The sequence below is a fragment of the Streptomyces sp. NPDC006529 genome (assembly GCF_040611795.1).
Lineage (GTDB): Bacteria > Actinomycetota > Actinomycetes > Streptomycetales > Streptomycetaceae > Streptomyces.
Map to the genome: position 1 here is coordinate 1 of NZ_JBEXPB010000028.1, position 57,139 is coordinate 57,139.

Consider the following 57,139-nt stretch of genomic DNA (forward strand, 5'->3'; position numbering starts at 1 on the left):
CGTCTACTCCAACGGCGTCGTGCTCCTCGCGCTCGCCGCCATCGCCCTCATCGTCGCCTTCGACGCCGAGCTGACCCGTCTCATCCAGCTCTACACAACCCCTACCTGGTCGGCGGGACGCGGATCGTGGGCGGCGGGCCGACGGGGTACACCCGGCGGGCCCTCAATCGCCGGGCGGGCTTGATGTGGCTGGGCTCTGCGCTTGGCGGTCAGGGGGCCATTCCAGCCCGCCCGGCGTTTGAGGGCGCGCCGCAGGCGTGGCGGGTGCGGCGGCGCGGTGGCCGCTGTTGCCTCCGGCGGGCCCTCAATCGCCGGGCGGCTGGATTGGGCGGGGCTCGGCCTTTGGCGTCCGGTTGTGCGGCGGCGCTGTCAGCCCGCTCGGGGACATTCCAGCCCGCCCGGCGTTTGAGGGCGCGCCGCAGGCGGCGGTGGGGGCGATTTCAGCCTGCCCGGCGATTGAGGGCCCGCCGGAGGCAGGTAAGGGGGTCAGAAGGCCGGGCGTTCCGGGTCCAGGGTGGCCCGGCCCTCGGCGGGGGAGGACGCGGCGGCGAAGTGGCGGCGCGGGATCCGCCCCGCGCGACGGGCCAGCCGGCCCGCCGCCACGGCGTCCCGCATCGCCGCCGCCATCAGCACCGGCACCTGCGCCCGCGTCACCGCCGACGCCAGCATCACCCCCGCGCACCCCAGCTCCATCGCCAGCGCCGCGTCGGACGCCGTCCCGGCCCCCGCGTCCAGGATCACCGGCACCCCGGCCCGCTCGACGATGAGCTCGAAGTTGTGCGGGTTGCGGATGCCCAGCCCGGACCCGATCGGCGACCCCAGCGGCATGATCGCCGCACAGCCGACGTCCTCCAGCTTCCGCGCGAGGACGGGGTCGTCGTTCGTGTAGGGGAGGACCGTGAAGCCCTCGTCGACGAGGGTCTCGGCGGCGTCCAGCAGCTCGACGCCGTCGGGCAGCAGGGTCCGCTCGTCGGCGACCACCTCCAGCTTGACCCAGTCGGTGCCCAGCGCCTCCCGCGCCAGCCGCGCGGTCAGCACGGCCTCGCCCGCGGTGAAGCAGCCCGCGGTGTTCGGCAGGACGGCGATGCCGAGCCGGTCAAGGACGGACAGGACGGAGCCCTGGACCGTCGGGTCCAGGCGCCGCATCGCCACGGTGGTCAGCTGGGTCCCGGAGGCGGTCAGCGCCCGTTCCAGTACGTCGAGGCTGGGCGCACCGCCCGTGCCCATGATCAGGCGGGACGAGAAGGTCCGGTCGCCCAGGGTGAAGAGGTCGTCGTGGTCCTTGTCGTGGTCGTCGGCCATGGTCAGCCTCCCTGGACCGCGGTGAGGACCTCGACGCGGTCGCCGTGGTCCACCGCCGTGGCGGCCCACTGGCCGCGCGGGACCACGGTCTCGTTGAGCGCGGCGGCGACCCCCTTGGGGGCAGCGGTCAGCGTCGCGACGACAGCGTCCAGGGTGGTGCCGGCGGGGATCTCGCGGGGCTCGCCGTTGACGGAGATGACGCGGGCGGCGGAGGCGGCGCGGGGGCCGGAGGCGGTCATGCGGGGGACTCCTCGCGTACGGCGGAGAAACGGCGCGGGCTGAAGGGGCGGGCCACCTCGGGCAGCTCGCCCGTGGTCAGGACGTCGGCGAGTACGTCGCCGGTGACCGGGGTCAGCAGGACGCCGTTGCGGTAGTGGCCGGTGGCCAGGTGCAGCCCCGGCAGTTCGGTGGGGCCGAGCAGCGGGGCGTTGTCGGGGGAGGCGGGGCGCAGGCCCGCGCGGGTCTCGGTGAGCGGCAGCTCGGTGATCCCGGGGGCCAGCTCGTGCGCGTCGCGCAGCAGCTCGTACACCCCGCCCGCGGTGACGGTGGTGTCCCAGCCCAGTTCCTCGCTGGTTGCCCCGACGACGAGTTCGCCGTTCTCGCGCGGCACCAGGTAGACGTGGCTGCCGCGGACCACGGCCCGGACCGTCCGGGACAGGAACGGCGCGCGGGCGGGCGGCACGGTGAGCCGCAGCACCTGCCCCTTGACCGGCCGTACGGGAGGCAGCGCCCGCGGCGGTACGCCGTCCAGCCTGCCGCTGAGGCTGCCCGCCGCCAGCACCACCTGGTCGGCGGCGACCGAGATGCCGTCGTCGAGCAGCGCGCCCGCAGCGCGGTCGGCGGTGACGGTGAGCCGGGCGGCCTTCGCCCGGTGGAGGACGACCCCGGCCCGTTCGCAGGCGGCCAGCAGCGCGGCCGCGAGCTGCCGGGGGTCGACCTGGTGGTCGCCGTCCACGCGCAGCCCGCCGCGCACGCCCGGGGCCAGCATCGGCTCCAGCCGGCGGCACTCGCGGCCCGTCAGCCACTGGGATTCCAGGCCGCAGCGGCGCTGGAGGGCGTGCAGTTCGCGCAGGTGGACCCGGTCGTCGGCGTCGAGGGCGACGGCCAGGGTGCCGCAGGCGCGGTAACCGATGCCGAGGCCGCCGCTCGCGTCGGCGAGTTCCGCGGCGAAGGCCGGGTAGCGCTCGGCGGAGGCGAGGTTCAGGCCCAGCAGGGTCTCCTCGCCGTAGTGCAGCTCGGTGACGGCGGCGAGCATGCCGGCCGCGACCTGCGCCGCGCCGCCGCCGGGGGCCGGGTCGGCCAGTACGGTGCGCAGTCCGCGGCGGGCCGCCCGCCAGGCGGTGACCAGGCCGATGATGCCGCCCCCGATGACGAGGACATCGCATCCCCGGCCGGATTCTCCGTGAGAGTGCATGGGCGTCCAGCCCCTCCCTTCGCCGGCATGACCCGGATCAGGTTCGTACGGTCGGAGGCCGTCCAGCCTCCCTCTCAGCCCGGTGCGCCCGGACTCCCGCGATAGGTACGGTGGCCAGACTAACCCCGCCGCCGGGACCGGGTAAGCGGCCTCCCTGTTCCTGGCGGATCATCAGATGGTTAGGGTGGCGGTGTGAACGAGCAGACCGAGCAGACGTACGAGCGGGCGGACGGCCCGGTGGGCGAGCCGACGGACGGGCCCGGGGCCCCGCCCCCCGTGGTGATCGTCGGCGCCGGAATGGCCGGGGTGCAGACCGCCGTGGCCCTGCGGGAGCGGGGTTTCACCGGACCGGTGATCCTGCTCGGCGCCGAGCCCCACCAGCCCTACGACCGGCCCCCGCTCTCCAAGGCCGTCCTCCTCGGCAAGGCCGAGGGCGCCGCCTTCGAGGTGGACTTCGCCGGCCTGGAGATCGACCTGCGGCTCGGCGTCGAGGTCACCGCGCTGCGCGCCGCCGACCACGCCCTCGACACCACCGCGGGCGAGGTGGCCTACGGCGTCCTGGTCCTGGCCACCGGCGCCGAGCCGCTCACCCTCCCCGGCACCGAGGGGGTGCCCGGCGTCCACCTGCTGCGCACCCTCGACGACGCCGAGCGGCTGCGCCCGGTGCTGGCCGCCGCACCCGAGGCCGTGGTGGTCGGCGCGGGCTGGATCGGCGCCGAGTTCGCCACCGCCGCCCGCGGGGCGGGCTGCGCCGTCACCGTGGTCGAGGCCGCCGACCGGGTCCTCGCCGGGGCCCTGCCCGCCGAGGTCGCCGCGCCCATGGCCGCCTGGTACGCCGGGGCCGGGGTCCGCCTGATCACCGGCGCCCGGGTCGCCGGGATCGAACCGGGCGCCGCCGGAGCCCCCGGCCGGGTGCTGCTCGCCGACGGCGGCGAACTGCCCGCCGCCGCCGTGGTCGTCGGCATCGGCGCCCGCCCCGCCACCGGCTGGCTGGCCGGGACCGGCGTCGAGCGCGGCAGCGACGGCTCGGTCACGGCCGACGCCCACCTGCGGACCTCGCTGCCCGACGTGTACGCCGTCGGCGACTGCGCCTCCTTCCCGTCCGCGCGCTACGGCGCGCGGCTCCTCGTCCACCACTGGGACAACGCCCTGCAGGGCCCGCGCACGGTCGCCGCCAACATCCTGGCCGCCTTGGCCGGGGAACCCCCCGCCGTCTACGACCCCGTCCCGTACTTCTGGTCCGAGCAGTTCGGCCGCTTCGTCCAGTACGCGGGCCACCACGCCGCGGCCGACACCCTGCTGTGGCGCGGCGACCCGGCGGACGACGCCTGGTCGGTGTGCTGGCTGCGCGCGGGGGTGCTGGTGGCGGTGCTCGCCGTGGGGCGCCCGCGCGATCTCGCCCAGGGCCGCAAGCTCATCGAGTCGGGGGCGCCGGTGGACCCGGCGAAGGCCGCGGACCCGGCCGTTCCGCTGAAATCGGCCGTCCTGTGACCGGGACCGGGCGGGGTTCCCGCAGGGTCCGCGGGCCCCGCGGGAACCCCGCCCGGCCCGCCCGACTACCGGCTGTCAGTCCTGGATGGCAGGCTTGTCCTCGTGACCGAGATTGACGCAAAGATCGAAAAGCTCGTCCCTGCCTGGCTCTACCTCCCCGACATCGCGGAGATGCTCGGCATCGAGGTGACCAAAGTCCGGCAGATGGTGAAGGAAGGCCAGCTCATCGCGGTGCGCCGCGGGGAGAACCGCTCCCTCCAGGTGCCGGCCGCCTTCATCGACGGCGACAAGGTGGTCAAGGGTCTCGTCGGCCTGCTGACCGTGCTGCGGGACGACCGCTTCACCGACGAAGAAATCCTGGAGTGGCTGTTCACCGCCGACCCCACCCTGCCCGGCACCCCCGTGCAGGCCCTGAGCGAGAATCGCGGCACGGAGGTAAAGCGCCGCGCTCAGGCGCTCGCCGTCTGACCTGATCCGCTCCACGTGGTGTGCGGGCCCGCCCGGGCCCGTACGCCACGGCCACCCCGGGGGTTCTCCCATGCAGCAGCTGTCCGATGCCCGGCTCTACCTGTGCACGGACGCCCGCAAGCGGCAGGGCGACCTCCCCGCGTTCCTCGACGCCGTCCTCGCGGGCGGCGTCGACATCGTCCAGCTGCGCGACAAGGGCATGGAAGCGGGCGAGGAACTCGAACACCTCCAGGTCTTCGCCGAAGCCGCCCGGCGCCACGGCAAGCTCCTCGCCGTCAACGACCGCGCCGACGTGGCCCATGCCATCGGCTCCGACGTCCTGCACCTGGGCCAAGGTGACATCCCGGTGCCCGCCGCCCGCGCCATCCTCGGCGCCGGCGTGCTGATCGGCCGCTCCTGCCACGCCGAGGCCGAGGTGGACGCCGCCGTCGCCGAAACCGGCGTCGACTACTTCTGCACCGGCCCCTGCTGGCCCACCCCGACCAAGCCCGGCCGTCACGCGCCCGGGCTCGGCCTGGTCCGGTACACCGCCTCGCTCGCCCAGGACCGCCCCTGGTTCGCCATCGGCGGGATCGACGCCGGGAACCTGGACGAGGTGCTCGACGCGGGCGCCGAGCGGGTCGTGGTCGTCCGCGCGATCACCGAGGCCACCGACCCGGGCGCGGCCGCCGCGGACCTCGCGAAGCGGGTTCGCGCGCGCCTGGGCTGAGCGCCCCGGCCGTCGGCCCGGCAAGGTCCGGTCCCGCCGGTCCCGGCGAGCCCCGGACCCGCCCCGGCCGCCCCGACCGTCCAAAAATCTGTCCAATCCATGGACGCCGCTTCGGTCGGCGCAAGGGCGCGTCTAACCTGCGCACATGGCCCTTGGTACCGCTTCCACCCGCCCGGACCGCGCGCGCACCGTCCGCGACATCCTCGCGTCCGGCAAGTCGTCGTACTCCTTCGAGTTCTACGCGCCCCGGACCGAGCAGGGGGAGCGCAGCCTCTGGAACGCCCTGCGCCGCATCGAGGCCGTCGCCCCGAGCTTCGTCTCGGTGACCTACGGAGCGGGCGGTTCGACCCGCGGGGGCACCGTCAAGGCGACCGAGCGGATCGCCGCCGACACCACCTGCACCCCGGTCGCGCACCTCACGGCCGTCGACCACTCGGTCGCCGAGCTGCGCCACGTGCTGGGCCAGTACGCCGACGCCGGGATCCGGAACATGCTCGCGCTGCGCGGCGACCCGCCCGGCGACCCGCTCGGCGAGTGGATCGAGCACCCCGAGGGCGTGCTGTACGCCGCCGACCTGGTCCGGCTGATCAAGGAGTCCGGCGACTTCTGCGTCGGCGTCGCGGCCTTCCCCGAGATGCACCCGCGGTCCCTCGACTGGGACACGGACATCCGGCACTTCGTGGACAAGTGCCGTGCGGGCGCCGACTATGCGATCACACAGATGTTCTTCGATCCGGAGAACTACCTGCGGCTGCGCGACCGGGTGGAGAAGGCGGGCTGCGAAACCCCGATCATCCCTGAAGTCATGCCTGTTGTGAACGTGCGGACCCTGGACCGGCTGCCGGAACTGAGCAACGCGGTCTTCCCCGCGGAGTTGAAAGAGCGCATGCTCGCCGTCAAGGACGATCGCGCCGCTGTACGCTCCATTGGCATCGAGTTCGCCACGGAGTTCTGCGCGCGGCTGCTGTCCGAAGGCGTTCCCGGACTGCACTTCATCACGCACAACTCCACGGCGACGCTGGAGATCTACGAGAACCTGGGCCTGCACCAGCGGGCCTGAACGGCCGTACCCGTGGGCGGCCTACCCGAGAGGGGCCATGCATGGGAATGACGGTCCTCTACATCGCGTTCGGATTCGTCGCGCTGTGGCTGCTTGCCGAGGTACTGCTCCAGTACAAGGCCAGGCTGCGCTGGAGGCTGCTCGCCTTCACCGGCTTCGTGGGCGTGGTCGTCGGGGTGATGCTGCCCTCGGTGCTGGTCATCGCGGCCGGCGCGACCGCCTTCGCGGTCGGCCAGACCCTGGTGACGCTCTCCTTCCGCAAGGGCTTCGTGGCCGGCTGGGCGCTGCGCCGGGGCGGGGCGCCCGTACGGACCGCCTCCAAGCGGCGGCGCGGGGCCGGCGGCGCACAGCGCGAGCCCGCCCTCGAGGTGAGCGACCTGGAGTACGGGCCCACCGCGTCCGGTCCGGACGACGCCGACGACACCGGAGCGGACCGCGACGCCTTCCACGGCGGGGACCGGGACGCCGCGGCCGCGCACCGGGACGAGCAGCCGGGACCGTACGGCGCCCAGCCGACCGAGGCCTTCGCCTCCCCCTTCGCAGCGGCCGGTCAGCAGGACGCGCACCCGCAGGACGCCCAGCAGTACGCGGCCTACTACGACCCGCAGTTCGCCCCGGCGCAGGACGGCCACCCGCAGCAGTCGCAGCAGCAGTACCAGGGCGACGGGTACGACTACCACACCGGCTATCCGGTGGCCGGGGACCAGCAGGTGTACGCCGCCTACTCCGACCCCTACATCGGCACGGGCGGCAGCGCCCAGCCCGCGCAGTACGCGGACTACGCGCCGTACGCCGACCCGTACGCCGCCCAGAACCAGGCGGCGCAGCAGCAGTACTCCATGGACACCCCGCCCGGCGGCGTGTGGGTGCCGCAGCAGCGCTACACCGAGCCGGACCCCCAGCAGCAGGGGCAGCACCCCGACCCGGCGGATCCGCAGCAGCCCTACCCGTACCCGTACCCGGGCACGGGGGACCACGAGCCGTACCGCTACTGACGGCCGGGCGCCCGGCGGCCGGGGCGCCGGCTCAGCGGGAGCCGCGGAAACCGGCCCCCTCCACGATCAGGCCCGCCACCAGGGCCCCCGTCATCCCGGCGTGCGCCAGTCCGCCGCCGGGGTGGGCCCAGCCGCCCGCCAGGTACAGGCCCGGCAGGGCGGTCGCGTTCGCGGGGTAGAGCATGCGCCCGCCCGCCCCCGCGAGGGCGGGCGGCGGAACCGCGCCGTCCACCGCGCCCGTGTCCTGCGCGATGTCCGCCGGGGTGCGCGCCTCCTGCCACAGCAGCCGCTCCCGCAGCCCGGGAACCGCCCGCTCGGCCGCCGCGAGCAGCTCCGCGTCCGGTGTCCCGGCGACGGTGCACGCGGCGCTCACGGTGACCGCCTCGTGGTCCGCGTCGGGCCGGGTGGCCGGGTCGTCGGGGCGCAGCACCGTGACGGGCCGGGTTCCGCGGGAGTGCACCACGGTGCGGTGGACGGCGTCCCCGGGGCGGGGGCCGCGCAGCGCGAGGAAGAGGGTGCTGCGGCTCAGGGCCTCCGTGCGCGGGGGCACCGAGTCCGCCGGCCAGGGCCGGGCGCCCGGCAGCAGCGGGACCAGGAGCCCGCGGGGATCGGCCCCGCAGACCACCGCGTCCGCCGCCACCCGGGTCCCGTCCTCCAGCAGCACCCCGGCCGCCCGGCCGTCGTGCTCCAGCACCTCCCGGACCGGGGCGCCGAAGCAGAACTCCACCTTCCGCTCCCGGCAGCGCTCGTACACGGCGGTGGCCAGCTCCCGCAGGCCCCCGCGGACGTACCAGCTGCCGAAGGTCTGCTCCATGTACGCGAGCACCGCGGCGGCGGCGGGCGCGGTGCGCGGGTCGGCCCCGTGCCCGAGGACCATGGCCTCCAGCAGCGTCGCCAGCGGCCCGCCCAGCTCCCGCCCGGCCATCTCGGCCAGCGTCGGCGGCCGGCGGCGCAGCAGCCCGCTGCCGCGCAGCGCGGGGTAGGGGTCGCGGCCCAGTACCCGCCAGTCGGGGCGCAGCGGCTCCTCCAGCAGAGGGCGTCGGGTGGCGTCCCAGGCGTCGCGCGCGCGGCCCAGGACGGCGTTCCAGCGGTCCCCGGAGCCCGCGCCGAAGGCCCGGTCGAGGACGGCGGCGACCCCGCCGCGCGAGGCGCCCGGCAGGGTGACCCCGGCGCCGTCGGCCATCAGGTGCCGGGCGGCCGGGTCCACCTGGATCAGCTCGGCGCACTCCTCCAGCGGGCGCTTGCCGGTCTTGACGAAGAGATCGCGGTAGACGGCGGGCAGGTGCAGCAGACCCGGTCCGGTGTCGAAGGAGAAACCGTCGCGCTCGAAGCGCCCCACCGCGCCGCCGTAGGTCGCCGAGCGCTCGTACACCGTCACCCGGTGGCCCGCCACCGCCAGCCGGGCGGCCGTCGCCATCGCGCCCATCCCGGCGCCGGTCACCGCAATTCGTGCCATGCGCCCGACCCTACCGAGTCACCCCGGTGGGCCCGTCGTCGAGGCCCGGACCAGGCGCTTCTCCTCGCGCCGCTGCGCGCGGCGGCGCAGGAAGCGGCGGATCCGGGTCCACAGGTAGAGCAGCATCGCGAGCCCGATCAGCAGCAACACGCCCGCGATGACAGCGGCGGCCTGCGGATTGAACATGGCGAAGGTGACGATCCCGCCGACGCCGAGGTCCTCGGCCGTGCTGAGCGCGATGTTCGTGAACGGCTCGGGCGAGGTGTTCACGGCCATCCGGGTGCCGGCCTTGACGAAGTGGCTGGCCAGCGCGGTGGATCCGCCGACCGCCCCGGCGGCGATGTCGGAGAGCGAACCGCTCTGCCCGGCCAGCAGCGCCCCGACGACGGCCCCGGAGACGGGGCGGATGACGGTGTGCACGGTGTCCCAGAGCGAGTCCACGTACGGGATCTTGTCGGCGACGGCCTCGCAGAGGAACAGGACGCCCGCGACCACCAGGACGTCGGTGCGCTGGAGTGAAGCGGGCACCTCGTCGGTGAGCCCGGTCGCGCCGAAGATGCCGAGCAGCAGGACCACGGCGTAGGCGTTGATCCCGCTGGCCCAGCCGCTGGTGAAGACCAGGGGGAGGACACTCACCCGGTCATCATGCAGCACGCGGCCCGGCCGGGCGGGCCAACCCGCGGAGCGGGGGCCGCGGGCCGGTCGCCCGGAGACGGGTGAGGGGACGGACGCCGACCGGCGTCCGTCCCCTCACCCCTGTGTCCTGCGGGGGCCCGCTGCTACTGGCCCTGCTGGCCCTGCTCGTCACGGCGGCGCTGCCAGCGCTGCTCGATCCGGTTCATCATGCTCCGGCGCTGCCGGCTCTGGCCGCGGCCCAGATCACCGGCACCGCCGGTGACGGACTGCTCGCCGGGTTTGGGCGCTTTGCGCCATCCGGTGACGGCGAGAACCGCACAGCCGAGCATGACGAGGAACCCCACCACGCTGACCCAGATCAGGTTCTGCGCGACCATTCCGGTCATGAGGAGCGCGATACCCACCAGAAAGCCTGCGACCGCCTGGTAGACCCGTCGCCGGGTGTACGTACGCAGCCCGCTTCCCTCAAGCGCTGTCGCGAACTTGGGATCTTCGGCGTACAGCGCTCGCTCCATCTGCTCGAGCATGCGCTGCTCGTGCTCCGAGAGCGGCACGGGAGTCCTCCTCATCCGTCGGTCGCGCGGGGTAGCGACCGGGGGTCCCCTCCAGGATAGGCAGGGAATCGCCCCCGTGAAACCCGCCCCTCTGCGCCATTTCGCCAAACCGTACCGTTGTAAGGGCGGTCGTTGAGGCGCTTATTCCCCATTGGCCCGTCCACCATGCCGGGCGGTGTCCCCCGATCATACGGGGCCGACCGGCTGAACGGGGTGTTCCGCGAGGTACTCCGTCGGCGACAGCGCCGCAGATCAGACCCGCTTCTCGCCCAGGACGTGCAGTTGCGTGGCGACCGCGTGGAAGGCGGGCAGTTCGGCCGCGGCCTCCTCCAGGCGCAGCAGGGCCTCGACGGCTCCGGGCTCGGTGTCCACGAGGACGCCGGGCACCAGGTCCGCGAAGATCCGGACCCCGTGCACGGAGCCGACGTCGAGGCCCGCTCCACCGCACAGTTCGGTGAGCTGGTCGGCGGTGAACCGGCGCGGCACCGGGTCGCCCGCGCCCCAGCGCCCCGCGGGGTCGGTCAGGGCCGTGCGGGCCTCGGTGAAGTGCCCGGCCAGCGCGCGGGCCAGGACGGCTCCGCCCAGGCCGGCGCCGAGCAGGCTGAGGATGCCGCCGGGGCGCAGCGCGGCGACCGTGTTGGCGACGCCCTCGGCCGGGTCGTCGACGTACTCCAGGACGCCGTGGCACAGCACCACGTCGTAGGCCTCGCGGTCGACGACGTCGAGCAGGCCCTGGGCGTCGCCCTGGACCCCGCGCACCAGATCGGCGACACCCGCCTCCGCGACCCGGCGCTCCAGCCCGAACAGCGCGTTCGGGCTGGGGTCGACCACGGTCACGCGGTGGCCGAGCCGGGCCACGGGGACGGCGAACTTGCCGGTGCCGCCGCCGGTGTCCAGTACGTCGAGCACGTCCCGCCCGGTCGCCTTGGCCCGGCGCTCCAGAGCGTCCTTGAGGACCTCCCACACCACGGCGGTGCGGAGGGAGGCGCGGGGGCGGGAAGTGTCCGACACGGCTGATGACTCCTCGGCGCGGAAAGGGTGAGCGGTCAGGGACCCACCCTATGGCCTCCGCCGCCCGCCGCCCCCGCCGGTCGGCCGGGTCATCCCAGCTCGGGACGGTCCGGCCGGGGCCCCGGCAGAAGCGGCTGGAGCGACAGCATCCGCTCGACCAGGCGCAGGAACATGGCGGTGGCACGCACCAGGTCGTCCGCGTCCCGGCTGCTCGCCGCGTCCGCTATGCCCGCCTCGGCCCGGGCCCGGCGGGCGGCGCCGGAGGCGAAGTGGGTGCTCCACTCGGCCAGCTCGGGGGCGACCTGGGGGAGCACCTCCCAGGCGCTGCGTATCGGGGGCCGGCGGCGCGGGTGCGCGGCCTCGGGCTGCCCGCGCGCGGCGAGCACGGCCGCGGCGGTGCGCAGGGCGGCGAGGTGGGCGGTGGCGTACCGCTCGTTGGGCTGCGGCAGCATCGCCGCCTCCGCGAGCCCGCGCCGGGCCTTGTCGAGCAGCTCGACGGCGGCCGGAGGGGCACCCGACGAGCGCAGGACGGGATGGACAGGGGACGGGGACGGTGTGGCCATGACGAACCTCCTGTCGTTGCGTGGAGCGTGCCGTGGTGCCTTGTGCTTCCTGCTTCCTGCTTCGTTTTGCCCGCCGGTGACCCGGTGCCAGGGCGCCGTGCTGCGTGGCGTCTTGGTGTCGGGGCACCCGCGCAATGCGTGCTTCTGCCCTCCATCGTGAAGGCACCCACTGACAATCGCTCTGACCAGCAGCTTTCCCCACATCGGCGGCATAACACCCCCCGGATGTGCGGTCGGTGGGCCGATGCTGGTACTTTTTGAACTGACCAGTCAGTTCAAAAAGAGGGGGAGGGTGTGGACAGCCCGCACGGAGCGGCCGTCACGGCCGAGAACTTCGGACTCAAGGGCCCGCGCGGCTGGGTCTTCCGAGGGGTGTCGCTCGACGCCCCGGCCGGTTCGCTGATCGCCGTCGAAGGGCCCTCCGGCAGTGGCCGGACCTGCCTGCTCCTCGCGCTCACCGGCCGGATGAAGACCACCGAGGGATCCGCCGAGATCGCCCGCCACCGGCTGCCGAAGAAGATGGCCGCGGTCCGCCGCATCGCCGCCCTCGGCCCGGTCCCCGGGGTCACCGACCTCGACCCCGCGCTCACCGTCGCCGAGCAGCTGCGCGAGGGCGCCCTGCTCCAGCGCCGCTACGAGGGACCCCTGCGCGCCCTGCTGCGCCCCCGCGCGGAGCGCGCCTCGGGCGCCCAGGTCCGCATCGACGCCGCGCTGGCCGCCGTCGGACTGCGCCTGGAGACCCTGCCCAAGGGCCCGCGCACCTCCGTGCGCGACCTGGAGCGGCTGGAGGCGCTGCGGCTGTCCGTGGCCATCGCCCTGCTCGGCGGCCCCCGGCTGCTGGCCGTCGACGACACCGACCTCAAGCTGTCCGGCGCCGAGCGCGAGGAGGCCTGGACGCTGCTGCGGCACATCGCCGACTCCGGCACCACGGTCCTCGCGGTGTGCAGCGAGGCACCCGCCGGCGCGGTGGTCCTGCGGACGGGCGAAACCGGTACCCCGGTCCCGTCCGAGACCACGGACACCCCGCAGACCACCGGCACCGCCGGCAGCGAGGCGGACGCCACCGACACCGCCGCCACCGAGACGGACACCACCGACACGAAGGGGGAGGCGGATGCGCTCGCCGAAACTCGCCGCGCTTGAGCTGAAGCGGTTCGGACGGGGGAAGCTGCCCGCCGCCGCGCTCGTGGCCCTCCTCCTGCTGCCGCTGCTCTACGGCGCCCTGTACCTCTGCTCGTTCTGGGACCCGTACAGCCGCCTCGACAAGCTGCCCGTCGCGCTCGTCAACGACGACAAGGGCGCCGACGCGGCCGGCAAGCACATCGACGCGGGCGGCGAGATCACCAAGAAGCTGCGCCAGAGCAAGACCTTCGAGTGGCACGAGGTCGGCTCCGACGAGGCGGCCAAGGGCCTGGAAAAGGGGACGTACTACCTCTCCCTCACCATGCCCGCCGACTTCAGCCGGAAGATCGCCTCCAGCTCCGGTGAGGACCCCACCACCAGCGCCCTCCAGGTCCGCACCAACGACGCGAACAACTACATCGTCGGGTCGATCTCGCGCACCGTCTTCGCCGAGGTCCGCTCCGCCGCGTCCGCCAACGCCTCCCGCGGGTTCCTCGACAAGATCTTCGTCTCCTTCTCCGACCTGCACGACAAGACGGCCGAGGCCGCCGACGGCGCCGACAAGCTCAAGGACGGCGCCGGAAAGGCCAAGGAGGGCGCCAAGGACCTCGCCGACGGCCTGGACACCGCCAAGGAGAAGACCGGCGAACTGGCGGGCGGGATCAAGAAGCTCGACACCGCCGCCGGCCAGCTGGAGACGGGTACGAAGGACCTCGCGTCCGGCACCCAGGCTCTCGCCGACAAGGTCCACGGCGCCGCCGACAAGGCGCGCCCGCTGGTCAAGGACCCCAAGCAGCTCTCGGACACCGCCGAACTGGTCGCCGACACCGCGCGCACGGTCAACAACCACCTCGACACCTTCGCCAAGAAGGCGCCCGACGCCGCGCGGGTGACCCAGCGCGTCTCCACGGGCGCCGCCTCGGTCTACGCCGACGTCTGCACCAAGGCCACCGGCCCCCAGCCCGCCTCCTGCCCGCAGCTGAAGAAGGTCAAGGACGACGCGGCCGAGGCCGCCGAGCTGACCTCCGACGTCAACACGCTGGTCAAGGACGCGGGCGGCGACCTGGGCAAGCTCAAGGGCCAGCTGACCACCCTGGAGACGCAGGCCCGCGACCTCGCCGCCAAGGCCCCGGCGCTCTCGTCGGACCTCGACGCGGCCGTCGCGAAGGTCGACGCCCTCAACACCGGCGCCCACAAGGTCGCCAAGGGCACGGCCCAGCTGCACACCGGTCTCGGCACCGCAGCCACCGGCTCCAGCGGCCTGGAGACCGGCGTGGGCAAGCTCGGTGACGGCGCCCACACCCTCGACGGCGGCATGTTCAAGCTCGTCGACGGTACGGGCGACCTCGCCACCGGCCTGCACGACGGCGTCGGCAAGATCCCCGACTACGACCAGCCCCAGCGCGACGCCCGGACCCAGGTCATGGCCGACCCGGTCAAGCTCGCCAACGAGTCCCTGCACAAGGCGCCCAACTACGGCACCGGCTTCGCCCCGTACTTCATCCCGCTCTCCCTCTGGGTCGGCGCGATGGTCGCGTACATGCTGATCGCCCCGCTCAACAAGCGGGCGCTCGCCGCCGGGGCCTCGTCCTGGCGGATCGCGCTGGCGGGCTGGCTGCCGGTGGCCGGGCTCGGCATCGTCCAGGTGGGCGCGCTGATGTCCGTACTGCACTGGGGCCTCGGCCTGGAGATGGCGCGCCCCGCCCTCACCCTCGGCTTCCTCGCCGTGGTGACCGCCTGCTTCGCGGCGATCGTGCAGTGGCTGAACGCCAAGTTCGGGGCGGCCGGGCGGATCCTCGTCCTCGTCGTCCTGATGCTCCAGCTGACCTCGGCGGGCGGCACCTACCCCGTCCAGACCAGCCCCGGCTTCTTCGGCTGGATCCACCCCTACCTGCCGATGTCGTACGTCGTCGAGGGCCTGCGCCGGCTGATCACCGGGGGCGACCTCGCCCCCGTCTGGACCGGCTTCGCCGTCCTGGCCGCCTTCACCGTCGGCGCCCTCGCCCTCACCACGCTCGCCGCCCGCGGCAAGCAGGTGTGGTCGATGTCCCGGCTGCACCCCGACCTGAGCCTGTAGGAGAGCGGGGACCTGTGAGAATCAGCGCCATGGACAGCAGCAGCACCGGCACAGGCACCGGTACCGGCACCGGCCGACGCCAGGCCACGCGGCAGAAGCTCTACGAAGCGGCCGTCACCCTCATCGCCGAACAGGGGTTCTCCGCGACCACGGTCGACGAGATCGCCGAACGGGCGGGCGTCGCGAAGGGCACGGTCTACTACAACTTCGCGAGCAAGACCGACCTCTTCGAGGAGCTGCTGCGGCACGGCGTGGGGCTGCTGACCGCCTCGCTGCGGACCGCCGCCGAGGAGACCGAGGCGCGCGGCGGCACCCGGGTCGAGGCGCTCGACCAGATGATCCGGGCCGGGCTCGTCTTCATCGACCGCTACCCGGCCTTCACCCAGCTGTACGTCGCCGAACTCTGGCGGACCAACCGGGCCTGGCAGTCCACCCTCATGGTGGTCCGGCAGGAGGCGGTGGCGGTGGTGGAGACGGTACTGCGGGAAGGGGTCGAGCGGGGCGAACTCAGCGCGGAGATCGACGTGCCGCTGACGGCGGCCGCGATGGTCGGGATGGTGCTGGTGGCCGCGCTGGACTGGCAGTCCTTCCAGAGCGAGCGGTCGATCGACGACGTGCACTCGGCGCTGTCGCTGCTGCTGCGGGGGCGGGTCAGCGGGAGCCGGTGACCCGGTCGGCGGTGTCCGGCCGGCGAGCCGGGCGCGTAGAACTGAGTATCCGTACCCAGGTGCGGCGGCGCGGAAGCTGAGTACGCGCGCGGATGGGCCGGCCCATGGGGCGGCCGCAGAATGGGTGCGACGGACGGGGCCCCGGCCCGCACCGCGGACACGGGGCCGCGGAGCGGGGCGGGGATCCTGCCGCCGAGTGCGGGGCGGGGGGCCCGGCAGTCGGAGCGGTGCGCCGGTGGGGTGGGCTCGGGGGGATCGAGCCCACCCCACCGGCGTCTCCACGTGCGTCCCCCCTGCGGGGGCAATTCCAGCCGCCCGGCGTTTGAGGGCCCGCGCCGGAGGCGTTCACGGGGGGTGGGGGTTGGCGGCCTGGTGGCCGTTGCCTCCGGCGGGTCCTCAAACGCCGGACGGGCTGGAGGGGGTGGCCCCACGGGGCATTTCAGCCTGCCCGGCGTTTGAGGGCACCCGCCGCCGGGTCAGGTGCGGCGGGGGCGGAGGCGCTGCGTCAGGGTGGTGGCGCGCTGCGTCAGGGCGGACCACTGCGCCGCGGCGGCGCGGGTGAGGCGGGCCGCGGAGCGGGGGGCCACGAGGGCGCGCAGGCGGGTCGGGCGGGAGACCGCGGCCAGGAGGGCCCGGCGGGCCGCCAGGACGTCCGGGGCCAGGTCGTGCGCCGGGGGCGCCGCGGACGGGGGCGCGTACAGCACGCGTTCCACCGCCCCCGCGACCCGGTGCACGGCCTCCGCCGCACCCGCATCCGCTTCCAGCCGCCCCCGCCGCACGATGCGCCCCGCCGCAGCCCGCGGCGACAGCGCCCCGTCGGGCACGATGCCGACGTCCCACGCCGCGTCCCCGAGCTCCCGCCAGGCCTCCAGCGGGTCCCCGGAGCGCAGCCGCCGCCCCCGTACCCGGCTCCGCCACAGCAGCGGCAGCAGGGGCAGGGCGATCAGGACCGCCCCCAGCGCGGCCCAGCCGAGGACCGCCCCGGCCGAGACGCCCCCGTCACCCGACCCGGCGCCCGCGCCCGCCGCCGCGTCCCCGCACTCGCCGAGCCGCTTCTGCTGCGGCGGGCAGTCCTGGGACGCGGAGGGGGCCGGGACCGGGGCCGAAGCGGACGCCGACGGCAGCGCCGCCGGGGCGGACGGCTGCGCGACGGGCGTGTCCGGCCGGGTGTACGCGGGCGCCGTCCCCCGCTGCGGGGTCGGCTCGAAGCGGGTCCAGCCCACCCCCTCGAAGTACAGCTCGGGCCACGCGTGCGCGTCCCGCATGGTCACGACGACGCTGCCGTCGGTCTGCCGGGTGCCCGGCGCGAAGCCGACCGCGACCCGGGCCGGGATCCCCAGCGAGCGGGCCATCGTCGCCATCGAGAAGGAGAAGTGGATGCAAAAGCCCCGCTTGTCCGCCAGGAACCGGGCGATGGCCTGCGAGCCGCTGCCCGAGGCGACCTTGGTGTCGTAGGTGAAGCCGCCGTCGACGGCGAAGTAGTCCTGGAGCTTCACGGCCTTCGCGTAGTCCCCGCGCGCCCCCTGGGTGACCTTGCGGGCCGTTTCCGAGACCACCGCCGGCAGGTTGTCCGGCAGTCGGGTGTTCTCGCCGAGGACGCTCGGCGCGGCGGCCGGGGCCGCCGCGAGCTGGTCGGCCGTCGGCCGCAGCTCGACACTGCGCACCGTGTACTGCGCGCCCTGGGCGTTCTGGTACTTGTCCTTGCCGAGCTGCTCGCCGACCAGGGTCCGCCCCACCGGCTCGAACCGCCAGCGCCCGCGCACCTCCACGGCCGTCGCCGGGTAGGGCATCGGCAGGTAGCGCTGCGCGTAGGTGTCGGACGCCGAGATGCTCGTGCGGATCTCGCCGGAGCCTTCCCGCAGCTCCCGGCTCAGCCCCGGCGGGTCCGGCAGCCGCTGCGGGACGTCGCTCAGCGGGCGCGCGGACGCCTCCCACTTGACCCCGTCGAACTGGTCGAGGGAGAGGATCCGCAGGTACTGGTCGGAGAGTTCCCGGCTGTCCGTGCGGTACTTCAGCACCTCGCGGTTGTCCTGCGTGTTGAGGCTGTCCTGGAGGGCCACGAGCGGGTTGACCGCCTGCGTGACCCCGGTGCCCTGGCCCGCGCCGCCCGAGCCGCCGCCCTGGGAGTCCAGCAGGCCGCTGCTCATCGAGGGCAGCGCCACCGGGACCGCGAGGGCGAGCCCGAGGGCGACCGCGCCGATCCGCCGCCCGGTGCGGACGGGGGCCAGCGGCCGGCTCCCGGCGCCCGGGCCCGTACGGGGGGCGCCCCCGCCCGGGGCCGCGCCGCCGAAGACCCGGCCCCACTGGGCCAGCCGGTCCCGGCTCTCGGCCAGGAGCAGCAGCAGGTAGCCGCAGCCCGACAGGACGAACCACAGCCAGGACGCGCCGCCCCCGCCGTTCAGGCCGGCGGCCACCGAGTACAGGGCGAGCAGCGGCAGCCCGGCCGCCGCGGCGGCCCGCGCGGTCACCGCCAGCATGTCCACCAGCAGCCCGATCAGCAGGACCCCGGAGATCAGCAGCAGCCGGATGCCCTCGGTCAGCGGCGCGGGCAGCGCGAACTCGCCGACGTCGCGCAGCCCCTGCCCGTACAGCCCGCCGAAGTCGGTGACCAGGTACGCGAGCGGCCCCGAGCCGGTCGAGGCGCCCTTCCCGGCGAAGAGCAGCAGGAGCAGGAGCAGGCTCACCAGCAGCTGCGCGGCCACCGTCAGCGGGCGCGCCAGCGGCACCCGCCGGGCCCCCGCGCCGACCGCGCTCTGGACGGCGGCCAGCGCCGCGGCCTGGAAGATCCAGGTCGTCGGATGGACCAGTGGCAGCAGGGCGCCCGAGGTGAGCATGGTCGCCAGCAGCGCGTAGAGGGTCAGTCTCGCCCGGCCGCTCATGGCCTGCCTCCGGAGGTGTTCATGTCGTGGCCCTGGTCCTGGCCGTGCCCGGTGCCCGCCTGCCGCCAGAGGTCGGCGAAGGCGGTGCCGGGGGGCACGGCGACCGCGGTCCAGCCCGCGTCGCGCAGCTGCCGCAGCCGGTCGGCCAGGGGGGTGGGCGCCGCCGCGGACGGCCCGGTGGACGGCCCCTCGGGCGCCGCCAGCGGGTCGGCCCAGGCGTCGGTGTCGATGACGAAGGCGATCGCGCCCCCCGACCGGCCGCGCATCTTGGCGGCCATCGCGGTCTGTACGTCGTCCAGCTCGCCGAAGAAGGCGACGAGCAGCCCGTCGTGGCCGGCCCGCACCTGGTCGTGGGCGCGCGAGAGTCCGGCCCCGTCGGAGTGCCCGACGATCGCGAGGGTGTCCATCATCAGCCCGGCCGCCTCGGCGGACTCGTGGCCGCCGGAGGAGAAGCCGCCCGCGCCCTCGCCGGGCACCGAGTTCCCGGTGTCGGTGAGCAGCCGGACGGAGAAGCCCCGCTCCAGCAGGTGCACCAGCGCGGAGGCGGCGCCGGAGACGGCCCATTCGAAGGCCGAGTCGGGGCCCGCGCCCTCGTAGGCGAGGCGGCGGGTGTCCAGCAGCACGGTCGCCCGGCTGCGCTGCGGCTGCTCCTCGCGGCGCACCATCAGCTCGCCGTAGCGGGCGGTGGAGCGCCAGTGGACGCGGCGCAGGTCGTCGCCCTGCCGGTAGCCGCGCGGGATCACGTCGTCGTCCCCGGCGAGCGCGAGGGCGCGCAGGCTGCCGTCGCCGTAGCCGGAGGACTCCCCGGCCAGGCGTACGGGCGGCAGGGGCTCGGTGCGCGGGATGACGGTGAGGGTGTCGTAGGTGCTGAACGAGCGGGTCAGCTCGACCAGCCCGAAGGGGTCGGCCAGCCGCAGCTGGAGCGGCCCCAGGGGGTAGCGCCCGCGCAGGTCGGAGCGGACCCGGTAGGACACCTCGCGCCGGCCGCCCGGTTCCATCCGGTCCAGGACGAAGCGGGGCCGGGGCCCGAGCACGTAGGGCACCCGGTCCTGGAGCATCAGCAGGCCCGTGGGCAGCCGGGAGGCGTTGTCCATCCGCAGCTGCACCCGGGCCTCGGCGCCCGCGGGCACGCGCATCGGGGTCAGCCGGCGGCTGCCGGAGACCCGGTAGCGGGTCCGGTGCAGGGCGTAGACGCAGATCAGCGGCAGGACGGCGAGCAGCAGCCCGACGCGCAGCAGCTCGGCCTGGCCGAGGACGTAGGCGCACAGGGCGGCGGCGATGCCCGCGGCCAGGAAGGACCGGCCGCGGGTGGTGAGCCCGGAGAGCGCCGCGCGCACCCCGGGTCCCTCGCCGGCACCGCCAGGGGTACCGGCGGCCATCAGAAGCTCCGGGCGCCGGCGCCCGGCGGCTGCTCGCCGCGCGCGCCGGCGGCCGGGACCGGGGTGCGCTGCAGGATCTCGGCGACCACCTGTTCGGAGGTCCGGCGGCTGAGCTGGGCCTGCGCGGTGGGCAGCAGCCGGTGCGCGAGCACCGGGGCGGCCAGGGCCTGGACGTCGTCGGGCAGGACGTAGTCGCGGCCCGACAGGGCGGCGGAGGCCTTGACGGCGCGCAGCAGGTGCAGGGTGGCCCGGGGCGAGGCGCCCAGACGGAGCTCCGGGTGGCTGCGGGTGGCCGAGACCAGGTCCACGATGTAGCGCCGCACGGGCTGGGCGACGTACACCGCGCGGACGGCCTCGATCAGCTTGAGGATGTCGTGCGCGTGCGCGACGGCGGTGAGGTCGTCGAGCGGGGAGAGCCCGCCGTGCACGTCGAGCATCTCCAGCTCGGCGTCGGGGCTGGGGTAGCCGACGGAGACGCGCGCCATGAAGCGGTCGCGCTGCGCTTCCGGGAGGGGGTAGGTGCCCTCCATCTCCACCGGGTTCTGGGTGGCGACGACCATGAAGGGCGAGGGCAGCCGGTAGGTCTGCCCGTCGCTGGTGACCTGGCGTTCCTCCATCGACTCCAGCAGCGCCGACTGGGTCTTCGGCGAGGCCCGGTTGATCTCGTCGCCGATCACGATCTGGGCGAAGATCGCGCCCGGCTTGAACTCGAACTCGTGGCGCTGCTGGTCGTAGATGCTCACACCGGTGATGTCGGAGGGCAGCAGGTCCGGCGTGAACTGGATCCGCTGCACCGAGCAGTCGATGGACTTGGCGAGCGTCTTGGCCAGCATGGTCTTGCCGACGCCGGGCACGTCCTCGATGAGGAGGTGCCCCTCGGCGAGCAGGACCGTCAGCGCGAGGCGGACGACCTCGGGCTTGCCCTCGATCACGCTCTCGACCGAACGGCGGATCCGCTCCGCCGTCGTGGTCAGATCAGCGAGGTTCGCTCGGTCGTCATACGTGGTCACCTGGTTCTCCTGGCCCTTTCACCGGGCCGACGCCCATTTGCGCATGTTCGGCCCACCCCGAAGCACACATTGTTGACGGCGTGACGGCCCGGTGTCACTCAAGAGGCTGCGTCGATCTCCCGGAGCAGGCCGGTGTGCACGTCGAAGACGAAGCCGCGCACGTCGTCGCGGTGCGGCAGGAAGGGGTTGGTCCGGACCCGCTGCATGGACTGGCGGACGTCCTGGTCCACGTCGCGGAAGGCCTCGACGGCCCAGGCGGGGCGCTGGCCGACCTCGTCCTCCAGCTCGTGGCGGAAGTCCTCGGTCAGGCTTTCGAGGCCGCAGCCGGTGTGGTGGATCAGTATCACGCTGCGGGTGCCCAGGGCCCGCTGGCTGATGGTGAGGGAGCGGATGGTGTCGTCGGTGACCACGCCGCCGGCGTTGCGGATGGTGTGGCAGTCGCCCAGCTCCAGTCCCAGGGCGGCGTGCAGGTCGAGGCGGGCGTCCATGCAGGCCACGACGGCCACGCCGAGGACCGGGCGGGCGTCCATGCCGGGGTCGGCGAACCGGTCGGCATAGCGGGCGTTCGCCTGGACGAGGCGGTCGGTGACGCTGCCGCGCTCCGAAGACTCGGGCGCGGAGTCGGCAGGCAGGTGTGCGGAAGTCGTCATGCCTACGACGTTAAGGGTCACCGCTGGTGCGAGCAGGGAGTGAGGGCGGACAAAGAACGTCAATGGACCTTGTTGTGAGCTAACCCACAAGGGTGCGACGGACGCGGCCGTCCGGGTGATTCGCGGCATTTGCCGGTTCATCGGGAGGGCGGCGCACGGCGCGCGGGGCGGTTCGTTGACCGCGGCGACCGTTGGACTAAAGTGGCGCGAACCGGCCGGGGCCCGGCCCTCACCGGCCTCCCGGCCCCCGATGAAACTCCGCGTGCGCGGCGCGTACGCACGGCCCGGCCGCCCCCGGCTCTCCGGCCGGCCCGGTGGTGCGTGCGCCTGCCGCGCCGTTATCTGAGAGGGCGCTGTGACTAGCGAGTCCCGACACGTCCCGGTGATGCTCCAGCGGTGCCTGGACCTGTTGGCCCCGGCCCTGGAGAGGCCCGGGGCCGTCGTCGTCGACTGCACCCTCGGCCTCGGCGGCCACAGCGAGGCCCTGCTGACCCGGTTCCCCGAAGCGCGCCTGATCGCGCTCGACCGCGACAAGGAGGCGCTGCGGCTCTCCGGCGAGCGGCTCGCCCGCTTCGGCGACCGCGCGACCCTGGTGCACGCGATCTACGCCGACCTCGCCGAGGTGCTCGACGGCCTCGGCACGCCCACCGTCCAGGGCATCCTCTTCGACCTCGGTGTCTCCTCCATGCAGCTGGACGAGGCCGACCGGGGCTTCGCCTACGCCCAGGACGCGCCGCTGGACATGCGGATGGACCAGACGACGGGCATGAGCGCCGCCGAGGTCCTCAACACCTACCCGCCGGGCGAGCTGGTGCGGATCCTGCGCCAGTACGGCGAGGAGAAGCAGGCCAAGCGGATCGTCTCCGCCGTGGTGCGCGAACGCGAGAAGGAACCCTTCACCAACAGCGCCCGGCTCGTCGAGCTGATCCGCGACGCGCTGCCCCAGGCGGCCAAGCGGACCGGCGGCAACCCGGCCAAGCGGACCTTCCAGGCCCTGCGCATCGAGGTCAACGGCGAGCTGTCGGGGCTGGAGCGGGCGATCCCGGCGGCCGTGGAACGGCTCGCCGTCGGCGGCCGGATCGCGGTGCTCTCCTACCACTCGCTGGAAGACCGGCTGGTCAAGCAGGTCTTCGCGGCGGGCGCCGCGAACACCGCGCCGCCCGGGCTGCCCGTCGTACCGGAGAAGTACCAGCCGAAGCTGAAACTCCTCACCCGCGGCGCGGAGCTGCCGACGGAGGAGGAGATCGCGGAGAACCGCCGCGCGGCCCCGGCCCGCTGCCGGGGCGTGGAGCGGATCCGGGCGGAGCACCTGTGAGGCCGGGCGGCACGGCCGTGGCCACGGTCCCGCGGCGGGCCCACCGGGAGGAGGCAGGGTGAGCAAGGCCGGGCGGACGCCCTTCGTGCTGCTGGTCGTCGCCCTGCTCGGCGGCGGCCTGATCAGCCTGCTGCTGCTGAACTCGGCGCTCAACCAGGGTTCCTTCCACCTCAGCAAGCTGAAGAAGGAGACCACCTCGCTCACCGACGAGCAGCAGGCCCTCCAGCGCGACGTGGACGCCCAGTCGGCGCCCGACGCGCTGGAGCGCCGGGCCCGCGAGCTCGGCCTGGTGCCCGGCGGCAGCCCGGTCTTCCTCGGCGCCGACGGCACCGTCCGCGGCACGCCGACCGCCGCCGACGCCCCCGCCCCGCCTCCGCCGCCCCCCGCGGCCCCGGCGGCTCCCGCCGCGTCCTCCGCGCCGCCGGCCGCCCCGTCCGCCGCCCCGCAGCCCCCGGCGGCGTCCGCCGGCCCGTCGGGCGCCCCGCCCGCCGCGGCCCCCGGCGCCGTCCCGCCCCCGCCCTCCGCGGGCAAGCCCACCCCGACCCCCGGCAGGTGACCGAGTGAGCCCCAAGGAACCTCCGCGGCGGCGGATCCCCGGGCCGCCCAGGCCCCGTACGACCGCGCGCCCCGCCGCCCGCCCGGCGTCCCGCCCCGCCACCCGCCGGCCCGCCGCGCCCCGGGCGCCGCACACGATCCGGCTCGGCGCCCCCAAGCCGCGGCTGCGGCTGGTCGGGGTCGCGCTGACGCTGGTCATGGCGGCCTTCGTCGTCCGGCTGCTCCAGGTCCAGGCGGTCGACGCCTCCTCCTTCTCCGCCGCGGCCTCCAAGAACCGGTTCGCCAACTACACCCTGGCCGCCGAGCGCGGGAACATCACCGACCGCAAGGGCGTGGCCCTGGCCACCAGCGTCGACGCGCACGACATCACCGCCGACCCGTCGATGTTCACCCCGCAGGAGAGCAAGGCCCCGGACGCCCCCGCGCAGGCCGCCGCCCTCCTCGCGCCGATCCTCGGCGAGGACGCCAAGGAGCTGACGGAGCGGCTCGCGACGAAGAACACCCGCTACGTCGTCCTCGCCCACCGCCAGACCCCCCAGGTCTGGAACCAGATCAAGGACCTCAAGCGGGTCTTCGCCGAGAAGGCCGCGGCCGACAAGAAGAACAACGGCCCCGGCGCCAACGTCCTCGCGGGCGTCTTCCAGGAGCCCAGCAGCAAGCGGGTGTACCCCAACGGCGACCTGGCCGCCGGGATACTGGGTTACGTCAACGCCGAGGGCAAGGGCGCGGGCGGACTGGAGTCCTCGCTCGACAAGAAGCTCTCCGGCAAGGACGGCCAGCTGACCTACGCCCAGTCCGGCGGCCGCCGCGTCCCGACCGCCGGGTCCAGCGAGAAGCCCGCCGTGCCCGGCCAGGACATCGAGCTGACCATCGACCGCGACATCCAGTGGGCGGCGCAGAGCGCGATCGCCGAGCAGGTCCAGAAGTCCGAGGCCGACCGCGGCTACGTCATCGTCCAGGACACCCGCACCGGCGAGGTCCTGGCCATGGCCAACGCCCCCGGCTTCGACCCCAACGACCTCGGCAAGGCCCGTACCGCCGCCATGGGCAACGCGGCCCTCCAGGACGTCTACGAGCCCGGCTCCACCGCCAAGGTGATGTCGATGGCCGCCGTCCTGCAGGAGAAGAAGGCCACCCCCGCCACCCACGTCACCGTCCCCAACCGGCTGCACCGCGGCGACCGGCTCTTCAAGGACGACATCGACCACCCGACCTGGAACCTGACCCTCAACGGGGTCCTCGCCAAGTCCAGCAACATCGGCACCATCCTGGCCACCGGACAGCTCGGCCCCACCCAGGCCGAGGCGAACAAGGTCCTGTACTCCTACCTGGACAAGTTCGGCATCGGGCAGCCCACCGGCCTCGGTTACCCGGGCGAGTCCCGCGGCATCCTGGCCAGGCCCGAGGCCTGGTCCACCTCCCAGCAGTACACGATCCCCTTCGGCCAGGGCCTCTCCCTCAACGCCATGCAGGCCGCCTCCGTGTACTCGACGATCGCCAACGGCGGTGTCCGGATCACGCCCACCCTGGTCCGCGGCACCAAGGGCCCCGACGGCCGCTTCACCCCGGCCCCCGCGCCCGAGAAGCGCACGGTGGTGAGCCCCGAGACCGCCAAGACCCTGGCCGCGATGCTCGAATCGGTCGTGGACGACCAGGAGGGCACCGGCACCAAGGCCCGCATCCCGGGCTACCGCGTCGGCGGCAAGACGGGAACGTCCAACCGGGTGGATCCCGCCACCGGCCACTACAAGGGCTACACCGCGTCGTTCGCGGGTTTCGCCCCCGCCGACGACCCCCGCATCACCGTGTACTGCGCCATCCAGAACCCCACCAAGGGCAGCTACTTCGGCGGACAGATCTGCGGGCCCATCTACAAGAAGGTCATGGAGTTCGCCCTCAAGTCCCTCCAAGTCGCCCCGAGCGGCACCGCCCCCGCCGGACTGCCGGTCACCTTCGAACCCGGCCAGTGAGCAGACCGCCGCGCCACCAGACCGTGAGGCACCATCAGTGACAACGATCACCCCGAAACCCGGGAACCGGACCGCCGAAGCCCCCACGAGCGGGCCCTCGCTTCGCGACCGGCCCGCCGCGCCCGGTACGCTCACCGCCGTGCCCCACGCTGATCAGCCCAGAACCACCCAGAAAGACGCCCCGGCAACGCCGCCGGGAGCGCCCCGGCCGCTGGCCGTCCGCCCGACCCCGCTCGGCGATCTGGCCGCGCTGCTCGGCATCGAGACGCCCGTGCCCGCCGAGGTGCCCGGCAGCCCCGGTCATCACGGCCGCCCCACGGGCATCACCGGCATCACGCACGATTCGCGTGCGGTGCGGCCCGGCGATGTCTACGCGGCCCTGCCCGGAGCCCGCGTCCACGGCGCCGACTTCGCGCCGCAGGCCGCCGAGCTGGGCGCCGCCGCGATCCTGACGGACCCGGCGGGCGCGGCCCGCGCCGCCGCCACCGGACTGCCCGTCCTCGCGGTCGACGACCCCCGCGACCGGATGGGCGAGCTGGCCGCCACGATCTACGGACGTCCCGGCGAGGACCTCCTGCAGATCGGCATCACCGGGACCTCCGGCAAGACCACCACCGCCTACCTCATCGAGGGCGGGCTGCGGCGGGCCGGCCGGACCACCGGACTCGTCGGCACCGTCGAGATGCGGATCGGCGACCAGGCCGTCAAATCGGAGCGCACCACCCCCGAGGCCACCGACCTGCAGGCGCTCTTCGCGGTGATGCGCGAACGCGGCGTCCAGGCCGTCGCCATGGAGGTCTCCAGCCACGCGCTGGTGCTCGGCCGGGTGGACGGCTGCGTCTTCGACGTCGCCGTCTTCAACAACCTGAGCCCCGAGCACATGGAGTTCCACTCCGACATGGAGGACTACTTCCAGGCCAAGGCGCGGCTCTTCACCGAGCGCCGCAGCCGCCTGGGCGTGGTCAACCTCGACGACGAGTACGGCCGCCGCCTCGCGAAGGAGGCGAGCGTGCCGACGCTGACCTTCTCCGCCACCGGCGACCCGGCCGCCGACTGGCGGGCCGAGGACGTCGTCTCCGGTCCCGTCGGCTCCACGCTGACCCTGGTGGGCCCGGCCGGGGAGCGGATCTCGGCCACGGCCCCGCTGCCCGGCCCGTTCAACGTGGCCAACACGGTCGCGGCGATCGTCACCCTGGCCGCCGCCGGGATCGACCCGCAGACCGCCGCCGACGGCGTCGCCGCCGTCCCCGGGGTCCCGGGCCGCCTGGAGCGGGTGGACGCGGGCCAGCCGTACCTCGCCGTCGTCGACTACGCGCACAAGACCGACGCCGTCGAATCGGTGCTGCGCGCGCTGCGCGAGGTCACCGAGGGCAGGCTGCACATCGTGCTCGGCTGCGGCGGCGACCGCGACACCACCAAGCGGGCCCCCATGGGCGCCGCGGCCGCCCGGTTCGCCGACACCGCGCTGCTGACCTCCGACAACCCGCGCTCCGAGGACCCGCTCGCGATCCTCGCCGCGATGCTCGAAGGCGCCGTCTCCGTACCGGCCGCCGAGCGGGCCACGGTCCTCCTCGACGCCGACCGGGCGGCGGCCATCGCCGCCGCCGTCGCGCGCGCCGCACCGGGCGACACCGTCCTCGTCGCGGGCAAGGGCCACGAGCAGGGCCAGGACACCGCGGGCGTCGTCCGCCCCTTCGACGACCGCGCGGTGCTCCGCGCCGCCATCGAGGCACACCGCGGCCGCGCGCAGGAGCCCGCCGCGGCCGAACAGACCCCGCCCGTACGACAGGCCGAGGTGAACCAGTGATCGACCTCTCCCTCGCCGAGATCGCCGACATCACCGGCGGACTCGCGCACGACATACCGGATCCGTCCGTACGCGTCACCGGGCCCGTCGTCATCGACTCCCGCCAGGTCGAGCCGGGCAGCCTGTTCGCCGCCTTCGACGGCGAGCGCGTCGACGGCCACGACTACGCCGAGCGCGCGGTCGCCGCGGGCGCGGCGGCCGTCCTCGCGGCCCGTCCCGTCGGCGTACCCGCGATCGTCGTCCCCGACGTCGAGAAGGCGCTCGGCGCCCTCGCCCGGGCCGTCGTCGAACGCCTGGGCACCGACGTCGTGGCGCTGACCGGCTCCGCCGGGAAGACCTCCACGAAGGACCTCATCGCCCAGGTGCTCCAACACCACGCGCCCACCGTGTGGACGCCGGGCTCCCTCAACAACGAGATCGGCCTGCCGCTCACCGCGCTCAAGGCCACGGCCGAAACCCGGCACCTGGTCCTGGAGATGGGCGCCCGCGGCATCGGGCACATCGCCTACCTCACCGGCCTCACCCCGCCGCGGATCGGCCTGGTCCTGAACGTCGGCACCGCCCACATCGGCGAGTTCGGCGGCCGCGAGCAGATCGCGCAGGCGAAGGGCGAGCTGGTCGAGTCCCTGCCGGACGAGGCCGCGGGCGGCGTCGCCGTCCTCAACGCCGACGACCCCCTGGTACGGGCCATGACCGCCCGCACGAAGGCCCGTACGGTCCTCTTCGGCGAGGCCGACGACGCCGACGTACGCGCCACCGAGGTGCGGATGACGGAGGGCGGACGGCCTTCCTTCACACTCCACACACCCACCGGGTGCGGCGAAGTGACCTTGCGGCTGTACGGTGAGCACCACGTGTCGAACGCGCTCGCCGCGGCCGCCGTCGCCCATGTGCTGGGCATGTCCGTCGCCGAGATCGCCACCGCGCTCTCCGGGGCGGGCACGCTGTCCCGGTGGCGGATGGAGGTCACCGAGCGGGCGGACGGCGTGACAGTCGTCAACGACGCCTACAACGCGAACCCGGAGTCCATGCGGGCCGCCCTGCGCGCACTTGCCGCGATGGGCGGCGGCGCGCGGGCGAACGGGGGCCGCACGTGGGCGGTGCTCGGTCCCATGGCCGAGCTGGGCGACGAGTCGCTCGCCGAGCACGACGCGGTCGGACGGCTCGCCGTCCGGCTCAACGTGAACAAGCTCGTGGCAGTCGGGGGCAGGGAAGCGTCCTGGCTGCAACTGGGCGCATATAACGAGGGTTCGTGGGGTGAGGAGTCGGTGCTCGTGTCCGACGCGCAGGCGGCGGTCGACCTGTTGCGCAGTGAACTGCGCCCGGGAGACGTCGTGCTGGTGAAGGCTTCCAGGTCCATCGGCCTGGAGCGGGTCGCGCTGGCGCTCCTTGAGCGCGAGGGCGAGGTCACCGGCCGATGAGGCAGATCCTGTTCGCGGGAGTCATCGGGCTCTTCCTGACTCTCGTCGGCACCCCGCTGCTGATCAAGGGGCTGGCCCGCAAGGGCTACGGCCAGTTCATCCGGGACGACGGGCCGCGCGGCCACGCCGGGAAGAAGGGCACGCCCACCATGGGCGGCATCTCCTTCATCCTGGCCACGCTGGTCGCGTACGCCCTGACGAAGGTGATCACCTCCAGCCAGCCGACCTTCTCCGGTCTGCTGGTGCTCTTCCTGATGGCGGGGATGGGCGTGGTCGGCTTCCTGGACGACTACATCAAGATCGTCAAGCAGCGTTCGCTGGGTCTGCGGGCCAAGGCCAAGATGGCCGGCCAGCTGATCGTCGGCATCGCCTTCGCGGTCCTCGCGCTGCAGTTCTCGGACGGGCGCGGGCTCACCCCCGCCTCCACCCGGCTGTCCTTCGTGACCGACTTCGGCTGGTCCATCGGGCCGGTGCTGTTCGTGGTCTGGGCGCTGTTCATGATCCTGGCGATGTCGAACGGCGTGAACCTCACCGACGGCCTCGACGGACTCGCCACCGGCGCCGCCGTGATGGTCTTCGGCGCCTACACCTTCATCGGTGTCTGGCAGTACCAGGAGTCCTGCGCCAACGCGCAGACCCTGCCGAACCCGTCCGCCTGCTTCGAGGTGCGCGACCCGCTCGACCTCGCGGTCGTCGCCTCCGCCCTCATGGGCGCCTGCTTCGGCTTCCTGTGGTGGAACACCTCGCCCGCCAAGATCTTCATGGGGGACACCGGTTCGCTGGCCCTCGGCGGCGCGCTCGCCGGCCTCGCGATCTGCTCCCGCACGGAGTTCCTGATCGCCCTGCTCGGCGGCCTCTTCGTCCTGATCACCATGTCCGTGGTGATCCAGGTCGGTTCCTTCAAGATGACCGGCAAGCGGGTCTTCCGGATGGCACCGCTCCAGCACCACTTCGAACTCAAGGGGTGGTCCGAAGTCCTTGTGGTGGTCCGCTTCTGGATCATCCAGGGCGTGTGCGTGATCGTCGGCCTCGGACTCTTCTACGCGGGATGGGCAGCGGACAAGTGACCGCCTGGAACGGCAAGAACATCACCGTCGCCGGCCTCGGTGTGAGCGGCGTCAGCGCCGCCCGCGCCCTGGCCGGCCTCGGCGCCGTCGTGACCGTCGTGGACGGCGGCGACGGCGAGGGCCACCGCGCCCGGGCCGCCGAACTCGGCGCCCTGGGCATCTCCGTACGGCTCGCCGACGCCGAGACCCTCCCCGAGGGCACCGACCTGGTCGTCACCTCGCCCGGCTGGAAGCCGGACAGCCCGCTGTTCGCCGCGGCCGCCGCGGCCGGTGTGGACGTCGTCGGCGACGTCGAGATCGCCTGGCGGCTGCGCGGCGAGAACGCCGCGCCCTGGCTCGCGATCACCGGCACGAACGGCAAGACCACCACCACCCGGATGCTCGCGTCGATCCTGCGCGCCGCCGGTCTGCGCACCGCCGCCGTCGGCAACATCGGCACCCCGATCATCGACGTGGTGACCGGCGCCGAGGAGTACGACGTGCTCGCCGTCGAACTCTCCAGCTACCAGCTGCACTGGGCGCCCTCCGTACGGGCCCACTCGGCGGCCGTCCTGAACCTGGCCCCCGACCACCTCGACTGGCACGGCTCCATGGAGGCGTACGCCGCCGACAAGGGCCGCGTCTACGAGGGCAACACCGTCGCCTGCGTCTACAACGTGTCCGACAAGGCCACCGAGGACCTCGTCGTCGAAGCCGACGTCGAAGAGGGCTGCCGCGCCATCGGGTTCACCCTCGGCGCCCCCGGCCCCTCCATGCTCGGCGTCGTCGACGGCATCCTGGTCGACCGCGCCTTCGTCGAGAACCGGCAGAAGAACGCCCAGGAGCTGGCCGAGGTTTCCGACGTCGACCCGCCCGCCCCGCACAACATCGCCAACGCCCTCGCGGCGGCGGCGCTGGCCCGCGCCTTCGGCGTGCCGCCGCGCGCCGTCCGCGACGGCCTGCGCGACTTCCGCCCCGACGCCCACCGGATCGCGCACGTCGCCGAGGTCGCGGGCGTCACGTACGTCGACGACTCCAAGGCGACCAACACGCACGCCGCCGAGGCCTCCCTGGCGGCCTACGAGCCGGTCGTGTGGATCGCGGGCGGCCTCGCCAAGGGCGCCACCTTCGACGAGCTGGTGGCGCGCTCCGCGAAGCGGCTGCGCGGCGCCGTCCTGATGGGCGCCGACCGGGCCCTGATCCGCGACGCGCTGGCGCGACACGCGCCCGAGGTCCCGGTCGTCGAGCTGGAACGGACCGACACTGGGGCGATGTCCGAGGCGGTCCGGGAAGCGGCCCGGCTGGCCGAGCCGGGCGACACGGTCCTGCTGGCGCCCGCTTGTGCCTCGATGGACATGTTCGCGAACTACAACGAGCGCGGCGACGCGTTCGCCGACGCGGTCCGCGAACTCGCCGCGGCGGGCGCCTAGCGACGCAGGGGCCGGACCCCTCCGGCCGGCTGCTCGTCCGAGTGGAGGGGAAGATCACACATGCCGGCCAAGCAACTGCTGCCGGGGCGGCGGCCGTCCGCCCCGAAGCCGAGGGCGCAGGGCCGCAAACGGCCCGCTCCGCGCGTGAAAAGGATCACCGGGCGCGGCTCCCTGGAGGGGCTGCGGCGCACCCAGCGGCAGGTGCGCCGGGCCTGGGACCGTCCGCTCACCGCGTATTACCTGATCTTCGGCAGCGCCCTGCTGATCACCGTGCTCGGTCTGGTGATGGTCTACTCGGCCTCCATGATCAAGGGCCTCCAGCTGGGCCTGGGCGCCTCGTACTTCTTCAAGAAGCAGTTCCTGGCCGCCTGCATCGGCGCCGTCCTGCTGCTGGCCGCCTCCCGGATGCCCGTCAAACTGCACCGGGCGCTGTCCTACCCCGTCCTTGCCGGAACCCTCTTCCTGATGGCCCTGGTCCAGGTCCCGGGGATAGGAGTCGCGATCAACGGGAACCAGAACTGGATCTCCCTCGGCGGCCCGTTCATGCTCCAGCCCAGCGAGTTCGGCAAGCTGGCCCTGATCCTGTGGGGCGCCGACCTGCTGGCCCGCAAGGGTGACAGGGAGCTGCTGAGCCAGTGGAAGCACCTCCTGGTGCCGCTGGTGCCGGTGGCCTTCCTGCTGCTCGGGCTGATCATGCTCGGCGGGGACATGGGCACCGCGATGATCCTCGGCGCCATCCTCTTCGGCCTGTTGTGGCTCGCCGGGGCGCCGACCAGGATGTTCGTGGGGGTGCTCGCCTTCGCGGGTGTGATCGTCGCGGTGATGATCCGGACCAGCCCGCACCGGATGGACCGCCTCGCGTGCCTGGGGGCGACAGATCCGGGCAAGAACGACCTCTGCTGGCAGGCGGTGCACGGAATCTATGCCCTGGCGTCCGGCGGCTGGTTCGGTTCCGGACTCGGTGCGAGCGTGGAAAAATGGGGTCAACTGCCCGAAGCCCACACGGACTTCATCTTCGCCATCACCGGTGAGGAACTGGGGCTGGCGGGCACGCTGTCGGTGGTCGCCCTGTTCGCGGCCCTAGGCTATGCGGGTATCCGCGTGGCCGGACGTACGGAGGACTCCTTCGTCAGGTTTGCCGCGGGAGGCGTGACCACCTGGATCACGGCGCAAGCCGTCATCAACATCGGTGCGGTGCTCGGTCTGCTGCCGATCGCCGGGGTCCCGCTCCCGCTGTTCTCCTACGGGGGGTCCGCCCTGCTGCCGACGATGTTCGCCGTGGGACTGCTCATCGCGTTCGCGCGGGAGGAGCCCGCGGCGCGCGCGGCACTCGCGATGCGTCAGCCGAAGTTCGGCTGGAAGCGGGCCGGGCTGAGATGGAAGACGATGAGACGGCGCGTCACGAAGCGTCCGTCCGGAGAGCGGTGAATTTCGGTGCATGTCGTACTCGCCGGTGGGGGGACCGCCGGCCACATCGAGCCGGCGCTCGCCCTCGCGGACGCCCTGCGCAGGCGGGACCCCTCCGTGGGCATCACCGCCCTCGGAACCGAACGGGGCCTTGAGACCCGCCTGGTGCCGGAGCGCGGCTACGAGCTGGGACTGATCCCCGCCGTACCGCTGCCCCGCAAGCCCACCCCGGAGCTGATCACCGTCCCGGGACGGCTGCGCGGCACCATCAAGGCCGCCGAGCAGATCCTGGAGCGCACCAAGGCCGACTGCGTCGTCGGCTTCGGCGGCTACGTGGCGCTGCCCGGCTACCTGGCCGCCAAGCGGCTCGGGGTCCCGATCATCGTCCACGAGGCCAATGCCAGGCCGGGCCTCGCCAACAAGATCGGTTCGCGCTACGCGGCCGCCGTCGCGGTCTCCACGCCCGACAGCAAGCTGCGGGGCGCCCGTTACGTCGGCATCCCGCTGCGGCGTTCGATCTCCACCCTGGACCGGGCCATGGTGCGGCCCGAGGCCCGGGCCGCCTTCGGGCTCGACCCCAACCTGCCGACGCTGCTGGTCTCCGGCGGCTCGCAGGGCGCGCGCAGGCTCAACGAGGTCGTCCAGGCGGTCGCGCCGGTCCTCCAGCGCTCCGGGATCCAGATCCTGCACGCGGTCGGCCCGAAGAACGAACTGCCGCGTGTCGACAACATGCCCGGGATGCCGCCCTATGTGCCGGTACCGTACGTGGACCGGATGGATCTCGCGTACGCCGCCGCCGACATGATGCTGTGCCGCGCGGGCGCGATGACCGTCGCCGAACTGTCCGCCGTCGGGCTGCCCGCCGCCTACGTCCCGTTGCCGATCGGCAACGGCGAACAGCGGCTCAACGCCCAGCCGGTGGTCAAGGCCGGCGGCGGCCTGCTCGTCGACGACGCGGAACTGACGCCCGAGTGGATCCTCAGCCAGATCCTCCCGGTACTCGCCGATCCGCACCGTCTGTACGAGATGTCGCGCGCCGCAGCGGAGTTCGGCCGCCGGGACGCCGATGATCTGCTGGTCGGCATGGTCTACGAGGCGATCGCCGCGCACAGGGCCCGCTGACCCGGGCAGGCACGACGCAGGAGGCAGCGCAGTGGCAGGAGCGACGACCGCACGCGAGGGCGACAAGCCCCCGAAGCCTGCCAAGGCGCCCAAGCAGGGCCGGACGGCGAAGGCGGCGACCGGGCCGGGCTCCCGCGGCCCCGGCGGCCCCCGGCCCGCGCCGGGGCGCCTGCGCCGGGGCCCGGTGCTGCTCGCCGCCCTCCTCGTCGCCGTGCTGCTCGGCGGGGGCGTCACGTGGGCCCTGTACGGGTCCGCGTGGCTGCGCGTCGAGAAGGTCACGGCGGGCGGCACCGAGGTGCTCACCCCCGCCCAGGTGCTCGCGGCGGCGGCGGTCCCGGTCGGCGCGCCGCTCGTCACCGTCGACACCGACGAGATCGAACGCCGGGTCCGCGCGAAACTGCCGCGGGTCGACACCGTGACCGCCACCCGGTCGTGGCCGCACGGAATCGGACTCGAAGTGACGGAGCGCAAACCCGTGCTGCTCATCAAAAAGGGCACGGACTTCGTGGAAGTGGACGCTTCGGGTGTGCGATTCGACACGGTTGCGAAAGCACCCGCAGGAGTTCCGGTCCTCGAACTGTCCGCCGGACAGTCGCCGAGTGCCCGGCGCTTCGACGAGGACCGGCTGCTGCACGAGGCGGTGGCCGTCGCCGGCGACCTCCCCCCGGCCGTGGCCAGGGAGACCCTGCTGGTCAAGGTGGGCTCGTACGACGCGGTCGTCCTGGAGCTCACCCGGGGCCGGAAGGTGATCTGGGGGAGCGGTGAACAGGGTGCCGCGAAAGCCCGCGCGCTGACCGCGCTGCTCAAGGCGGCGCCCAAGGCCGACCACTTCGACGTGAGCGCTCCCACGGCACCTGCGGTGTCCGGGAGTTGACGTCGAGTCGAACACCGGCGCACCCTGGTTGGCCAGCGATATGGGTGATCACATAGGGTGAAAAGAAAAACGGGAGGTTCGGCGTGTTCGTTGAACGCGCACCACTTGTCGACTTAGTGTCCTGTACGGAGAGTCCAGGGAACAGACACACCCTTAACCCTAAACTTCAGGGTTAGGGTTCGGGTCGGCGTGTTGGACCGTCCCACTTTCGGCATCAGTCGTCGCACCGCAGGCCCGCGAGGCGGCGACACGTAACTCGAGGCGAGAGGCCTTCGACGTGGCAGCACCGCAGAACTACCTCGCAGTCATCAAGGTCATCGGTGTCGGCGGCGGTGGTGTCAATGCCATCAACCGAATGATCGAGGTCGGTCTCAAGGGCGTCGAGTTCATCGCCATCAACACCGACGCCCAGGCGCTGTTGATGAGCGACGCCGACGTCAAGCTCGACGTCGGCCGCGAACTCACCCGGGGCCTCGGCGCCGGAGCCAACCCGGCCGTCGGCCGCAAGGCGGCAGAGGACCACCGCGAGGAGATCGAGGAGGTCCTCAAGGGGGCCGACATGGTCTTCGTCACCGCCGGTGAAGGCGGTGGCACCGGTACCGGTGGCGCCCCCGTGGTCGCCAACATCGCGCGCTCGCTCGGCGCCCTGACCATCGGCGTCGTCACCCGGCCCTTCACCTTCGAAGGCCGCCGGCGCGCCAACCAGGCGGAGGACGGCATCGCCGAACTCCGCGAAGAGGTCGACACCCTCATCGTCATCCCCAACGACCGGCTGCTGTCCATCTCGGACCGTCAGGTCAGCGTCCTCGACGCCTTCAAGTCGGCGGACCAGGTCCTGCTGTCGGGCGTCCAGGGCATCACCGATCTCATCACCACCCCGGGTCTGATCAACCTCGACTTCGCGGACGTCAAGTCCGTGATGTCCGAGGCGGGCTCGGCCCTCATGGGCATCGGCTCCGCCCGCGGCGACGACCGCGCCGTGGCCGCCGCCGAGATGGCGATCTCCTCCCCGCTGCTGGAAGCGTCCATCGACGGGGCCCGCGGCGTGCTGCTCTCCATCTCCGGTGGATCCGACCTCGGTCTCTTCGAGATCAACGAGGCGGCCCAGCTGGTCAGCGAGGCCGCACACCCCGAGGCGAACATCATCTTCGGCGCCGTCATCGACGACGCGCTCGGCGACGAGGTACGGGTCACCGTCATCGCGGCCGGGTTCGACGGCGGACAGCCCCCGGCCCGCCGGGACAACGTCATCGGCGCCGCGTCCACCAAGCGCGAGGAGCCGGCCCCGCCGGTGCGCGCCGCGGAGCCGGTCCGTCCGGCCTTCGGCGGACTCGGTTCGGTCACCCCGCGCGAGGACGTCCAGGTGCCGGTCGAGCCGGCGCCCGCCGAGGCCGCGACCCCCGCGCCCCCGCAGGTCCCGACGGCCCGGCCGTACCAGGACAGCCCGGCCGAAGAGCTGGATGTCCCGGATTTCTTGAAGTGACGATAGAGCGGCACACCGCGAACGGCGCCCACTTCGCTTTCACCGACAGGTGGGGCGGGGGGAGCGCCGTTCCGTATGAGGAGCTGAACCTCGGTGGCGCGGTGGGGGACGACCCGGTCGTCGTCGGCGCCAACCGGGCCGAGGCCGCGCGGATCCTGGGCATCGCCTCGGACCGGGTGGTCTGGATGAACCAGGTGCACGGGCGGGACGTCGCCGTGGTCGACGGCCCGTGGGCCGCCGGCCAGGACGTCCCCGCCGTGGACGCGGTGGTGACCACCCGTCGGGGGCTCGCCCTCGCCGTCCTCACCGCCGACTGCACGCCGGTCCTGCTGGCCGACCCCGTCGCCGGGGTGGTGGCCGCCGCCCATGCCGGGCGGCCCGGACTGGTCGCGGGGGTGGTGCCCGCCGCGGTGGCGGCGATGGTCTCCCTGGGGGCGGAGCCCGCGCGGATGGTGGCCCGTACCGGTCCCGCCGTCTGCGGGCGGTGCTACGAAGTGCCCGCCGCGATGCGGGACGAGGTCGCCGCGGTCGTACCGGCCGCCTTCGCCGAGACGTCGTGGGGGACACCGGCCGTCGACGTGGTCGCCGGAGTGCACGCGCAGCTCGCCGAGGCGGGGGTGGTGGAAACCCACCGGTCCCCGGTCTGCACACTGGAGTCGCGGGACCACTTCTCGTACCGCCGCGACCGGGTGACCGGGCGGCTTGCCGGATACATCTGGTGGGACTGAAAGATGACTGACCGTAGCTCGGAGCTGGCCGCGAACCTGGAGCGGGTGGAGGAGCGCATCTCCACCGCCTGCGCGGCGGCCGGGCGGGGGCGGGACGAGGTGACGCTCATCGTGGTCACCAAGACGTACCCCGCGAGCGACGTACGACTGCTGGCGGACCTGGGGGTCCGTCATGTGGCGGAGAATCGCGACCAGGACGCCGCCCCCAAGGCCGCGGCCTGTGCGGATCTGCCCCTCACCTGGCACTTCGTCGGTCAGTTGCAGACGAACAAAGTCCGTTCGGTGGCGGGATACGCGCATGTCGTGCAGTCCGTCGACCGGGCCCGGCTGGTGCCGGCGCTCTCGGCGGCCGCGGTGAAGGCCGGACGCGAACTCGGCTGCCTCGTACAGATCGCGCTCGACGCCGAGTCGGGCGAGCGCGGGGAGCGGGGCGGCGCGGCCCCGGACCTGTTGCCGGAACTGGCGGACCTCGTCGCCGGGGCGCCGGGACTGCGGATCGACGGTCTGATGACCGTCGCCCCGCTGGCCGGTCACTACGCGGGACGCGAACAGGCCGCTTTCGAGCGGCTGCTGGAATTGTCATCCCAGCTGCGCGCGGACCATCCTGCTGCCACGATGGTCTCGGCCGGGATGAGCGCCGACCTGGAACAGGCCGTCATGGCCGGGGCGACACATGTACGCGTCGGCACTGCGGTACTCGGCGCGAGGGCCCGGCTCGGGTAACGTCGCGAAGAAAGTCGGACCACAGCAGAAAATATGGTCATTTCCGCTGATGAGCGGACAGACCACGTGGATCGCAGGCAGTTGGTGACTTTGGTGACAAGGCGACACGGCACCCGCGACACCTGCGACAGGGCGATCCACCACAGAGCGGAGGACTCAGAGAATGGCCGGCGCGATGCGCAAGATGGCGGTCTACCTCGGCCTCGTGGAGGACGACCGGTACGACAACCCGGGGTACGACCCCGACGACGAGTTCGAACCCGAGCCGGAACCGGAACGAGTCCGCGACAGGGACCGACGGCAGCAGCCCGTATCGCACCAACCGCCCGTATCGGAAGAACCGGTACGAATCGTCCAGCCCCCGGCGCAGCGCGAACCCATCGCGATCCCGGTAGAAAACGGACGAGCGCCGCGAATCGCCCCCGTGGCATCCATCACACCTGAACGCCCCACCATGGAGAAGAACGCCCCCGTGATCATGCCCAAGGTCGTCTCCGAGCGGGAGCCCTACCGCATCACCACGCTGCACCCCCGGACCTACAACGAGGCCCGTACCATCGGGGAACACTTCCGCGAGGGCACCCCGGTGATCATGAATCTCACGGAGATGGACGACACCGACGCGAAGCGTCTCGTCGACTTCGCGGCCGGTCTCGTGTTCGGTCTGCACGGCAGCATTGAACGCGTGACACAGAAGGTGTTCCTGCTGTCGCCTGCTAACGTCGATGTCACGGCGGAGGACAAGGCCCGCATTGCGGAGGGCGGGTTCTTCAACCAAAGCTAGACCGACGACTCAGACACGGGACCGGAACGAACGGCCCGGCCGGCAGGCCGACCAGTGACAGCAGGGGAGAGGGAAGCGCGGGATGGGCGTGGCTCTGGAGGTTGTCTACATCGCGTTGATGTGCTTCCTCATCGTGCTGATCTTCCGACTGGTCATGGACTACGTCTTCCAGTTCGCACCCTCGTGGGCACCTGGCAAGGCGATGGTGGTCGTTCTGGAGGCCACCTACACTGTCACCGATCCACCGCTCAAGCTTCTTCGGCGGTTCATCCCGCCGTTGCGTCTCGGGGGCGTGGCACTCGACCTGTCCTTCTTCGTTCTGATGATCATCGTTTACATCCTCATCAGTTTCGTGAGCACCGCAGCGAGAAGCGTGTGAACGATACGGTCTTGCCGACTGCCGACGACTACGTAGAGGTGAAGAAGAGATGCCGCTGACCCCCGAGGACGTGCGGAACAAGCAGTTCACGACCGTTCGCCTCCGAGAAGGCTATGACGAGGACGAGGTTGACGCCTTCCTCGACGAGGTCGAAGGCGAACTGACGCGACTGCTCCGCGAGAACGAGGATCTGCGCGCCAAGCTGGCGGCCGCCACGCGTGCCGCCGCGCAGAACCAGCAGCAGCAGGGCATGCGTAAGCCGGAGCCCCAGGACCAGCGAGGCCCGGGCGCCCCGGTGCCCGCCGCCATATCCGGCCCGCCGCAGCAGCAGCAGCCCCAGCAGATGGGTCCGCCCCAGCTGCAGGGCGGCCAGCCGCAGCTGCCCGCCGGCCCCGGTGGCCACGGCCAGCAGGGTCCGGGCCAGATGGGCGGCCCCATGCAGCAGCACCCCATGGCCGGACAGCAGTCCATGGGCGGCCAGAACCAGCTCGGCCAGCCGATGCAGCAGCAGCAGATGCAGCAGCAGATGGGCCAGCAGATGCAGCCCATGCAGCAGCAGCAGATGGGCCAGCAGATGGGGCAGCAGATGCAGCCCATGGGCCAGCAGATGCAGCCGATGCACCAGCAGCAGCAGCCGCAGCTCCCGCAGCAGGGCCCCGGTGGCGACAGCGCCGCCCGCGTCCTGTCCCTGGCGCAGCAGACCGCCGACCAGGCGATCGCGGAGGCCCGTTCCGAGGCCAACAAGATCGTCGGCGAGGCCCGTTCGCGTGCCGAGGGCCTGGAGCGGGACGCCCGTGCCAAGGCCGACGCACTGGAGCGGGACGCGCAGGAGAAGCACCGCGTCGCGATGGGCTCGCTGGAGTCCGCCCGCGCCACGCTGGAGCGCAAGGTCGAGGACCTGCGCGGCTTCGAGCGCGAGTACCGCACGCGTCTGAAGTCCTACCTGGAGAGCCAGCTGCGTCAGCTGGAGACCCAGGCCGACGACTCCCTCGCGCCGCCGCGCACCCCGGCCACCGCCTCGCTGCCGCCGTCGCCGGCGCCGTCGATGGCTCCGGCCGGAGCGATGGGCCACTCCATGGGCGGTCCGTCCCCCATGGGCGGTCCCTCCCCGATGGGCGGCCCGTCTCCGATGGGCGGTCCCTCCTACGGTGGCCAGCAGCAGATGTCTCCCGCGATGACGCAGCCGATGGCTCCGGTGCGGCCGGTTGCGCCGCAGCCGATGCAGCAGGCGCCGTCGCCGATGCGGGGCTTCCTGATCGACGAGGACGACAACTAGGCGCGCCTCACCCGTCGGCAGACGGTCGGGCCGGGCCCCGGGTTCCCTACGGAACTCCGGGGCCCGGCCCGTTTCCGTTCCCCGGTCCGGGCAGGGCGAACCCGGCCCGCCCCGGCGCCGCCGCCCGCCCTGCCTCCGGCGGCGCCTCAAACGCCGGCGGGGCTGGATCTGGTGGCGGTGGTGGATGTGCCTGCGGTGGTGCATTTCAGCCTGCCCGGCGTTTGAGGGCACGCCGGGCATGGCGGTGGCCCGGCCCCCCCGAGGGGGAGCCGGGCCACCGGGGGGCGTCAGGCCTTGCGGAGGTGGAAGGTGAGGGCCAGGGACTCGTCCTCGAAGGCGGAGCCGAAGGTGGCGTCCGCCTCGCCGCGGGCGTAGTCCGTCGCGAGGACCTCGTCGGCGATGAGGGACGCGTGGTCCGTCAGGGCCGTGACGACCTCCGGGTCCGTGGAGGACCACCGCAGGGCGATGCGGTCGGCCACGTCGAGGCCGGAGTTCTTGCGGGCCTCCTGGATCAGCCGGATCGCGTCACGGGCCAGCCCCGCCAGCCGCAGCTCCGGCGTGATCTCCAGGTCCAGCGCGACCGTCGCGCCCGAGTCGGAGGCCACCGACCACCCCTCGCGCGGGGTCTCCGTGATGATGACCTCCTCCGGGGTGAGGGACACCGGGGCGCCGTTCACCTCGACCTCGGCCGTGCCGGAGCGCAGGGCCAGCGACAGCGCCGCCGCGTCGGCCGCGGCCACCGCCTTCGCGACGTCCTGCACGCCCTTGCCGAAACGCTTGCCCAGCGCCCGGAAGTTCGCCTTCGCCGTCGTGTCCACCAGGGACCCGCCGACCTCCGAGAGGGAGGCCAAGGAGGACACGTTCAGCTCCTCCGTGATCTGCGAGTGCAGCTCCGGCGAGAGCGTGTCGAAACCGGCGACGCCGACCAGCGCGCGGGACAGCGGCTGACGGGTCTTGACGCCCGACTCGGCGCGCGTGGCCCGGCCCAGCTCGACCAGGCGCCGTACCAGCACCATCTGCTGCGACAGCGGGACGTCGATCCGCGCGGGGTCCCACTCCGGCCAGCTGGACAGGTGCACCGACTCCGGCGCGTCCGGGGTCACCGGCACGACCATGTCCTGCCACACCCGCTCCGTGATGAAGGGGGTCAGCGGGGCCATCAGCCGCGTGACCGTCTCGATCACGTCGTGCAGGGTGCGCAGCGCGGCCGCGTCGCCCTGCCAGAACCGGCGGCGCGAGCGCCGCACGTACCAGTTGGAGAGGTCGTCGACGAAGGAGGAGAGCAGCTTGCCCGCCCGCTGCGTGTCGTACGCCTCCAGCGCCTCGGTGACCTCGCGGGTCAGCGTGTGCAGCTCGGAGAGCAGCCAGCGGTCCAGCACCGTGCGGTCGGCCGGGGCCGGATCGGCCGCGCTGGGCGCCCAGTTGGACGTGCGGGCGTACAGGGCCTGGAAGGCCACCGTGTTCCAGTACGTCAGGAGCGTCTTGCGCACGACCTCCTGGATCGTGCCGTGGCCGACGCGGCGGGCCGCCCACGGGGAGCCGCCGGCCGCCATGAACCAGCGCACGGCGTCGGCGCCGTGCTGGTCCATGAGCGGGATGGGCTGGAGGATGTTGCCCAGGTGCTTGGACATCTTGCGGCCGTCCTCGGCCAGGATGTGGCCGAGGCAGACGACGTTCTCGTACGAGGACTTGTCGAACACGAGCGTGCCGACGGCCATCAGCGTGTAGAACCACCCGCGCGTCTGGTCGATGGCCTCCGAGATGAACTGCGCCGGGTAGCGCTTCTCGAAGACGTCCTTGTTCTTGTACGGGTAGCCCCACTGCGCGAACGGCATCGACCCCGAGTCGTACCAGGCGTCGATCACCTCGGGCACGCGCACGGCCGTCAGCGCGCAGCCCTCGGCGGTGCAGGGGAAGGTGACGTCGTCGATGTACGGGCGGTGCGGGTCCAGCGACGAGAGGTCCGTCCCGGTCAGCTCGCTCAGCTCCGCGCGCGAACCCACGCAGGTGAGGTGGTTCTCCTCGCAGCGCCAGATGGGCAGCGGGGTGCCCCAGTAGCGGTTGCGGGACAGCGCCCAGTCGATGTTGTTGTTCAGCCAGTCGCCGAAGCGGCCCTGCTTGACCGAGTCCGGGAACCAGTTGGTCTTCTCGTTCTCCCGCAGCATCGCGTCCTTGACGGCGGTGGTGCGGACGTACCAGGACGGCTGCGCGTAGTAGAGGAGCGCGGTGTGGCAGCGCCAGCAGTGCGGGTAGCTGTGCTCGTAGGCGATGTGCCGGAAGAGCAGGCCGCGCGCGTCGAGGTCGGCGGTCAGCCGCTCGTCGGCCTTCTTGAAGAAGACGCCGCCGACCAGCGGGACGTCCTCCTCGAAGGTGCCGTCGGGGCGGACCGGGTTCACGACCGGCAGGCCGTACGCGCGGCAGACCGCGAGGTCGTCGGCGCCGAAGGCGGGGGACTGGTGGACCAGACCGGTGCCGTCCTCGGTCGTGACGTACTCGGCGTTCACGACGTAGTGCGCGGGCTCCGGGAACTCCACCAGCTCGAAGGGGCGCTGGTAGGTCCAGCGCTCCATCTCCTTGCCGGTGAAGGACTCGCCGGTGGTGACCCAGTCCTCACCGAGGGCCTTCTCCAGCAGCGGTTCGGCGACGACGAGCCGCTCCTCGCCGTTGGAGGCGACCACGTAGGTGACCTCGGGGTGCGCGGCCACGGCGGTGTTCGACACCAGGGTCCAGGGAGTGGTCGTCCAGACCAGCAGGGCGGCCTGATCGGCGAGGGGGCCGCTGGTGAGCGGGAAGCGGACGAAGACGGAGGGGTCGACGACCGTCTCGTAGCCCTGGGCCAGCTCGTGGTCCGAGAGACCGGTGCCGCAGCGCGGGCACCAGGGGGCGACCCGGTGGTCCTGGGTCAGCAGGCCCTTGTCGAAGATCTGCTTCAGCGACCACCACACGGACTCGATGTACTCGGGGTCCATCGTCCGGTAGGCGTCGTCGAGGTCGACCCAGTAGCCCATGCGGGTCGTCAGCTCGGCGAAGGCGTCGGTGTGGCGGGTCACCGAGTCACGGCACTTGTCGTTGAACTCGGCGATGCCGTACGCCTCGATGTCCTTCTTGCCGTTGAAGCCGAGTTCCTTCTCGACGGCCAGCTCGACGGGCAGGCCGTGGCAGTCCCAGCCGGCCTTGCGGGCCACGTGGTAGCCGCGCATGGTGCGGAAGCGGGGGAAGACGTCCTTGAAGACGCGGGCCTCGATGTGGTGCGCGCCCGGCATTCCGTTGGCGGTGGGCGGGCCCTCGTAGAAGACCCACTCGGGGCGGCCCTCGGACTGCGCCAGGGTCTTGGCGAAGGTGTCGCTCTCGCGCCAGAAATCCAGGACGGCGTGTTCCAGGGCGGGCAGGTCGACCTGAGCGGGCACCTGGCGGTACTGCGGCGGGTTGGTCATGAGGCGTCTTCCTCCGGCGGCGTGAGATCTCCGTCGGAGGGACGAGAGCAGTGCTCCCGCGGTACCACCCTCCTTGGCCGCCGGACGGATCCGACGACCCCCTCATTGGGGCGCGAGCCGGTTCTACTCACCCGGCGGGCGCCCGGGGGCACCTGCGGACTTTCTTCCGGCGGCTCCGGGGTGATCCTTCGCATCGCGCTCGCCCCCGGGCTCTCACCGTCCCCGGGTCGCTCCTGGCTGCGTCCGACGCTACTCGTCCCCATCCATGCCTTTCGCTGGGCCCAGTGTACGGGCCGGGAGGCGACTCGGCAGACCGGTTTACGGGGGGTGGTGCGGGGGGTCGCCGCGGGGTGCGGCGGGGGCGCGGAAGGGGCGCGGAACCGACCCGAACGGGCTCACGCGCGCGTCCGGGCTCCGGCGTGCCGGTAGGACCGGATTATCGGGCCCGGAGGTGGGCACAACGGATGCAGTCGGCCTCGGCGGACGCGTGCCCCGTTGCCGCGGGGCCGAAGTCGATTTATCGTCCCACCACGATTCGCGTGCAATATCACAATATGTGAAGGGGCCGCGGCCATGGTGGCGAAGAAGACCGCCGCGAAGAAGACGGCGTCAGCGAAACAGGCGTCGGCGGAACCGGTACAGAAGGCCGCGAAGAAGGCCGCGGCCACCCAGGGCACGGCCACGGGCACGGCCGGGAGAACGGTGAACAACGTGGCCGGGAAGAGCGGCCCGGCCAAGAGGACGAGCACGGTGAAGAGCAGTACGGCCAAGACCAGCGACACCAAGACCAGCGACACCAAGACCAGCACGGCCAGGACCAGCACGGCCAAGACGACCGCGAAGCACGCCACGGCCACACCGGCCGCGGAACAGACGGGAGCCCGGACAGTGGTTGCCAAGAAGAGCACGGGCACGGCCAGGAAGACGGCCACGGCTGCGACCAGCGGGCTGCCCAAGACGCGCGCCGCGGCCACCGTGGCCCCCGCGACGGCGGCGGAGCCCGGTGGGCTCGCCGTCCGCCCGGGCGAGGAGCCGTGGACCCCGGAGGAGGCCGCCGAGGCCCGTACGGAGCTGACCGCGGAGGTGGAGCGGCTGCGCGGCGAGCTGACCGCCTCCGAGCAGGCCATCACGGGCCTGATGCGGGACTCCGGGGACGGCGCGGGCGACGACCAGGCCGACACGGGCACCAAGAACATCACCCGCGAATCGGAGATGGCCCTCGCGGCCAACGCCCACGACATGCTGGAGCAGACCGAGCGGGCCCTGGAGCGCCTGGAGGCGGGCACCTACGGGCTCTGCGAGAACTGCGGCAAGGCGATCGGCAAGGCCAGGATGCAGGCGTTCCCGCGGGCCACGCTGTGCGTCGAGTGCAAGCAGAAGCAGGAGCGCCGCCACTAGGGCCGGGACCGCCGTGCGGATCGGGGCGGACCGGGACGCCACGGAAACGGCCGCCTGACGTACTCTCGTGTTCTGTTCAGGGTCTCCGGGAGCCTGACAGCTTCCTGGTCGAGCTAGTTCGAGGGACTCACGTGGCAGAGGCGGAGCGCATCATCGGTACGCCCGAGGTCGGGGACGACGGACCCCTGCCGGAGTCCGAGCGGCCCAGGGGCCACCGCCGGATCGCGGCACTGCTCATCGTGGCGGTGCTCGCGTACCTCCTCGACCTCGGCAGCAAGATGCTGGTGGTGGCGAAGCTGGAGCACCAGCCGCCGATCCGCCTCGTCGGCGACCTGCTCAAGCTCGACGCGATCCGCAATCCGGGGGCCGCCTTCGGTTTCGGCGAGGCCTTCACGATCATCTTCACCTGCATCGCCGCCGGTGTGATCGTGGTGATCGTGCGGCTCGCCCGCAAGCTCTACAGCCTGCCCTGGGCCATCGCCCTCGGCCTGCTGCTGGGCGGTGCGCTCGGCAACCTCACCGACCGGATCTTCCGGTCCCCGGGTGTCTTCCGGGGCGCCGTGGTCGACTTCATCGCGCCCGCGCACTTCGCCGTCTTCAACCTCGCGGACTCGGCGATCGTGTGCGGCGGGATCCTGATCGTGCTGCTCTCCTTCAAGGGTCTGGACCCGGACGGCACCGTCCACAAGGACTGACCGCGCGAAGCCCCGGGCGGGCCCGCCGGGGCCGCCCGGAGCATGATCGCGGATCGGGCGAGCGGTCTTGTCCTGCATACTCGACAGGTGAGTACGATTCCCGAGATCCGAACCCTGCCTGTTCCCGACGGCCTCGAAGGCGAGCGCATCGACGCCGCGATCGCCCGCATGTTCGGGTTCTCCCGGACGAAGGCGGCCGAACTGGCCTCGGCCGGGAAGGTGTCGGTCGACGGCAGTGTCGTCGGGAAGTCCGAGCGCGTGCACGGTGGCGCCTGGCTCGAAGTCGAGATGCCCGCCCCGCCGCGCCCGGTCGAGCTGGTGGCCGAGCCCGTCGAGGGCATGGAGATCGTCCACGACGACGACGACATCGTGGTCGTGATGAAGCCCGTGGGCGTCGCCGCCCACCCCAGCCCCGGCTGGACCGGCACCACCGTGATCGGCGGCCTCGCCGCCGCCGGCTACCGCATCTCCACCTCCGGCGCCTCCGAGCGCCAGGGCGTGGTCCACCGCCTCGACGTCGGCACGTCCGGCCTGATGGCCGTCGCCAAGTCCGAGCGCGCCTACACCTCCCTGAAGCAGCAGTTCCGCGAGCGCGTCGTGGACAAGCGCTACCACGCGCTCGTCCAGGGCCACCCGGACCCGATGAGCGGCACCATCGACGCGCCCATCGGCCGCCACCCCAGCTCGGACTGGAAGTGGGCCGTGACCCAGGAGGGCAAGCCCTCCGTCACCCACTACGACCTGATCGAGGCGTTCCGCGCGGCTTCGCTGCTGGACATCAAGCTGGAGACCGGCCGTACGCACCAGATCCGCGTGCACATGTCGGCGCACCGGCACCCCTGCGTGGGCGACCTCACCTATGGCGCCGACCCGACCATCGCCAAGCGCCTGGGCCTGACCCGGCAGTGGCTGCACGCGGTGCGGCTCGGCTTCGAGCACCCGTCGGACGGCCGGTGGGTCGAGTTCGAGAGCACCTACCCAGCCGACCTCCAGCACGCGCTGGACGTGATCCGCGCCGAGAGCGAGTGACCGGATGACCGCGGGCGCGGCCGCCGGGCCGGTGGCGTACGAGGTCCGGGTCGCGGCGTCGGAGGCCGATGTCGCGGCCTGCTTCGCCGTGCGGACCGAGGTGTTCGTCATCGAGCAGTCGGTGCCGGAATCCATCGAGTACGACGCCTACGACGCGGACGCGGTCCACGTCCTGGCCGTCGGGCCGCAGGGACCGCTCGGCACCGGGCGGCTGCTGCACGGCGCGGCCGCCCTCGGCAAGACGGGCTCCCCGGACGTGGGATCGCTCGGCCGGCTGGCCGTCACCCGGGCCGCCCGCGGCCTCGGCGTCGGGGCCGCGCTGGTCCGGGCCATCGAGGCCGAGGCCGTACGGCTGGGTCTGAGCGCGGTGGACCTCGGCGCGCAGACGCACGCGCTCGGCTTCTACGAGCGGCTCGGGTACACGGCGTACGGCCCGGAGTTCGACGACGCGGGCATGCCGCACCGCGCGATGCGCCGGCCCCTGGGATAACCGGGACCACACCCCCGGCCCGCACGCCTGAGGCATCCGTGCCCGGGGATGGGGCAGGGTGAGGGAGTGGATCAGCTCGCCCTCTTCTTCGTGCTCCTGCTCGGCGCGGTCGTCACCGTCCCGCTCGGCGACCGGCTCCGGCTGCCCGCGCCGGTGCTGATGACCATCGGCGGGGTGGTCCTGGCCCTCGTCCCGGTGGTCCCGAACGTCGACATCCCGCCCGAGTACATCCTGCCGCTCGTCCTGCCGCCGCTGCTCTACGCCTCGGTGCAGCGGACCTCCTGGCGGCAGTTCGCGGCCAACATCCGGCCCATCTTCCTGCTCGCGGTGGCGCTCGTCTTCGTGACCACCGCCGCCGTGGCCGCCGTCGCGCACGCGGTGGTCCCCGGGCTGCCGATCGCGGCGGCCGTCGCGCTCGGCGCGCTGGTGGCCCCGCCCGACCCGGTCGCGGCGACCGCGGTCGCCGGAGCGCTGGGGCTGCCCCGGCGGATGGTGTCGATCCTGGAGGGCGAGGGGCTCTTCAACGACGTGACCGCCATCGTGCTCTACCACGTGGCGGTCGGCGCGGCCGTCGGCGGCAGCTTCTCCTGGCCCGGCGCGCTGGGCGAGTTCGTGCTGTCCGCCGTCGTCGCGCTGGCCGTCGGCCTGGCCCTCGGCTGGGCCGCCAACCGGCTCATGGGCCGACTCGGCGACGCCACGCTGCAGATCGGGCTGACCCTGCTGGTGCCCTTCGTCGCCTACGTGCTCGCCGAGGAGTTCGGGGGGTCGGGCGTGCTGGCCGTGCTGACCACCGCGCTGTTCCTGGCCGAGTACGCCACGGACGCGGACGACGTGCTCGGGCGGCTGGCCGGGCACACCTTCTGGGAAGTCGTCGACATGCTGGTCACCGGCGTCGCCTTCGGACTGATCGGGCTGGAGCTGCACCACGTCTTCGGCACGGCGAGCGGCCGCGAGTGGGCCATGGCCGGGTGGGCGGCGGCCGTCGTCGCGGTCGTGGTCGGGGTCCGGCTGCTCTGGCTGATGCCCGCGTCCTGGCTGGCGCAGAAGCTGCACGACCGGCGCGACGTCGACGAGGAGATCCCGCTGACCTGGCGGGAGAGCGTGGTCATGTGGTGGGCCGGGATGCGCGGGGTGGCCTCGGTCGCGCTGGCCCTCGCCCTCCCGTACCGGACGGACGACGGGGAGCCCTTCCCGGTCCGCGACGAGATCGTCTTCATCGCCTTCGCCGTGATCATGGTCACACTGCTGATCCAGGGGCTCACCCTGCCCTGGCTGGTGCGCCGCCTGGGGGTGGAGGCGGACGAGGACGCGGAGCGGGACGTCGAGCGCGCGCTCGCGATCCGCGCCGCGCGGGCCGCCAAGCGGCGGCTCAAGGAGATCGAGGAGGTGGAGCAGCTCCCGGACGACCTGGTCGAGCAGCTGCACCGGCGGGCCTACGACGTCGGCGCCAGGATCAGCCCCGACATGGTCGACGACGAGCGGCGCGAGGCGTACGCGAAGCGGGTGGAGCGGATCCGGGACGTCCAGCGCATCCAGCGGGAGATGATGTCCGCCGCCCGCCACGAGGTGCTCGCGGCGCGCAGCGAACCCGGCGCCGATCCGGAGATCGTCGACCGGGTCCTGCGCCACCTGGACGTCCGCAGCCTGCGCAATCCGTAGGCCGGTCTGCCAGGCCCCCGAGCCCCTGCGGCTACACCTGGTAGCGGTCCGGGGCGAACAGGTCCAGGTGGCCCGCGATCCACTCCGAGGTCAGGGCCAGCCCCTCGGTGAGGGAGACCCGCGGCCGCCAGCCCGCCCACTCGCGGGCCCGGGAGTTGTCCGACAGCAGCCGCTGCACCTCGCTGCCCGACGGGCGCAGCCGCGCGGGGTCGGCCACGACCTCCGCGTCCCGGCCCGAGGCGGTGATCAGCGCGGCGGCCAGGTCCCCGATGGAGATCTCCTGCCCGGAGCCGAGGTTGACCACCTCGCCCAGGGCCCGGTCGCACCCGGCGAGCGCCAGGAACCCCTCGGCCGTGTCCGTGACGTAGGTGAAGTCCCGGGTCGGGGTCAGCGAGCCGAGGCGGATCTCCCGGGCGCCGGAGTGCAGTTGGGCGAGGATCGCCGGGATCACGGCCCGCGCCGACTGCCGGGCGCCGTAGGTGTTGAAGGGCCGCACCACCGTCACCGGCAGCCCGAAGGCGTGGTGGAAGGAGAGCGCCATCATGTCGGCGCCGATCTTGGACGCGGAGTACGGGGACTGCGGCTGGAGCGGGTGGGCCTCGGAGATCGGCGCCGTCAGGGCGGTGCCGTACACCTCGCTGGTCGAAGTGTGCACCAGGCGCCGCACCGCGTGGCGCCGGCAGGCCTCGGCGACGTTCTCGGTGCCGGTCACGTTCGTCTGCACGTAGGCCCCGGGGGAGACGTAGCTGTACGGGATCCCGATCAGCGCGGCCAGGTGGAAGACGGTGTCGCACCCGGCCACCGCGTCGCTCACCCGGCCCGCGTCCCGCACGTCGCCCGCCCACATCTCCACCGGGCCGCCCGGGTCGGCGAGGTAGCGCGCGAGGTGGCCCTTGTCCGCGTAGGGCTTGTAGTGCACGAAGGCCCGCACCCGGGCGCCCCGCGCCACCAGCAGGTCGACCAGGGTGGAGCCGATGAACCCCTCCGCCCCGGTGACCAGGACGGTGCGCCCGCTCCAGTCGGCGGCGGGGGCGGGGCGTGCGGCGCCGGGGTGTGCTGCGGTGCTCATGCGTGCTGCTCCAGGGAGGTGTAGAGGAAGGGGGAGGGGATCGGCAGGGGGTGGCCGGCGACCCGCAGGACCTCGGCGGCCAGGAGTTCGGCGGCCCGCGCGTGCGGGCCCGGCTCCGCGGCGCCGGTCATGGCGGCCAGCCGGGCCGGATCGGCCAGCAGCGGCCCCACCAGCTCGGCGAGCCGGGCGGCGGTGGTCTCGCCGTCGGCCAGCAGCAGGCCCGCGCCCGCCTCCGACAGCACCCGGGCGTTGTGCGTCTGGTGGTCGCCGGGCGCGTGCGGGTAGGGCACCAGCACGGCCGGGACCCCCGTCGCGGCCAGTTCCGCGACGGTCGCCGAACCCGCCCGGCACACCACCAGGTCCGCCGCCGCGTACACCAGGTCCATCCGGTCCAGGTAGGACACGGCCCGCGCGATCCGGTGGCCGCCGTTCGCCGCCAGCTCCCCGGCCGCCGCGTCCAGCGCCCCCGGCCCGGTCTTGACCAGCAGCTGCACGTCGTCCCGCTCGCGCCACAGCCCCGCCAGGGCGGTCGCCGCCCCGGTCAGCCGTACGGCACCCAGGCTGCCCCCGTTGAACACGACGAGCCGCCGACCGGCGGGCACCCGCAGGGCCCGCCGGGCCTCGTGGCGCAGCGCCTCGCGCGCCGGGCGGTCCAGCCGCGCGAGCCCGGCCAGCGCCGCGGAGATCGGCATTCCGGTGGTGAGCGCGTGCGCCCCGCCCGCCAGGTGGGCGCGGCTGCGGTCGAAGGCGACCGCGATGTGCGGGGTGAGCCGGGCCGCGAAGCGGTTGGCCCGGCCGGGCACCGCGTTGGACTCGTGGATCACGGCGGGCAGCCCGGCCATCCGCGCCCCCAGGACGGCGGGCGCGCTCGGGTAGCCGCCCATGCCGACGGCGACCTGCGCGCCCTGGGCGCGGATGACGGTGTGGGCCTGGCCCGCCGAGCGCAGCAGGGCCGCGGGCAGCAGGTAGCGCTTCGCGCCGAGCGCGGGATCGAAGGGGATCATGTCGACGGTGTGCAGCCGGTAGCCCGCGCCGGGGATCAGCCCGGTCTCCAGGCCGCGTTCGGTCCCGATGAACGAGATGACCGCCCCGGGGACGGCGGCGCGCAGCGCGTCGGCGAGCGCGAGCCCCGGATAGATGTGGCCGCCGGTGCCGCCCGCACCGATCACGACGGAGAGTGGTGTGGTCATGGCCGCACACTCCCGGTGCGCCCTAAGAAGGTTCTAAGAGGTTCGCCGGGCCGCCTTTGGCACTCTGTGTCCCATGAGCAGTCAGCCGAGCGGTGGCCGTGGTCAGCGGATCCTGGTGGTCGACGACGAGCCGGAGGTGCGGGCCGCCGTCCAGGACGGACTCGCGGTCGAGGGGTACGAGGTGCGCGGGGCCGCCGACGGGCTGGCCGCGCTGACCGAGGTCGGGAGCTGGCAGCCGGACGCGCTGGTGCTGGACGTGATGATGCCGGTGCTCGACGGGCTCGGGGTGTGCCGTCAGCTGCGGGCGCTGGGCGACCGGACGCCCGTACTCGTCCTCACCGCGCTCGGCTCGGTCAGCGAGCGGGTCGACGGGCTGGAGGCGGGGGCGGACGACTACCTCGTCAAACCCTTCGCCCTGGACGAGCTGGTGGCCCGGGTCCGGGCGCTGCTGCGGCGGGCCGCGCCGGAGCCGGACGGCGGGCCCGCCGAACTCGGCTTCGCCGACCTCGTCCTCGACCCGGCGACCCGGACCGGGCGCCGGGGCGGCCGGAACCTGGAATTCAGCCGGACCGAGGCCGCCCTGCTCGAACTGCTGCTGCGCCATCCCGGGCAGGTGCTCCCGCGCGAGCTGATCCTGGAGCTGGTGTGGGGGCGCGACTTCGGCCCGGACTCCAACTCGCTGGCCGTGTACGTCGGCTACCTGCGCCGCAAGCTGGAGGCCGCGGGCGAGCCACGCCTCGTCCACACCGTGCACGGGGTCGGCTACCGGCTGGACGCGGCGTGAGCGGGCAGCGCGCCGGGCACGGGCATGGGGGCGGGGGTGGTGGCGGTGGCGGGCCGCGCGGTGCGGGGCTCCGCGGGCGCGGCCGCCGCGGGCTCGGCGCGCCCTGGCGGCGGCGCCGGCCGCTGCGCACCCGCCTCGCGCTCGCCGTCACCGCAGCCGTGGCCTTCGTCGCGCTCGGGGTCTGCGTGGCCGCGTTCCTCGTCGTGCGGTCCGCGCTCTACGAGCAGCTCGACAGCAGCCTCACCCAGTCCGCCCGGCTCGCCGCGCAGCGCGGCGCGGGGGCCGGGCCCGGGACGCTGGCCGGGGAGTGCCGCTTCCGGGCGGCCCCCGCCTGCGCGGAGGTGGTGCCGCGGGATCCCGGGCGGGACCCGGCCAAGGGGTTCCTGCTGCCGGTCGACGAGCGGACCCGGGAGGTCGCCGCGGGCGAGCGCCGGCCCTTCTACACGGACATCGAGGTGTCCGGCTTCCCCGCCCGGATGCTGACCACCGACTTCGCGGACGGGCGGGCGCTCCAGGTCGCGCTGCGCGCCGACTCCGTCGAGGCGGGGATCACGGAGGCCGCCTGGCAGCTGGTCCTGACCGGCGCGGCCGGGGTGCTGCTCGCCGCCTGGCTCGGGTACTGGGTCTCGCGCACCGGGCTGGCGCCGGTCACCCGGCTCACCGCCACGGCCGAGCGGATCGCCGCGACCCGCGACCCCCGGCACCGGATCGAACTGCCCCCGCCGGGGCGGGAGGACGAGATCACCCGGCTCGCGGACAGCTTCAACACGATGCTGGGCGAGCTGGAGCAGTCCGTCACCGCCCAGCGCAGGCTCGTCGCCGACGCCTCGCACGAACTGCGCACCCCGCTGACCGCGCTGCGGACCAACGCCGAACTCCTGGCGCGCGCCGACCGGTTGACCCCGGAGCAGCGGGCGCGGGCGAGCGGGGCGCTGGGCCGCCAGCTGCGGGAGGTGACCGGGCTGGTCAACGACCTGATCGAGCTGGCCCGGGACGAGGAGCCGCAGCCGCTGGTGGAACGGGTGCGGCTGGCCGCGCTGCTGGAACACGGGGTGGCGGCGGCCCGTACGCACTGGCCGGCCGTGCCGTTCGCCCTCCGGGTGGCCGAGGAGCTCCGCACGGCCGGGGAAGAGGCCGGGGGCACGGTCCCCGGCGTGCCGGCCCGGCTCAGCCGGCTGCTGGCCAACCTGCTCGACAACGCCGCGAAGTTCAGCCCTCCCGGGCTCCCGGTGGAGGTCGAACTGACCGCGTCCGGCGGCCGTCCGCAGCTGACGGTCCGGGACCACGGCCCGGGCATTGCGGACGAGGACCTCCCGTACGTCTTCGACCGCTTCTACCGCGCGAACGCCTCCCGCGCCCTGCCCGGCTCGGGCCTCGGCCTGGCCATGGCCCGCCAGATCGCCCGCGCGCACGGGGCGGAACTGACGGCGGAGCGGGCGCCGGGGGGCGGGGCGCTGTTCCGGCTCGGCTTCGGCGGGGGCGGCGCCGTGTAGGTCGGGGCGGGCTCGACGGACGGAGTCCGGCGCAGCGGCGCGATGCCGGTGAGGCCCCCCGGGGCCGAGGAGTGCGAGGGGCGCGTCAGGAGAGGGGTCCGGGCGGGGCCTCGACGGCGGGTGAGGTCGCGATGCGGGGGAGGGCGTAGGGGTGTTCCGCGGCCAGCCAGGCGATCAGCCGCTCGCGGACCGCGCACCGCAGGGTCCAGATGTCGTCCGCGTCCTTCGCGGTGACCACGGCCCGCACCTGGATGGTGTGCGGGGTGGTGTCGGTGACGACCAGGCCGCTGGAGCGGCCGTCCCACTCGGGGTGCTCCTTGAGGATGTCCTGGAGCTTCTCCCGCATCAGGGCGACCGGAGCCCGGTGGTCCAGGTGCAGGAAGACCGTCCCGGTCATCTCCGCGCCGCCGCGCGACCAGTTCTCGTACGGCTTCCCGGTGAAGTACGACACCGGCATCGTGATCCGCCGCTCGTCCCAGGTCCGCACGACGAGGAAGGTCAGGGTGATCTCCTCGACCTTCCCCCACTCCTTGTCCACGACGACCGTGTCCCCGATCCGGACGGTGTCGCCGAAGGCGATCTGGAGTCCGGCGAAGAGGTTCCCCAGCGTGGACTGGGCGGCGATGCCGGCCACGATGCCGACGACGCCGGCCGAGGCCAGCATCGAGGCGCCCACCGTCCGCATCGTGGGGAAGGTCAGCAGCATCGCGGCGACCGCCAGCACCACGACCATCGCGGTGACGGCCCGCTGGATGAGCGTGATCTGCGTACGGACGCGGCGCACCCGGGCCTGGTCGGTGGCCCCGGCGGCGTAGCGGAAGTACACCGATTCGACGGCCGCGGTCGCGATCCGCACCAGCAGCCAGGCCGCCGCCGCGATCAGGACCAGGTCCAGGGTGCGGCCGACGGGCACCCGGTAGATCCCCAGCGTCCCGGCCTGCAGGTACGAGGCCCGGAGCAGGGCGGCCCACAGCAGCAGCAGGAACGGGGGGCGGCAGCGGCGCAGCAGACCCCACAGCGGGGTCTCGCGGTGCCGGGCGTCGGCGCGGCGCAGCAGCAGGTCGAGCAGCCACCCGGCGAACAGGGTGAGTACGACCGAGCCGCCGATCACGATCAGCGGGCGCAGTACGGTCTCCATGCCCAGACCGTAGCGGAGCCGGTCGGGCTCCCGTGGGCGGGAGTCCGCCGAGCTGGCACGATTGACCCATGAACATCATGCTTTTCCACTCGACGTACGGTCTGCGGCCCGCGGTGCTCGCCGCGGCCGAGCGGCTGCGGGCCGCGGGGCACGAGGTGCAGGTCCCCGACCTCTTCGAGGGGCGTACGTTCGGGACGGTCGAGGAGGGCATGGCCCACCAGGAGGAGATCGGCCGCGACGAGCTGCTCCGGCGCGCGGTCCTGGCGGCGGCTCCCCACTCGGACGGCGGTCTGGTCTACGCCGGTTTCTCCTTCGGCGGCTCGGTGGCCCAGCACCTCGCCTTCGCCGACGCCAAGGCGCGCGGGCTGCTGCTCCTGCACGGCACCTCCGACATCGCCGACGACGCGGCGGTCGACGACCTGCCGGTCCAGCTGCACATCGCGGACCCGGACCCCTTCGAGCCGCACGACTGGCTGACCGCCTGGTACCTGCGGATGCGGCGCGCGGGCGCGGACGTGGAGGTCCACCGCTACCCGGGCGCGGGTCACCTCTACACGGACCCGGAGCTCCCGGACTACGACGAGGAGGCGGCCGAGCAGACCTGGAAGGTGGCTCTGGCCTTCCTCGACGGCCTGTAGGAGGACCGGCGGGCCCGCACGGGCCGGATACGGCGAGGGGCACGGCCCGGCGGATGCCGGACCGTGCCCCTTTCGGCGCCGGAGGACTAGGCGCGGTAGGCGGTCCACATGCTCTTCATGCGGGCCACCTGGCCCGAGGTGAACTGGTACATGCACGAGTCGTACGTGTAGTCCATGAAGTTGTGGATCGGGTCCGCGCCGCTGGCGGTGCAGGTGTCGCGCCCGGTCGGGCACTCGAAGGCCGCGCTCGACTCGGCCGGGGTGTCGGTGACCGAGTCACCGCTGCCCGAGCAGCCGCCCTGGAAGGTGTGGTAGAGGCCCAGCCAGTGGCCGACCTCGTGGGTGGCGGTGTCGCCCTGGTTGTAGTTGGTGGCGGAGCCGCCGGGGATGGAGCTGTTGAGGATGACCACGCCGTCCATCTTGGGCTGCGAGTTGTACGAGCTGGGGAAGGTGGCCCAGCCGAGCAGCCCGCCGCCGAGGTTGGCGGTGTAGAGGTTCAGCGCGTTCTTGCCGCCCTTGCGCAGGGCGTTCTTCATGTTCTTCTCGGCCGTGGTGCCGTCGGAGACGGTGTACCAGGTCGCGTTGTTCGTGGTGTCGGTGCCGGCGAGCGCGAACTGGAAGCCGGAGTTGACGTTGCCGGTGCCCTGGCCCGCGTAGGCGGCGTTCAGGACGGCGATCTGGCTGTTGATCTGCGCGGACGTCAGCTGGCCGGCGGTGCCGTTGGTGATCACGTGGACGTAGACCGGGATGGTCGTCGTCGCGGCGACGGCGTCGGCGCGCAGGCCGTCGAGCTGCTGCGCCCTGGCGGTGGCGGCCGCCAGGCCGAGCTTCGACTTGAGGTCCGCGTCCATGGCCTTGACCTGGGCGTCGGTCAGCTCGTTGGAGTCGGAGGCGTGCTGCGTGTGGGGGCGCGCGACACGGGCGTTGGCGGCGGCGCCGGTCCCGGCGCCCTGGTCGGCGCAGACCTCGGCGGGGGTCTTGACGGCGGAGGCGGCGGCGACCGAGGTGGGGGAGGTCAGCGGCGCCAGGGCAAGGGTTCCGGCGAGGACGGCCGTTCCCATGAGGCGGCGGCGGAGAAGGGGGGATATGCGGGCGACAGCGCGCACGTGGGCTCCTCGTAGCGTGGTGGGGGCGGAGGTATTTCCTCACGCTGGCGCGAAGCTTACGTGTGCATGTCATCTTCAAGTCAATGCTTGAAAGTAAAAGATTTGTTGCTTCCAGGGAGTGGGGGCCTCCGGAAAATGGCCGAAAACCCCCACGCACCGGAAATTTGACGGCGCGTCAGCGCACCGGCCGGTCTGCCCGCTCCACCTTCTGGGTACCGTTCAGCGTCCGGTACGAACGCTCCCAGGACGAGGTCGCGTTCTGCTTCGTCTTGTCTGAGATCGTGTAGTAGTCCATCTGCGACCGCTCGGCCGTCACGTCCAGGACGCCGTACCCGTGAGCGTCCATGTCCAGCCATTTCACATGGCGGTTGGCGGCCTTGACGGCGGTCTCGGCCACCAGCGAGACGGTGTCGGCCGGGACGTGGAGGATGTCGTCGAGGTTGTCCGAGGTCACCGAGGTCACCACGAACTCGACCGCCGCCGACTTCGAGAAGGGGTACGTCGCGGCCGTCACCGGCACGTCGTTGGCCCACGCCATGTGGATGTCACCGGTCAGGAACACCGTGTTGCGGATGTCGCGGCCGCTGAGATGGCCCAGCAGCTCCGCCCGGTCGTCCGTGTAGCCGTCCCACTGGTCGACATTGACGGCGAGGCCGCCCTTGGGCAGTCCCAGCAGTCCGGCCAGCGGCTCCAGCAGGTGCGCCGGGAGCGCGCCGAAGGCCACCGGGGAGATCATCACCGAGGTGCCGACCAGCTTCCACGCGGCTTGCGAGGAGGCCAGCCCGGACTTCAGCCAGTCCAGCTGGGCCCGCCCGGTGATGCTGCGCTCCGGGTCGTCCACCGCGCCGCTGCCGACGCCGGCCTGCTGGGAGCGGAAGCTGCGGAGGTCCAGCAGGAGGAGGTCGACCAGGTCGCCGAAGCGCAGCTGCCGGTAGACGGTGCCCTCGGTGGAGGGGCGCACCGGCATCCACTCGAAGTAGGCCCGCTTCGCGGCGGCGGCGCGGGCCGCCCAGTCGCCCTCGGCGCCCGGCGTGTGGTTCTCCGCGCCGCCGGACCAGGCGTCGTTGGCGAACTCGTGGTCGTCCCATATCGCGATCACCGGGTGGGCCGCGTGCAGCGCCTGGAGGTCGGCGTCCGTCTTGTAGTTCCCGTGCCGGGTGCGGTAGTCGGCGAGGGTGAGGATCTCGTGCGTCGGCGCGTGCGGGCGCACCACGTACTTCGGCTCCGGGAAGCCGCCCGTCTTGTACTCGTA

At 73.2% G+C, this 57,139-nt stretch carries 51 protein-coding genes and 1 riboswitch (1 of these 52 cut by a window edge); of the genes, 33 read left to right on the forward strand and 18 right to left on the reverse strand.

Annotation, left to right across the window (positions count from 1 at the left end):
- A partial coding sequence (locus tag ABZY31_RS19910; RefSeq protein ID WP_356412157.1) for a hypothetical protein occupies positions 1-184 on the forward strand: 184 nt, incomplete at its 5' end.
- Between the two features lie 302 nt (positions 185-486).
- Here ABZY31_RS19910 and ABZY31_RS19915 read toward each other — a convergent pair.
- The 3 genes from ABZY31_RS19915 to thiO all read right to left on the reverse strand — a co-directional run bounded on the left by ABZY31_RS19915 (position 487) and on the right by thiO (position 2,716).
- A complete protein-coding gene (locus ABZY31_RS19915; protein ID WP_356412159.1) occupies positions 487-1,302 on the reverse strand; it encodes a thiazole synthase in 816 nt (271 codons plus the stop codon).
- A 2-nt stretch (positions 1,303-1,304) separates the two neighbouring features.
- Positions 1,305-1,541 carry a sulfur carrier protein ThiS gene (gene thiS / locus ABZY31_RS19920; protein WP_356412161.1) on the reverse strand — a complete coding sequence of 79 codons (237 nt, stop codon included), beginning with the start codon at positions 1,539-1,541 and terminating at the stop codon, positions 1,305-1,307.
- Positions 1,538-2,716 carry a glycine oxidase ThiO gene (gene thiO / locus ABZY31_RS19925; protein ID WP_356412163.1) on the reverse strand — a complete coding sequence of 393 codons (1,179 nt, stop codon included), beginning with the start codon at positions 2,714-2,716 and terminating at the stop codon, positions 1,538-1,540. Before thiO ends, thiS begins: the two co-directional genes overlap by 4 nt.
- A riboswitch (TPP riboswitch) is annotated at positions 2,714-2,826 on the reverse strand. Its footprint overlaps the gene before it by 3 nt.
- A gap of 127 nt (positions 2,827-2,953) precedes the next feature.
- Here thiO and ABZY31_RS19930 point away from each other — a divergent pair.
- From ABZY31_RS19930 to ABZY31_RS19950, 5 genes are all read left to right on the forward strand, one after another.
- On the forward strand, positions 2,954-4,207 hold the full coding sequence (locus ABZY31_RS19930) for an FAD-dependent oxidoreductase (RefSeq protein WP_356412291.1): 1,254 nt from the start codon (positions 2,954-2,956) through the stop codon (positions 4,205-4,207).
- A 102-nt stretch (positions 4,208-4,309) separates the two neighbouring features.
- Positions 4,310-4,675, forward strand: a complete 366-nt coding sequence (locus ABZY31_RS19935; protein ID WP_356412165.1) for an Rv2175c family DNA-binding protein — start codon at positions 4,310-4,312, stop codon at positions 4,673-4,675.
- 70 nt (positions 4,676-4,745) lie between these two features.
- Positions 4,746-5,384 (forward strand): thiamine phosphate synthase, encoded by a 639-nt coding sequence (thiE, locus tag ABZY31_RS19940; protein ID WP_356412166.1) that lies wholly within the window; start codon positions 4,746-4,748, stop codon positions 5,382-5,384.
- Positions 5,385-5,529: 145 nt separating this feature from the next.
- The gene (metF, locus tag ABZY31_RS19945) at positions 5,530-6,444 is read left to right on the forward strand and encodes a methylenetetrahydrofolate reductase [NAD(P)H] (protein ID WP_356412168.1); all 915 of its coding nucleotides are present in this window, start codon (positions 5,530-5,532) and stop codon (positions 6,442-6,444) included.
- 41 nt (positions 6,445-6,485) lie between these two features.
- The gene (locus tag ABZY31_RS19950; protein WP_356412170.1) at positions 6,486-7,439 is read left to right on the forward strand and encodes a hypothetical protein; all 954 of its coding nucleotides are present in this window, start codon (positions 6,486-6,488) and stop codon (positions 7,437-7,439) included.
- 31 nt (positions 7,440-7,470) lie between these two features.
- On the opposite strand, the gene ABZY31_RS19955 is transcribed toward ABZY31_RS19950, so the two are convergent.
- The 5 genes from ABZY31_RS19955 to ABZY31_RS19975 form a co-directional block, all read right to left on the reverse strand.
- Entirely contained in the window at positions 7,471-8,895 is a 1,425-nt protein-coding gene (locus tag ABZY31_RS19955) for an NAD(P)/FAD-dependent oxidoreductase (RefSeq protein WP_356412172.1), read from the reverse strand.
- 18 nt (positions 8,896-8,913) lie between these two features.
- Positions 8,914-9,531, reverse strand: coding sequence for a DUF4126 domain-containing protein (locus tag ABZY31_RS19960; protein WP_356412174.1), 618 nt, complete (start codon positions 9,529-9,531; stop codon positions 8,914-8,916).
- Between the two features lie 143 nt (positions 9,532-9,674).
- Entirely contained in the window at positions 9,675-10,085 is a 411-nt protein-coding gene (locus ABZY31_RS19965) for a DUF3040 domain-containing protein (RefSeq protein ID WP_356412176.1), read from the reverse strand.
- A gap of 252 nt (positions 10,086-10,337) precedes the next feature.
- The gene (locus tag ABZY31_RS19970) at positions 10,338-11,096 is read right to left on the reverse strand and encodes a methyltransferase (protein WP_356412177.1); all 759 of its coding nucleotides are present in this window, start codon (positions 11,094-11,096) and stop codon (positions 10,338-10,340) included.
- Positions 11,097-11,185: 89 nt separating this feature from the next.
- Positions 11,186-11,659 carry an SAV_6107 family HEPN domain-containing protein gene (locus ABZY31_RS19975; protein ID WP_356412178.1) on the reverse strand — a complete coding sequence of 158 codons (474 nt, stop codon included), beginning with the start codon at positions 11,657-11,659 and terminating at the stop codon, positions 11,186-11,188.
- A 294-nt stretch (positions 11,660-11,953) separates the two neighbouring features.
- Between ABZY31_RS19975 and ABZY31_RS19980 the strand changes: the two genes are divergently transcribed.
- From ABZY31_RS19980 to ABZY31_RS19990, 3 genes are read left to right on the forward strand one after another with little or no spacing between them, the layout of a single operon-like run.
- Positions 11,954-12,802: an ATP-binding cassette domain-containing protein gene (locus ABZY31_RS19980; protein ID WP_356412180.1), complete on the forward strand. Its 849-nt coding sequence runs from the start codon at positions 11,954-11,956 to the stop codon at positions 12,800-12,802.
- Positions 12,774-14,858 (forward strand): YhgE/Pip domain-containing protein, encoded by a 2,085-nt coding sequence (locus tag ABZY31_RS19985; protein WP_356412182.1) that lies wholly within the window; start codon positions 12,774-12,776, stop codon positions 14,856-14,858. The genes ABZY31_RS19980 and ABZY31_RS19985 overlap by 29 nt, the downstream gene beginning before the upstream one ends.
- Positions 14,859-14,887: 29 nt before the next feature.
- Complete coding sequence (locus tag ABZY31_RS19990; protein ID WP_356412184.1) at positions 14,888-15,526, forward strand: TetR/AcrR family transcriptional regulator; 639 nt, start codon at positions 14,888-14,890, stop codon at positions 15,524-15,526.
- A 476-nt stretch (positions 15,527-16,002) separates the two neighbouring features.
- Here ABZY31_RS19990 and ABZY31_RS19995 read toward each other — a convergent pair whose 3' ends face one another.
- From ABZY31_RS19995 to ABZY31_RS20010, 4 genes are all read right to left on the reverse strand, one after another.
- Complete coding sequence (locus tag ABZY31_RS19995; protein WP_356412186.1) at positions 16,003-18,405, reverse strand: DUF3488 and transglutaminase-like domain-containing protein; 2,403 nt, start codon at positions 18,403-18,405, stop codon at positions 16,003-16,005.
- The gene (locus ABZY31_RS20000; protein WP_356412188.1) at positions 18,402-19,784 is read right to left on the reverse strand and encodes a DUF58 domain-containing protein; all 1,383 of its coding nucleotides are present in this window, start codon (positions 19,782-19,784) and stop codon (positions 18,402-18,404) included. Before ABZY31_RS20000 ends, ABZY31_RS19995 begins: the two co-directional genes overlap by 4 nt.
- Positions 19,784-20,794, reverse strand: a complete 1,011-nt coding sequence (locus tag ABZY31_RS20005) for a MoxR family ATPase (RefSeq protein WP_356412190.1) — start codon at positions 20,792-20,794, stop codon at positions 19,784-19,786. The genes ABZY31_RS20000 and ABZY31_RS20005 overlap by 1 nt, the downstream gene beginning before the upstream one ends.
- Before the next feature lie 98 nt (positions 20,795-20,892).
- Positions 20,893-21,444, reverse strand: coding sequence for a carbonic anhydrase (locus ABZY31_RS20010; protein ID WP_356412191.1), 552 nt, complete (start codon positions 21,442-21,444; stop codon positions 20,893-20,895).
- Between the two features lie 355 nt (positions 21,445-21,799).
- Here ABZY31_RS20010 and rsmH point away from each other — a divergent pair, with 355 nt between their 5' ends.
- The 16 genes from rsmH to ABZY31_RS20090 all read left to right on the forward strand — a co-directional run bounded on the left by rsmH (position 21,800) and on the right by ABZY31_RS20090 (position 39,764).
- On the forward strand, positions 21,800-22,759 hold the full coding sequence (gene rsmH, locus ABZY31_RS20015) for a 16S rRNA (cytosine(1402)-N(4))-methyltransferase RsmH (RefSeq protein WP_356412193.1): 960 nt from the start codon (positions 21,800-21,802) through the stop codon (positions 22,757-22,759).
- 58 nt (positions 22,760-22,817) lie between these two features.
- Positions 22,818-23,315, forward strand: coding sequence for a hypothetical protein (locus ABZY31_RS20020; protein WP_356412194.1), 498 nt, complete (start codon positions 22,818-22,820; stop codon positions 23,313-23,315).
- A gap of 4 nt (positions 23,316-23,319) precedes the next feature.
- Positions 23,320-25,284, forward strand: a complete 1,965-nt coding sequence (locus ABZY31_RS20025) for a penicillin-binding protein 2 (protein WP_356412196.1) — start codon at positions 23,320-23,322, stop codon at positions 25,282-25,284.
- Positions 25,285-25,321: 37 nt separating this feature from the next.
- A complete protein-coding gene (locus tag ABZY31_RS20030; protein ID WP_356412198.1) occupies positions 25,322-27,091 on the forward strand; it encodes a UDP-N-acetylmuramoyl-L-alanyl-D-glutamate--2,6-diaminopimelate ligase in 1,770 nt (589 codons plus the stop codon).
- On the forward strand, positions 27,088-28,512 hold the full coding sequence (gene murF, locus ABZY31_RS20035) for a UDP-N-acetylmuramoyl-tripeptide--D-alanyl-D-alanine ligase (RefSeq protein ID WP_356412200.1): 1,425 nt from the start codon (positions 27,088-27,090) through the stop codon (positions 28,510-28,512). The genes ABZY31_RS20030 and murF overlap by 4 nt, the downstream gene beginning before the upstream one ends.
- Complete coding sequence (gene mraY, locus ABZY31_RS20040; RefSeq protein WP_356412202.1) at positions 28,509-29,579, forward strand: phospho-N-acetylmuramoyl-pentapeptide-transferase; 1,071 nt, start codon at positions 28,509-28,511, stop codon at positions 29,577-29,579. Before murF ends, mraY begins: the two co-directional genes overlap by 4 nt.
- Positions 29,561-30,988, forward strand: a complete 1,428-nt coding sequence (gene murD / locus ABZY31_RS20045; RefSeq protein WP_356412204.1) for a UDP-N-acetylmuramoyl-L-alanine--D-glutamate ligase — start codon at positions 29,561-29,563, stop codon at positions 30,986-30,988. The genes mraY and murD overlap by 19 nt, the downstream gene beginning before the upstream one ends.
- A 60-nt stretch (positions 30,989-31,048) precedes the next feature.
- The gene (ftsW, locus tag ABZY31_RS20050) at positions 31,049-32,416 is read left to right on the forward strand and encodes a putative lipid II flippase FtsW (RefSeq protein WP_356412205.1); all 1,368 of its coding nucleotides are present in this window, start codon (positions 31,049-31,051) and stop codon (positions 32,414-32,416) included.
- 6 nt (positions 32,417-32,422) lie between these two features.
- The gene (gene murG / locus ABZY31_RS20055; protein WP_356412207.1) at positions 32,423-33,517 is read left to right on the forward strand and encodes an undecaprenyldiphospho-muramoylpentapeptide beta-N-acetylglucosaminyltransferase; all 1,095 of its coding nucleotides are present in this window, start codon (positions 32,423-32,425) and stop codon (positions 33,515-33,517) included.
- A gap of 184 nt (positions 33,518-33,701) precedes the next feature.
- On the forward strand, positions 33,702-34,391 hold the full coding sequence (locus tag ABZY31_RS20060) for an FtsQ-type POTRA domain-containing protein (RefSeq protein ID WP_356412293.1): 690 nt from the start codon (positions 33,702-33,704) through the stop codon (positions 34,389-34,391).
- 277 nt (positions 34,392-34,668) lie between these two features.
- On the forward strand, positions 34,669-35,874 hold the full coding sequence (gene ftsZ / locus ABZY31_RS20065; protein WP_356412209.1) for a cell division protein FtsZ: 1,206 nt from the start codon (positions 34,669-34,671) through the stop codon (positions 35,872-35,874).
- Positions 35,871-36,602 (forward strand): peptidoglycan editing factor PgeF, encoded by a 732-nt coding sequence (gene pgeF / locus ABZY31_RS20070; protein WP_356412210.1) that lies wholly within the window; start codon positions 35,871-35,873, stop codon positions 36,600-36,602. The genes ftsZ and pgeF overlap by 4 nt, the downstream gene beginning before the upstream one ends.
- Before the next feature lie 3 nt (positions 36,603-36,605).
- Positions 36,606-37,325, forward strand: a complete 720-nt coding sequence (locus ABZY31_RS20075; RefSeq protein WP_356412212.1) for a YggS family pyridoxal phosphate-dependent enzyme — start codon at positions 36,606-36,608, stop codon at positions 37,323-37,325.
- Between the two features lie 163 nt (positions 37,326-37,488).
- A complete protein-coding gene (gene sepF, locus ABZY31_RS20080) occupies positions 37,489-38,109 on the forward strand; it encodes a cell division protein SepF (RefSeq protein ID WP_356412214.1) in 621 nt (206 codons plus the stop codon).
- Positions 38,110-38,191: 82 nt separating this feature from the next.
- Positions 38,192-38,488 carry a YggT family protein gene (locus tag ABZY31_RS20085; RefSeq protein ID WP_351038871.1) on the forward strand — a complete coding sequence of 99 codons (297 nt, stop codon included), beginning with the start codon at positions 38,192-38,194 and terminating at the stop codon, positions 38,486-38,488.
- 49 nt (positions 38,489-38,537) lie between these two features.
- Positions 38,538-39,764, forward strand: coding sequence for a DivIVA domain-containing protein (locus ABZY31_RS20090; protein ID WP_356412216.1), 1,227 nt, complete (start codon positions 38,538-38,540; stop codon positions 39,762-39,764).
- A 287-nt stretch (positions 39,765-40,051) separates the two neighbouring features.
- Here ABZY31_RS20090 and ileS read toward each other — a convergent pair whose 3' ends face one another.
- Positions 40,052-43,198: an isoleucine--tRNA ligase gene (ileS, locus tag ABZY31_RS20095; RefSeq protein ID WP_356412218.1), complete on the reverse strand. Its 3,147-nt coding sequence runs from the start codon at positions 43,196-43,198 to the stop codon at positions 40,052-40,054.
- A gap of 573 nt (positions 43,199-43,771) precedes the next feature.
- On the opposite strand from ileS, the gene ABZY31_RS20100 reads away from it, so the two are divergent.
- The 5 genes from ABZY31_RS20100 to ABZY31_RS20120 all read left to right on the forward strand — a co-directional run bounded on the left by ABZY31_RS20100 (position 43,772) and on the right by ABZY31_RS20120 (position 48,469).
- A complete protein-coding gene (locus tag ABZY31_RS20100; RefSeq protein ID WP_356412219.1) occupies positions 43,772-44,596 on the forward strand; it encodes a TraR/DksA C4-type zinc finger protein in 825 nt (274 codons plus the stop codon).
- A gap of 131 nt (positions 44,597-44,727) precedes the next feature.
- A complete protein-coding gene (gene lspA / locus ABZY31_RS20105; RefSeq protein ID WP_356412221.1) occupies positions 44,728-45,291 on the forward strand; it encodes a signal peptidase II in 564 nt (187 codons plus the stop codon).
- An 87-nt stretch (positions 45,292-45,378) separates the two neighbouring features.
- The gene (locus ABZY31_RS20110; protein WP_351038861.1) at positions 45,379-46,320 is read left to right on the forward strand and encodes an RluA family pseudouridine synthase; all 942 of its coding nucleotides are present in this window, start codon (positions 45,379-45,381) and stop codon (positions 46,318-46,320) included.
- A 4-nt stretch (positions 46,321-46,324) separates the two neighbouring features.
- On the forward strand, positions 46,325-46,810 hold the full coding sequence (locus ABZY31_RS20115; protein WP_356412222.1) for a GNAT family N-acetyltransferase: 486 nt from the start codon (positions 46,325-46,327) through the stop codon (positions 46,808-46,810).
- A 66-nt stretch (positions 46,811-46,876) separates the two neighbouring features.
- On the forward strand, positions 46,877-48,469 hold the full coding sequence (locus ABZY31_RS20120; protein ID WP_356412224.1) for a Na+/H+ antiporter: 1,593 nt from the start codon (positions 46,877-46,879) through the stop codon (positions 48,467-48,469).
- 31 nt (positions 48,470-48,500) lie between these two features.
- Here ABZY31_RS20120 and ABZY31_RS20125 read toward each other — a convergent pair whose 3' ends face one another.
- Both ABZY31_RS20125 and ABZY31_RS20130 read right to left on the reverse strand, forming a co-directional pair.
- Positions 48,501-49,538: an SDR family NAD(P)-dependent oxidoreductase gene (locus tag ABZY31_RS20125; RefSeq protein WP_356412226.1), complete on the reverse strand. Its 1,038-nt coding sequence runs from the start codon at positions 49,536-49,538 to the stop codon at positions 48,501-48,503.
- Complete coding sequence (locus ABZY31_RS20130; RefSeq protein ID WP_356412228.1) at positions 49,535-50,728, reverse strand: UDP-N-acetylglucosamine--N-acetylmuramyl-(pentapeptide) pyrophosphoryl-undecaprenol N-acetylglucosamine transferase; 1,194 nt, start codon at positions 50,726-50,728, stop codon at positions 49,535-49,537. Before ABZY31_RS20130 ends, ABZY31_RS20125 begins: the two co-directional genes overlap by 4 nt.
- A 73-nt stretch (positions 50,729-50,801) precedes the next feature.
- Between ABZY31_RS20130 and ABZY31_RS20135 the strand changes: the two genes are divergently transcribed.
- Positions 50,802-51,512 (forward strand): response regulator transcription factor, encoded by a 711-nt coding sequence (locus tag ABZY31_RS20135; protein ID WP_356412230.1) that lies wholly within the window; start codon positions 50,802-50,804, stop codon positions 51,510-51,512.
- Between the two features lie 122 nt (positions 51,513-51,634).
- Complete coding sequence (locus ABZY31_RS20140) at positions 51,635-53,005, forward strand: HAMP domain-containing sensor histidine kinase (RefSeq protein WP_356412295.1); 1,371 nt, start codon at positions 51,635-51,637, stop codon at positions 53,003-53,005.
- 85 nt (positions 53,006-53,090) lie between these two features.
- Here the strand turns inward: ABZY31_RS20140 and ABZY31_RS20145 are convergent, their stop codons facing one another.
- Positions 53,091-54,143: a mechanosensitive ion channel domain-containing protein gene (locus ABZY31_RS20145; RefSeq protein ID WP_356412232.1), complete on the reverse strand. Its 1,053-nt coding sequence runs from the start codon at positions 54,141-54,143 to the stop codon at positions 53,091-53,093.
- Between the two features lie 68 nt (positions 54,144-54,211).
- Between ABZY31_RS20145 and ABZY31_RS20150 the strand changes: the two genes are divergently transcribed.
- The gene (locus ABZY31_RS20150) at positions 54,212-54,781 is read left to right on the forward strand and encodes a dienelactone hydrolase family protein (RefSeq protein WP_356412234.1); all 570 of its coding nucleotides are present in this window, start codon (positions 54,212-54,214) and stop codon (positions 54,779-54,781) included.
- An 86-nt stretch (positions 54,782-54,867) separates the two neighbouring features.
- Here the strand turns inward: ABZY31_RS20150 and ABZY31_RS20155 are convergent, their stop codons facing one another.
- Together ABZY31_RS20155 and ABZY31_RS20160 are read right to left on the reverse strand one after the other, a co-directional pair.
- A complete protein-coding gene (locus ABZY31_RS20155; protein ID WP_356412297.1) occupies positions 54,868-55,842 on the reverse strand; it encodes a zinc metalloprotease in 975 nt (324 codons plus the stop codon).
- Positions 55,843-56,062: 220 nt separating this feature from the next.
- Positions 56,063-57,139: the 3' portion of an alkaline phosphatase D family protein gene (locus ABZY31_RS20160; RefSeq protein ID WP_356412236.1), read on the reverse strand. Its footprint extends 585 nt past the window's final position; only the last 1,077 of its 1,662 coding nucleotides appear in the window; its start codon lies beyond the right edge, outside the window — the gene reads right to left on this strand; its stop codon occupies positions 56,063-56,065.

Bases quoted from the DNA above. Each gene is read 5' to 3' on its own strand.
- ABZY31_RS19915 (WP_356412159.1), bottom strand. From the start codon at position 1,302: ATGGCCGACGACCACGACAAGGACCACGACGACCTCTTCACCCTGGGC.
- thiS (WP_356412161.1), bottom strand. From the start codon at position 1,541: ATGACCGCCTCCGGCCCCCGCGCCGCCTCCGCCGCCCGCGTCATCTCC.
- thiO (WP_356412163.1), bottom strand. From the start codon at position 2,716: ATGCACTCTCACGGAGAATCCGGCCGGGGATGCGATGTCCTCGTCATC.
- thiE (WP_356412166.1), top strand. From the start codon at position 4,746: ATGCAGCAGCTGTCCGATGCCCGGCTCTACCTGTGCACGGACGCCCGC.
- metF (WP_356412168.1), top strand. From the start codon at position 5,530: ATGGCCCTTGGTACCGCTTCCACCCGCCCGGACCGCGCGCGCACCGTC.
- ABZY31_RS19950 (WP_356412170.1), top strand. From the start codon at position 6,486: ATGGGAATGACGGTCCTCTACATCGCGTTCGGATTCGTCGCGCTGTGG.
- ABZY31_RS19955 (WP_356412172.1), bottom strand. From the start codon at position 8,895: ATGGCACGAATTGCGGTGACCGGCGCCGGGATGGGCGCGATGGCGACG.
- ABZY31_RS19975 (WP_356412178.1), bottom strand. From the start codon at position 11,659: ATGGCCACACCGTCCCCGTCCCCTGTCCATCCCGTCCTGCGCTCGTCG.
- ABZY31_RS19985 (WP_356412182.1), top strand. From the start codon at position 12,774: ATGCGCTCGCCGAAACTCGCCGCGCTTGAGCTGAAGCGGTTCGGACGG.
- ABZY31_RS19990 (WP_356412184.1), top strand. From the start codon at position 14,888: ATGGACAGCAGCAGCACCGGCACAGGCACCGGTACCGGCACCGGCCGA.
- ABZY31_RS19995 (WP_356412186.1), bottom strand. From the start codon at position 18,405: ATGAGCGGCCGGGCGAGACTGACCCTCTACGCGCTGCTGGCGACCATG.
- ABZY31_RS20000 (WP_356412188.1), bottom strand. From the start codon at position 19,784: ATGGCCGCCGGTACCCCTGGCGGTGCCGGCGAGGGACCCGGGGTGCGC.
- ABZY31_RS20010 (WP_356412191.1), bottom strand. From the start codon at position 21,444: ATGACGACTTCCGCACACCTGCCTGCCGACTCCGCGCCCGAGTCTTCG.
- mraY (WP_356412202.1), top strand. From the start codon at position 28,509: ATGAGGCAGATCCTGTTCGCGGGAGTCATCGGGCTCTTCCTGACTCTC.
- murD (WP_356412204.1), top strand. From the start codon at position 29,561: ATGGGCAGCGGACAAGTGACCGCCTGGAACGGCAAGAACATCACCGTC.
- ftsW (WP_356412205.1), top strand. From the start codon at position 31,049: ATGCCGGCCAAGCAACTGCTGCCGGGGCGGCGGCCGTCCGCCCCGAAG.
- ABZY31_RS20075 (WP_356412212.1), top strand. From the start codon at position 36,606: ATGACTGACCGTAGCTCGGAGCTGGCCGCGAACCTGGAGCGGGTGGAG.
- sepF (WP_356412214.1), top strand. From the start codon at position 37,489: ATGGCCGGCGCGATGCGCAAGATGGCGGTCTACCTCGGCCTCGTGGAG.
- ABZY31_RS20085 (WP_351038871.1), top strand. From the start codon at position 38,192: ATGGGCGTGGCTCTGGAGGTTGTCTACATCGCGTTGATGTGCTTCCTC.
- ABZY31_RS20090 (WP_356412216.1), top strand. From the start codon at position 38,538: ATGCCGCTGACCCCCGAGGACGTGCGGAACAAGCAGTTCACGACCGTT.
- ileS (WP_356412218.1), bottom strand. From the start codon at position 43,198: ATGACCAACCCGCCGCAGTACCGCCAGGTGCCCGCTCAGGTCGACCTG.
- ABZY31_RS20100 (WP_356412219.1), top strand. From the start codon at position 43,772: ATGGTGGCGAAGAAGACCGCCGCGAAGAAGACGGCGTCAGCGAAACAG.
- ABZY31_RS20115 (WP_356412222.1), top strand. From the start codon at position 46,325: ATGACCGCGGGCGCGGCCGCCGGGCCGGTGGCGTACGAGGTCCGGGTC.
- ABZY31_RS20125 (WP_356412226.1), bottom strand. From the start codon at position 49,538: ATGAGCACCGCAGCACACCCCGGCGCCGCACGCCCCGCCCCCGCCGCC.
- ABZY31_RS20130 (WP_356412228.1), bottom strand. From the start codon at position 50,728: ATGACCACACCACTCTCCGTCGTGATCGGTGCGGGCGGCACCGGCGGC.
- ABZY31_RS20135 (WP_356412230.1), top strand. From the start codon at position 50,802: ATGAGCAGTCAGCCGAGCGGTGGCCGTGGTCAGCGGATCCTGGTGGTC.
- ABZY31_RS20145 (WP_356412232.1), bottom strand. From the start codon at position 54,143: ATGGAGACCGTACTGCGCCCGCTGATCGTGATCGGCGGCTCGGTCGTA.
- ABZY31_RS20150 (WP_356412234.1), top strand. From the start codon at position 54,212: ATGAACATCATGCTTTTCCACTCGACGTACGGTCTGCGGCCCGCGGTG.
- ABZY31_RS20155 (WP_356412297.1), bottom strand. From the start codon at position 55,842: ATGGGAACGGCCGTCCTCGCCGGAACCCTTGCCCTGGCGCCGCTGACC.